Here is a 57,671-nt window from a genome sequence, read left to right as displayed (position 1 = left end):
GATGCCATTAGACCCCTATGTGCGCTTTACCAGCGAACGGTTATGGGATCTAGGCGACGGCCCTTGGCAGTTGGAGTCCTTCAACCGTGTTTCCTGGTTCAATAACGAAGGTTACTCAGCCCGCACCACTTGGGATATTGGCCGCCCGATTTCGGAAAACCGCCACCTGCGATTTATCACCACGGTGCAGTGGCGTGAAGAGGAAGACACCCTGGAATATAGCGAAGTTGCAGAACTCAATCAGCGGTTGAATGACCGCAGCGCCCTGCGCTACTCCGCCATCGCGATTGGTGAAAGTGCCTCTAACCCGCGCATGACCAATTACTACCTTCAAACGCGCTATCGCCGTGACCTTCATAAAGGGATTCTATTTGGCGATGTGATTCCTGAACTGCATTTCCAGCGTGACGATAGCTACGACCCGCGCTGGGCAATGACACTACGCTTGGAAATGTATTTCCAACGGGAAATTCAGCGGGATTACTTCGAATTTTAGCGCCTTAAATAGCGCTATCGGATGGGCATTGGCTAATCATGCCGCCAATGCCCATCGGCCAATACCCATTGCCTTAACGCCTAAAGCCTCAACCCGCCATCACACTCGATAATCCGGGCGGTGAAGTAGTCGTTCTCAAAAATAAATGCGACGCTTTGGGCAATATGGTCCGGCTCGCCTAAATGCTTTAAAGGGACGCTGGAGGCGATCCTTTCCAACATATCCGGCCGCATTGAAGCCGTCATATCGGTCTCAATAAATCCAGGCGCCACGGTACCGGTACGAATGCCATAGCGCGCCAGCTCTTTTCCCCATGTCACCGTTAAAGCGTGTACACCCGCTTTTGCTGCCGCGTAGTTACTCTGCCCCATATTACCCGCGCGAGAGATACTGGAGATGTTGACGATCACGCCCTCATGCCCCGCCTCAACCATTTGCGTCGCCGCTTCACGACCACACAGGAATACGCCCGTTAAATTAACGTCTAGCACACGCTGCCATGAGGAAAGCGACATGCGCTTTTCGACGACGCCATCCTTTGCTTTAACTAGCAGCCCATCATCGGTAATGCCTGCGTTGTTGACGCAGCCACTGACCGGCCCCATCCGCTGGGCAATATCAGCGAAGGCATGCTGAACCGATGATTCATCGGCAACATTGGTGACAAATGCCTGTGCCTTAACACCCTGAGACTGAAGCGTGGAGACCGCCGCATCTAGAGCCTCAGCACTCATATCCATTAGGGCGATCTGGGCACCTTGCTTACCCAAGCGCTGCGCCATGGCAAACCCTAACCCCCTGGCACCGCCAGTAATAGCCACTACTTTGTCGGTTAACTGCATCATTCTCTCCATTCAGCAAGCGTGCAGCATACTCTTCCATCCATACCCCAACGGCCTACACGCGCTATTCAATTATTCTAGCTCAACTTAACACAAGATTGTGCATTGCAGCATAGAAGAGTCACACCAAAATATTGAGCCTACCCCACCAGACGCCTCCACGGCTTCTTGTTTTTTATATTTCTGACACCATATTCACCAATTACGCCTGTTTTGGAGTCGGCCATGCCTATTCTTCTATTCATCTCGTTGTTCACTCTACTGGACTTTGTGCTGCTTTTTACCATTGGCAGCCAAATTGGCTTGCTAACCACACTCGCATTAGTGCTGGGCACAGGCTTTATCGGGCTTCACCTTATACGTAAAGAAGGCGTTTCTACCTTTGCCCGTGCACGGCAACGTATGCAAGTAGGTGAAATTCCGTCCCAAGAGCTGCTCACCGGTGCAGCACTTATCTTTGGCGGTGCCTTACTCCTCGCCCCCGGCTTTCTGTCCGATGCATTGGGCATTGCCTGCCTACTGCCTAATGCGCGCCAGCTGCTAATGAAAGCGCTTACCTGGGTAGGTTTAAAAACCGCAGCGGCTAAGCAGCACGCCTCCAATGGTGAAAGCCATCAAGGATGGCGGCAAAACTCGTGGCAGCACAGCACCCAACAGCGCCATTCAGAGCAACAGGATGCCCCGCTAGAGGGTGAGTTTATCAGCCGAGAAGATGACGCTCGCCGCCGCTAAGTGCCTATAAGTCAAGAAAACAGTTAAACAGCAATTTTTTTCATCTCTACCCCTTGAAAGGTGTTGGCTAGCCCCCACTTTTGAGTCAGCACACAGGTTCGGCGAAGGCTTAGCTTTCGCCATTAACATGAAGGCAGCGTGCCTTCACTTTCCGAGGGCCAAGCCCGCGGAAATTACTTTAAGCTAACTGCCCCCAAGGGCTTTGACGATACTCAGGAGAACGTGAGCATGAATATCCGTCCTTTGCACGATCGCGTCGTGATCCGTCGCGTGGAAGAAGAGCAGAAAACCGCTGGCGGCATCGTGCTACCGGGTAATGCACAGGAAAAACCCACGCGTGGTGAAGTCCTGGCCGTTGGTAATGGCCGCATTCTCGACAACGGCGACGTACGCCCGCTGGACGTAAAAGTTGGCGATACGGTGATTTTCAAAGACGGTTTCGGTGTTGAGAAGCAGAAAATCAACGGCGAAGAAGTTCTGATCATGAGCGAAGCCGATATCCTGGCCGTCGTTGAAGGCTAATCCGCCTCGGCTAATTACTTTCCCATTTTTATTTCAATAGTTAGGAAGTAACGAACATGGCAGCTAAGCAAGTTAAGTTCTCTGATGATGCTCGCAAACGCATGGCGCGTGGTGTTGACATTCTGGCGAATGCCGTAAAAGTCACGCTGGGCCCGAAAGGCCGCAACGTAGTACTGGACAAATCCTTCGGCGCGCCGACCGTCACCAAAGACGGTGTCTCCGTTGCTAAAGAGATCGAACTGAAAGACAAGTTCGAAAACATGGGCGCCCAAATGGTGAAAGAAGTTGCCTCTAAAACTTCCGACGCCGCAGGTGACGGTACCACCACTGCTACCGTTCTGGCTCAAGCCATCGTGGCTGAAGGCCTGAAAGGCGTTACTGCCGGCATGAACCCGATGGATCTGAAGCGCGGTATCGACCAGGCGGTCGCGGCGGCGGTAAAAGAGATCCAGGCGATGTCTGTACCCTGCACCGACACCAAATCTATCGCTCAGGTAGGCACGATCTCTGCCAACGGCGACAAGCGCATTGGTGAAATCATCGCTGAAGCGATGGAAAAAGTCGGTAAAGAAGGCGTCATCACCGTTGATGAAGGTCGCGGCTTTGAAGACGAGCTGGAAGTGGTTGAAGGCATGCAGTTCGACCGCGGCTACCTCTCGCCCTACTTCGTCACCAACCAAGACACCATGACGGTTGAGCTGGAAGACCCGTACATCCTGCTCGTCGACAAGAAAATCTCCAACATCCGCGAACTGCTGCCGGTGCTGGAAGCTGTTGCCAAGCAAGGCAAGCCGCTGGCCATCATCGCTGAAGATATCGAAGGCGAAGCGCTGGCCACGCTGGTCGTGAACAACATGCGCGGCATCGTCAAGGTAGCTGCTGCTAAAGCACCTGGTTTCGGCGACCGTCGCAAAGCGATGCTGCAGGATATCGCTATCCTGACCAACGGCACCGTGATTTCTGAAGAAGTCGGTCTGACCCTTGAGCAAGCGAACCTGGATCACCTGGGTACCGCGAAGCGCATGACCATGTCCAAAGAGAACACCACCATCATCGATGGCGCAGGTGCAGAGGACGATATCGAAGCACGCGTTAACCAAATCCGCGCGCAGATCGAAGAGACTTCTTCCGACTACGACAAAGAGAAGCTGCAAGAGCGCGTTGCCAAACTGGCAGGCGGTGTTGCCGTTATCCGCGTCGGTGCGGCTACCGAAGTGGAAATGAAAGAGAAGAAAGCCCGTGTTGAAGATGCCCTGCACTCAACTCGCGCAGCCGTAGAAGAAGGCGTTGTACCTGGCGGCGGTACTGCACTGGTACGCGTGATGGCCAAAGTACAAGGCCTGACCGGTGACAACGAAGACCAGAACCACGGTATCAACATGGCGCTTCGCGCGATGCAAGCACCGCTGCGTCAAATCGTTACCAACGCTGGCGAAGAAGCCGCTGTGGTCATCAACCGCGTGAAAGATGGCGAAGGCAACTTCGGCTACAACGCGCAAACTAGCGAATACGGCGACCTGTTCGAAATGGGCGTACTCGACCCGGCAAAAGTGACCCGCACTGCGCTGCAGTCTGCAGGTTCCGTCGCTGGCCTGATGATCACCACTGAGTGCATGATCGCAGACGACCCGGAAGAGAAAGAAGCCACACCTGATATGGGTGGCATGGGCGGAATGGGTGGCATGGGCGGCATGATGTAATGCACCCATGAGCCTAGCGCTCTGACGGTTAACGTCATTAAGAACCCCGCTTCGGCGGGGTTCTTTCTTTTTGCATCACCTTTATAGCGTAACAAAGCGTGCTACCATCATCGCTTTTATTTGGCAGCTTTTAGGTTCAATTTTCCGTGCTTTCCAATATTCGTATCGTACTGGTGCAAACGTTCCACCCTGGCAATATTGGCGCCACTGCCCGCGCCATGAAGACCATGGGCTTAACGGAGCTTGTACTAGTAAACCCACGCGCATTTCCCGATGAAGAAGCCACTCGCCTAGCCGCCGGTGCCACGGACGTACTGGAAAACGCTCGCTGTGTGGGCACGTTAGAAGAGGCCGTGCGCGACTGCGTGCAGGTGGTCGGCGCCAGCGCGCGGTTACGCAGTATGCCGTTGCCCCATTTTGACGAGCCTGACGAGATGGCCCAGCAAGTCATCGAAAACGCCAGCCAGGCACCGGTGGCACTGGTGTTTGGCCGGGAGCGCTCTGGACTGACCAACGATGAAATTCGCTGCTGCAGCCATCAGGTGAGCATTCCCGCCAACCCGGAGTATGGCATTCTCAACCTGTCACAAGCGGTGCAGATCCTCGCCTATGAAGTCCACCGCGCCTGGCGCAAGCGCGATGCCAGCGGCTTTGAGTATCAGCGCCCGCTGGAAGCAACACCCCCCAGCCGGGAACAGTTTGGTTATTTCCAGGAGCACCTGGGGCGTTTGATGCAACAGAGCGGCTTCTTAACCCAACCCCACGCCCGCACCGAAGAGCAGCTTCAGGCGCTGTTTGCCCGTGCCCAGCCCAGCCGTAAAGAGCTCTCCTTGCTGCGCGGTCTGCTGAGTGCGTTTGAAGCGCACTTGCCTAAGCAGTAGCGTCTTATCTGCTCAACACACTTCCATCAAAAGGGGCAGCTTACATCAAAAAGGGCAGCTTAGCGCTGCCCTTTCGGTAGGTATTGAGGGTAAGTACTGAGGACGCTTAAAGCGACATGGCGGCCAGCCAACCAAAGGCAATCAGCGGAAGGTTGTAGTGCAGGAACGTCGGCACCACGCTGTCCCACATGTGGTCATGCTGGCCATCCACGTTCAAGCCTGAGGTTGGCCCCAAGGTGGAATCCGATGCTGGCGAGCCTGCATCGCCTAACGCCGCAGCGGTACCAACCAGCACCACGGTGGCCATGGGCGAAAAGCCAAACTGCACGGCCAGCGGAACAAAAATGGCGGCGATAATGGGAATGGTAGAGAACGAAGAACCAATGCCCAGCGTAATGAACAGGCCTACCAGCAGCATCACCAGAGCGGCCAAGCCACGGTTATCGCCAAATAGCTCAAACGCCCCTGCTACCAGCGATTCAATATCACCAGTGGCTTTCATCACCTCGGCAAAGCCTGCTGCCGAGATCATGATAAAGCCAATCAGCGCCATCATCCGCATACCGCTGGTAAACAGATCATCCGCCTCGCGCCATTTAAAAATGCCGCCCAGCGAGAGCAAGCCAATACCAACCAAACCACCCACAATCATTGAGCCGGTATACAGCTGCAAACCCAGCGCGGCCACAATGGCCACCCCCGACATCACCAGCCCCAGCATGTGCGGTTCGGCGGGTGTGTGTGATTGGTTCGTCGCGGCTAAATCTTTACTGGCGTATTCGCGTTGGCCACGGTAGCTAAACAGCAGCGCTACCAATAGCCCAATCGCCATACCGCCCACTGGAATCGCCATTGCCATGGGCACCATGCCGCGGGTGATTTCCAGCCCCAACGACTCCCCGGCACTGTTCAAGTTCGCCAGCAGAATATCGTTCAAAAAGATCGCCCCAAACCCTACCGGTAGCAGCATGTAGGGGGCGGTTAAGCCAAAGGTCAGCGCACAGGCCACGGCACGGCGGTCGAGCTGCAGGCGGTTCATCACCGCCAACAGCGGCGGAATCAACACGGGAATAAAGGCGATATGCACCGGAATCGCGTTTTGTGAGGAAATCGCCACTAGCAAGACGGCCACCAGCAGCAGCATTTTCACGCGCGCTTGGTGGGCAGCGGTTGCTTCTTTGCCTAGCATGGTAATCAAACGGTTAGCCAGCATATCAGGCAGCCCAGAGCGGGAGATCGCTACTGCAAAGGCCCCAAGCGTCGCATAAGCCAGCGCCACCTGCGCGCCACCACCTACACCGTCGTTAAACGCACCGAGGGTTTCATTCAAAGAGAGCCCACCAACCAGGCCCCCCACTAACGCCCCCACCACCAGGGCGAAGACAACGGACACACGAAGAAGCGACAGTGCCACCATGACGAACACTGCAAGAATTACTGCATTCATGGAAATACCCAGAGCTATTGGAAGGTCATTAACGCCGAAGGGGGCGGATTCTAACAGATAAAACGCTGACAATCAGGCTAAACACAGGCACCGCTTAGGCTAAGCGAGTTAGAAAGGTAGGTGCCACTTGTTCAGAGTGGCGAGTATATGGTTACTCTTATTATTCAGACTTGCTGCTCTACAGCATACTGCTTAATATCGCCACTTTTACGAAAACTTAACGCTGGCTATGGAGAAGCTTCTAAAGAAGTGAAACCCGTGCGATAGTTGGTTAACGCGTTAATCAAACAAACCTAAGAGACGTGACATGGCTCTCCCCCGACATCACACGCTGCTTCTTATTGTGCTTGCTAGCCTAGTTATCTCGACAGCCATGGGTCTACGCCACGGTTTTGGCCTGTTTCTGGAGCCGATGAGCAGCGACTTTGGCTGGGGGCGCGGCGTATTCGCGTTTGCGCTTGCCCTGCAGAACCTGATTTGGGGGCTATCGCAGCCTTTTACCGGGGCGCTAGCCGACCGCTTCGGAGCGGCCAAAATCATCGTGGTGGGTGGCGCTTTATATGTGCTCGGACTCTGCTTTATGAGCCTATCCACCAGCGCCTTGGGGATGACGCTTAGCGCTGGCCTGCTGATTGGCTTTGGCCTATCCGGTACTACCTTCTCGGTCATTCTGGGTGCCGTTGGCCGTGCGGTTGCGCCGGAGAAGCGCAGTATGGCGATGGGCATCGTGAGCGCGGCGGGTTCGTTTGGCCAGTTCGCCATGTTGCCCGGTACGCTTGGCTTGATCGAGTGGCTTGGCTGGTCCTCCGCCTTGCTGGCGATGGGGGCAATCGCTGCATTGATGCTCCCACTAGGGGCGATGGTCAAAGATCGCCCACGCCCCAATGCACTAGGCGATTTAAGCTTGCGCGATGCGTTAAACGAGGCCGCTGGCCAAAAAGGGTTTTGGATGCTCTGCCTGGGCTTTTTCGTTTGCGGTTTTCAAGTGGTCTTTATCGCGGTGCACTTGCCCGGCTACCTATTTGATAATGGGCTAGCGGTGCAAGTGGGAACTACCGTGCTAGCACTGGTTGGGCTGTTCAATATTGTGGGCACCTACACAGCAGGTTGGATGGGCGGCATTTGGTCTAAACCGCGCCTACTGAGCTGGCTATACCTGATTCGCGGTGTGGTGATGACTGCTTTCATCGTGCTGCCATTAACGAGCACCAGCGCTTATCTGTTTGGTATCGCCATGGGGTTACTGTGGCTCTCTACCGTTCCGCTCACCAATGGCATCGTGGCCTCGGTATTTGGTGTTCGCCATCTATCTATGCTGGGAGGCATTGTGTTTCTCTTCCATCAGCTAGGCTCCTTTATGGGCGTATGGCTAGGCGGCTACCTCTATGACTTAACCGGCCATTACAACACGGTATGGCAGATCGCGATTGTGCTTTCAGTCGTCGCTGCTGCTCTTCACTGGACGATCAGTGAGAAGCCATTGGCACGGCCAGCATCGCCACAGGTGTCGTCATGATGCCAACCACCGCATTATGGGTAGCCTTGGGCCTGCTGCTCGTTAGCGGCCTACTCTTGTTGGGTTGGTGGGGATGGCAAACGTTGGACCCATCACTGCTGCTGTTTGGCAGCCGCTTATGCTAAAACACTCTCTTCAACACTTTCCTCGTTCCGAAGCCCTAGGTACTGATGTAACGTGACTATTCCCTATCCTGGACATGTGGCTGTCGTTGTTACCACGTTGCTTGCTGTCGTGTTCGCGGTGTTATTGCATTACGAAGCACTGTGGCTAATCTCCCGGCAAATTGAGCGTTCGCACCGCCCCCATCGTCAACGCATCCTCGTCATGGCATTTGGTGTATTAACCACCCATGTTGCCGAAATTTGGCTGTTCGGTTTAACGGGCTGGTGGCTCTCCGCCATCAACGGCATCGGCGCACTAAAAGGGTATGAGAGCTTTCATCTGCTGGATTATATTTTCTTCTCTGCGGTCACTTACACCACCGTTGGTTATGGGGATATCTATGCCGTTGGGCCAGTCAGGTTCCTCTACGGCACGCTGGCGCTGACGGGTTTCGTACTGATTACGTGGTCAGCCTCCTTCACGTTTATCGAAATGCAAAAACATTGGCGTATTAATAAATAGCTCGCCCACCACGTTTGCTAAGGACACCGCATGTTTGAAGTGCTCATTTTGTCGTTTGCGTTTGTTTTCGGTATTTTCGCTCGCCAGCTTAGCCTTCCCCCATTGGTTGGCTTTCTAGCCGCAGGGTTTGCCCTTAATGCATTTGGCCCTAGCGTTGGCTTGCCTGATGACGCAGGCCCACTCCTCGAACATCTCGCCCACCTGGGCGTCCTATTATTGCTGTTCACGATTGGCTTAAAACTGAATATTAGAAGCTTAGCCGAGCCGGTAGTACTGGGCAGTGCGTTGATACATCTAGCCATTACCTGTCTGGTGTTTACCTTTGGGTTCTCGGTACTTTTTTCATTACCTTTGGACACCGCCCTGCTGCTGGCTATCGCGCTGTCGTTTTCCAGCACGGTGCTGGCCGCTAAAGTGCTGGAAAGCAAACGTGAGCTGCGGGCACTGCATGGCCGTATCGCCATTGGCATTTTGATTATCCAAGACTTGGCTGCCTTAGCGGTGCTAAGTATTTACAGCGGCCAGTCACCTAGCCTCTGGGCATTGCTGGTTTTCTTACTTCCCTTACTTCGTCCGCTGTTGTACTGGCTGATGAGCATTGCTCAGCATGATGAGCTGTTAGTATTAATGGGGGCAGTACTAGCGATTGCCGTAGGCGGCATGGGCTTTGAAGCCGTTGGATTAAGCTCCGAAGTTGGCGCTCTGGTGATGGGGCTGCTGCTGGCCAAACACCCTCGTGCCCAGGAGTTATCTAAAGCGTTGTGGGGGCTGAAGGAAGTTCTGCTCATCAGCTTTTTCCTGCAAATCGGTATGGCTGGCTTGCCCGATACCGACGCGCTGCTCTTTGCAGTAGCACTTGCCGTTGTCCTACCACTCAAGGGAGTGCTCTTTTTTGCCCTGCTAATTGCCTTCCGGTTACGCGCACGCAACGCGTTCTTGGGCAGTTTAAGCCTGACAGCCTACAGCGAGTTTGGCCTGATCGTCGCCTCAAGCATTTTAGAGGAGTGGTTGGTTCCATTAGCCATTGCCGTGGCGCTCTCCTTCGTGATAGCGGCACCTTTTAACCGCTTGGCCCATAGCCTGTTTGACCGCTGGGAAAAGCAGCTAACCCGCTTTGAGCGCCATTCACGCCACCCCGACGAGCAGCCTGTTAACCTGGGCGCAGCCACTGTACTGGTGCTAGGTATGGGACGAACCGGCAGTGCGGCCTACGACTTCTTCAGAGATAAGGGGCTGGAGGTCATGGGTATCGACTCTGACCCTAATAAATCAGACAGCCAACGGCAAATTTGCTACGGCGACATTGAGGACGTGGGGTTCTGGCACCAACTAGATATCAACGACTTATCTGCCGTGATACTCGCAACGCCAGAGCTGGAAAGTAAACTGATAGCCAGCCGCGAGCTACGCAAGGCTGGCTTTACCGGCCAGCTGATTGCCGGCATCCATTTCCAGGATGAGGCCGAGCCTCTGCACAGCGCAGGCGTTGACCAAACCTACCTGTTAATGACCGGTGCGGGCATCGGGATTGCAGAAAAGACCTGGGAGAAGCTTCAAGAAGCCTCGCAATAGCCCGCTACGATGCGCCGACTTGGCGGTGCCGCCAAAGGCGCATCAACACCCCATGCCTGGGTGAGAATAGCAACGCCATAAAGAAGCAGCCGGTGGCCACCAAAACAATCGTTCCGCCGGAGGCTACGTCTAAAGCAAATGAGAGCCACAGCCCCAACACTGCTGAACCTACCCCTACACCAACGGAAATCAATAGCATCGTTTTAAAGCGATCGGTGAGTAAGTGCGCTGTTGCCCCTGGGGTGATTAGCATAGCGACCACTAAAATAATGCCAACGGTTTCCAGGCTGGCAACAATGGTGAGTGTGAGCAACAGAATCAAACCGTAGTGAATAACCCCGGTATTAAAGCCCAGTGCCTGGGCTTGGGTCGGGTCGAAGGCGTAGAGCATCAAGGGACGGAAAGCGAGCCAGACCACCAATAGCGCTATGACGCTAGCGGCCAACGTCAGCAATAACGCCGACTGCTGAACGCCCAAAACGTTGCCAAACAGGATATGCATTAAATGGGTACTAGAGGCAATTTTGCTGATCAATACAATACCCAGCGCAAAAGCACCGGTAAACATAATACCCATCGCCGCATCAGACTTAATCCGGGTATGGCGCTCAATAGCACCAATCCCAAGCGATGTTAAAGCACCTGTTACAAACGCGCCTATAAAAAATGGCAGACCCAATAAGTAAGCGACTGCGACCCCTGGTAAAACGGCATGGGAGATCGCATCCCCTAGCAGCGACCAGCGCTTTAGGACCACATAGCATGAGAGCATGCCGCAAATAGCGCCTACCATCATCGAAGTCAGCAGCGCCCGCTGCATAAAAGCGTATTGAAAGGCATCCGAGATGCTGTCAGGCAACAGATTGACCGGAACCATCAGTACAGCAATCAGCCCGGATACCAAGGCACTGCCAAAAGCGTCTAACGTATGTAGCATGTCTGTTGCCTATGATTTGGTTGCCAGTGCTGGGCTACCAGCAACGCTGATATCGTATGCGGATTGCTCCATAGAGCTAACGGCCAGCTCTGCTAACTTGCTATCGCTAAGCATCTCATCGGGCGCTCCTTCTCCACGGACAAACCGATTAATCAGCACGACATGATCCACATAGCGGCGCGCCCCCGGCATATCGTGGGTCACCATAACAATGGTCCTTCCCGCTTCGCGCTCCCGATTTAAGACATCCAAGATAAGCCGCTCGCTGGGTGGGTCTACACCAGCCAGCGGCTCGTCCAGTAATAGGATGTTCGCCTCCTGGGCAAGCGACCTAGCAAGCAGCACACGCTTTTTTTGTCCACCGGAGAGTGCTCCAATGGGGCGGTCGGCAAATGCCAGCATATTGACGTCATCCAGTGCTTTTTCGACCGCTTGGCGATGCCGCTGCTCATGCCAACGCGCAGGGAGTAACTGCCGCCACCAGGCATCTTGACGCATGTGCCCGTAGCGGGCGCTCATGACGGTTTCCCATACCGAGATGGGAAAATCCCACTCAATCGCTTCCCGCTGGGCCATATAGGCGATACTCCCCGCCTTCCGATGATGCTCAATCGCTTTACCCAATGCATCTATCTGGCCACGCAGCGGTTTCATGCTGCCCGTTAATACGTGGAATAGCGTTGACTTGCCCGCTCCATTCGGACCAACAATCGCTGTCCAGCGGCCTGCTGGTAGTGTTAGATGGATATTCTCCAGTACCGGCTGCCGATGGTAAGCAGCATAAAGCCCTTTCACTTCGATAGCAGCGGTGTGCATTGCAAGGGTCGTATCCATAACCATTACTCGGTTGCTAGGTAACGGCGCAGCAGCGCCACGTTATGGCGCTGCATGGCAAAGTAATCGGCGGCTTCGCCGTCGGGCGCGCTCAGCGAGTCGACATAGAGTGGCCCTGCCACTGGCAGCCCCGTATCACGGGCAATACTAGTCACGTGACGATCCGATATCGTGCTTTCCCAGAACAGGGCGGCAGGCTGGCGCTCCTTAATACGGTCAATCACACGCATCAGTTGGCGCGGAGAGCCCTCTGTTTCAGCATTTGTGCCCCAAATACCGTCATGTTCAAAACGGTAGGCATCGGAAAAATAGAGGAAGGCCGCTTCACTGGAGAGCAGCACACGGCGCTCATCCGGTATGGCTTCCAGCGTTTGCGCCAGCTCCACATGAAGCGCTTGTAGCTGCGCTTCCAGGCGAGCAGCCCGCTGTTGAAGGGCATCGCCCCAATGGGCTAAGCCATCGTTGAGCGCATGCTTAATAGCGTGCACATAGGCAATGGCGGCGCGAGGGTCCATCCACAGATGCGGGTCAACATCCCCCTCCATGTCACCCGTGGCGATTGGTTGGGTGGGGTAGCCAGAGGCCTCTGCAACGGCAATCATCGGCACATCTTCCTGCACCACCGCCTCCACTTGACGCATCCACTGCTCAAGCTGGTAGCCGTTATAGAAAACGATGTCTGCTTCCTCAAGCGCCGCGAAGTTATCAGGGGTTAATTCCCACTCATGCACCTCGGCGTTGATAGGGGTGAGAACCGTTACGCTGGCATCCTCACCAACGACTTTTTTCACCAAGTCACCGAGTACAGAAAATGTAACCGCAATCTTGAGAGACGGCTGCTGCAACTCCTCTGCCTGTGCGGTGGTCACAACGCTGGCCCAAGCCAATGAAGCGCTTAATAAGGCCCACGCATACTGTTTGGGCATCCTATTTCTCCCTTGTGCTAGGCTGGTGTTGAATACAACTGTAGCTCAACAAAAAAGCTTTGTGCAAACAGTTTAGCCTTGGCTAACAATTATCGTAAAAAATGCGCTACCATCGCCAATTAACGTTTCCACTAACCTTGATAACCTTTGCCAATGAGTGATCACGAACAGCAGCGCACCCTCTCTCTACGCGGTCAAAGCGGTGATGCACTGCCTCCCGTGGAACAGCACGCACAGCAGTACGAAACGGTGCGTAATGCACACGAAACCGAGTTGATCGAAGATTATGTCGAGCTAATTGGCGACTTAATTCGTCATCGTGGTGAGGCGCGCGCCGCCGATATCGCCAACCGCATGGCAGTGAGCCAAGCCACCGTTTCAAAAATGATTCGGCGCTTAAATGAACTGGGGTTAGTGACTAGCAAGCCCTATCGCTCGCTTTTTTTGACCGAAGAGGGTCAAAAAATGGCCGAGACGTCCCGCGCTCGTCATGACATTGTGCTGCACTTTCTGAGAGCCTTAGGGGTGGATGACAGCACGGCAAGGATTGATGCCGAAGGGATGGAGCATCATGTTAGCGACGAAACGCTTACTATTATGCAACGCTTTACCGAACAGAAGATGAAATAGGCGGCCTTTTGTTAGCGATCTACGCGAGATTTTAACGCCTTACTCAAAAAGAGCGTCATCGAACCACCGGCTAGTGATTCGATGACTGCAGCAATTTTAGGGCTTCTACCATGCCGTGCCTTTAAATCCTGATATTATCCGTTACCTTCCAGACCCCTGGCGAGTTCCAAACCGCATGGTGTATTAGCTCCTTCTCCGCAAAACTATGCGCTTTACCGCTTAGCATAACATCATGGTCATGCACTTCGACCTTAATCGCATTTGCATCCTGCAGCGCCTGGCGTTTAAGTGCGGATTCGATACTAGCTTTAACCGCTGTTTCTGTTGGCTTAGGTTTCAGCACGAGCTGGTTACTAACGCCGGTCACACCGGCCAAGTAGCGGATAGAACTCGCGGCTAAACGGCGTTGGTAATCCCAGGGCACCTCCCCTGTGAGCGTTACCCATCCATCTTCAACCATTACCTTGATGGGGTCATTTGGAATAAAAACATTCCACTCCAGGGTATTTTTAACCGCACGCGCTATATCTGCATCGGTACGCTGATTCTCTCCAGGCAGCTTTACATCCATTTCAACCGCTACGCCCTTAACACCACTAACCCGTTGGGCTGCCTGTTCGGCGTGCCACTTCTCAGCATAACTATCAACGTGTCCTGCTAACGTTACGATACCGTCTTTTACCTCAACACCGATATCCGCCGCCCGCACTGAAGGATCAGCTTCCAGCTCTGCAAGCACATCTTTTTGAATCTGATTATCCGATTTCGACATTGTTGGCACTCCTTGTATATATAATGAAGTTTTTAACTAACACTGATTAAACAACTACTCCACTTCAAGTTTTCGCCGTAATGCCTGTTTAACCTTGGGCATGGTAATGGTCAAGATACCATCTTTGAATTTAGCTTCCGCATGTTGCGGGTCAATATTGACCGGCAGGGCAATTGTCCGGGAAAAAGCGCCTTGCCATATCTCCGAGTGGTAGTATTCATCCTTCTTTTCTTCGCTTTCACCGGAGCGCTGCCCTTTTAACATGACAGAATGGCCGGTGATTTCAATATCCAACTCCTTACGATCCACGCCCGGCATTTCGGCACGGACAACCAGCTCCTTTTCCCGGTCAATAATGTCAATTTTGGGGTTGCTCTGGGCAAAAAAGCCGAGACGCTCCTTGAACACATCATCTTTAAAAAATGGCTTTAACCAGCTACGTTCAAAAAATCCCTCCATCAATCGATCAAACTCTTCAAGAGGGTTTAAAGAGCGGCTGACCGGTAAATCGCTTGGCTCCTGACTGGCAACGACAGGTTTTTTGGCAGTTTTTTCCACGGCATTTCTCCTCTGTTTAGACAATTTTTTTCAAACAGCATCTACCCAACCGTTTTTATCCTTCATCTACAAACAACAAACAACAAACAACAAACAACAAACAACAAACAACAAACACGTTTTCGCGTGGCTCTTGCATGTTACTTGGCGTGTTGTTTGGATGTTGCTTGGATAGTTATAGTGCAGCCCTTTGTTTTGAAAAGATGACTAACATAATAAAAAAGTATCAACATGCGTAAAAATTGACCCAAGGCAAACACACTACTTAGAATAGTGGCACAAAAGGCCTTCACCCACTAAATAATAACAAGCAATAGCAAGCCAACGATAAGAAGTAAAACCATGGGGATTAAAGATGCATTTAGCATCCCTTCTAAGGTGCCATTATGATGATCTTCGACGAAACCAAGCATCAATATCTAGACAGGTTAGTACGAGCATCATTGGCCAGCTTAACATTAGGGATTTCACCCACGTCAGCCATGCTGACGTATCTAGATTGGCTATCTAGCCTCCAACTTTCTCCTGGGACTCAAGCCCACCTACTACACAAAGCAGTGAAAAAATACCTGCGCTTGCTGGCTTGGGCCAGCCATTCGTCTTTCGATCCCAATGCTTCTCCTTGCATTGCCCCGTTACCGCAGGACCGTCGTTTTCAAGATCCTGCTTGGCGTTATTTTCCCTACAACCTGTTTTATCAAGGCTTTTTGCTTCAACAACAGTGGTGGCATAACGCCACAACGGGGCTACGCGGTTTGTCTCCGCATCATGAACAGGCCGTGGAGTTTGGTGCCCGGCAGTGGCTGGATATATTCTCACCCTCCAACTATGTACTCACCAACCCTGTTGTGCTTAAGAAAACCATTGCAAGCGCCGGAACTAACCTATTTCAAGGTATGCAGCATTGTTATGAGGATCTTCAGCACCACTATTTAGGCAAAAGACCGGTGGGCGCCGAACAATATATGGTTGGCCAGAATGTCGCCATCACGCCAGCCCCCTCTGTCAGCCTAGTTGTCCGGTTGGCGATATCGCCTAAACTCAGTCCAGAGGGAGCGGTATGGAATTCATGTGCCACGTTATTCTGAAGAGCGTAAAGCCGCCATCCTGAAAAAGTTATTGCCGCCCCACAATCGCAGTGTGGCGTCGGTAGCAACGGAAGAAGGCATCTCCAACGCGACGCTGTATAGTTGGTTAAAACAGTGTCGAGAAAAAGGAGTCCCTGTGCCGGGTTACACCCAAGGCGACAACGAATGGTCACCTGACGCCAAGCTAGCCGTTGTCATCGAAACCGCGACGATGTCAGAAACAGAGCTTGGCGCTTACTGTCGTGAAAAAGGCCTTTATCCCGAGCAAATCCAGCAATGGAAAGCCGCTTGTCTCGAAGGAGCTGGTCGGCAAGAAGAGCAGGCAAAAGCAGCGCAGAAACAGCGCAAAGAAGACCGAAAGACCATCAAGCAGCTCAAAGCGGAAGTACGGCGCAAAGACAAGGTGCTGGCAGAAACAACGTCGTTGCTAGTGCTTTCAAAAAAGCTCGAAGCCTTGTACGGCGAGGATCCGGACAGCGGCGAGGACGACTAACGCCTCTCAAGGAACGTGCAAGGCTCATCGCGCTATTTGACGAAGCGGTTATGGGTGGCGCGTCCCGTTATCAAGCGGCTGCCGTGATCGGCATAAGCGAACGCACACTGAAGCGGTGGCGATCTGAGCGCGGCGCTATTGTCGAGGATCAGCGTCCACATGCAGGGCAACACAGGCAGCCGCATCAGCTGACGCATGAGGAAGAGCAAGCCATTTTGAACACGTGCCATCGCCCCGAGTATCAGAGCTTGCCGCCGTCTCAAATCGTTCCTTTATTGGCCGACGAAGGCGTCTATCTGGCCTCCGAATCGTCGTTTTATCGGGTCTTGAAAAAGCATCATCAGCAGCACCATCGTGGCCGTATGAAACCACGTCGTTCAGTCCCCGAGCCGACTAGCTTTACGGCTACAGGGCCAAACCAGGTCTGGAGCTGGGACATCAGTTATTGTGCCTCCGTTGTGCGAGGTCAGCACTGGTATCTTTACCTGATCATGGATATCTACAGCCGCAAAATCATTGCTTGGGAAGTCCACGACACGGAATCGGGCGAGTTGGCTAAACAGCTTTTGGAACGTGCCTTGCTGCGAGAAGGTTGCTGGCATCAGCCGCCAGTACTGCACTCTGATAACGGAGCACCGATGACCTCCTATACGCTCAAAGCGAGGCTAACAGAGCTGGGCATGTTGATGTCTTACAGTCGGCCGAGAGTAAGCAATGATAACCCTTACTCGGAAGCGCTGTTCCGTACCGTCAAATACTGTCCAGCGTGGCCCACCAAGGGCTTCGCATCGCTGGGCGCGGTACGAGAATGGATGCTAGCGTTCGAGCGGGCTTACAACGAACAGCACCTGCACAGTGGCATCCAGTATGTCACGCCAGCGGACCGTCATCGCGGCGTAGACCAAGAGCGCCTGGAACGCCGGAACGCGGTATACCAACGTGCGAAGCAGCGACATCCGCAACGCTGGTCGGGCCACACTCGAAACTGGGAAGTCACCGGCCCAGTCTCGCTTAACCCGGGAAAAATGCACGAAATCGAGCGTAATCAACAGGCTGCTTAAGCGCAGCCATTTGGACAACTGGGTTGAAAATCACCGCCAGGCAAGGTAATATACCGTAACCACCTAATTGAGCTAATTCAGTACGCCCCTGCTACTGAAGAAGTACATGCGATGCCAATACTCATAGTGCCCGCATGGATTATGAAGTATTACATTCTGGACCTGTCGCCACATAACTCACTTGTTAAGTACTTAGTCGATCATGGCCACACAGTTTTCATCATTTCTTGGCGCAACCCAACGGCAGAAGATCGCCATATGGGGTTAGATGACTATCGGCAACAAGGCATTTTGGCAAGTCTCGATGTCATCGAACATTTATTCCCAAACCAAAAGGTACACGCGGTAGGCTACTGCCTTGGTGGCACTCTGTTAGCTATTACCGCATCCGCAATGGCTAGGGATGGAGATCACCGCTTAGCCTCAATGACCCTATTCGCCGCGCAAACAGATTTCCGGGAAGCTGGTGAATTGATGCTATTTATCGACGAGAAGCAGCTTGCCTTTCTGGAAGACTTAATGTGGGCTCAAGGCACGCTCGATACTAAACAAATGTTAGGGGTGTTCCAGATACTGCGTTCTAACGACCTCATTTGGTCCCGAGTCGTGAACGAGTACTTATTAGGCACAAGGCAGCCCTTTAACGACCTGCTCGCCTGGAATACCGATGCAACCCGAATGCCCTACCGCATGCACTCCGAATATTTGCGTCATCTTTTTCTAAATAATGATTTAGCGGAAGGCCGACTACGGGTAGATGACCGTCCTGTCGCCCTTAGCGATATTCAGCTACCTATTTTTTGCGTGGGTACTGAATGGGATCATGTCGCACCTTGGAGGTCCACCTACAGGCTGCACCTCATTGCGGATGCGCCTGAGATTACTTTTTTACTTACTAGCGGAGGTCATAATGCAGGTATTATTAGCCCCCCAGAACAGTCGCACCGGCATTACCGGATAGCCACTTCCTTTGAAGGTGACACCTACATTGACCCAGACACTTGGCTTGAACGCACAGCCATTCAATCGGGTTCATGGTGGGCTGCATGGCAATCATGGTTAGCAGCAAGATCAGGCTCTTTTATTAAGGCCCCCAACGTGGGCTCACAAACCTATCCTCCGCTCGAAGACGCCCCTGGTAGTTATGTCAGAAAAGCATAGTAATGAATACATAGTAATGAATACATAGTAATAAATACATAGCAATGGGCGCCTAATCACAAAAAATCGTCATGGAAATATAGCCATGAAAATATAATGCCTTTATGGCTTTTCCAATGAAGATGCTATGCATTGAACTTGTAGCCTAGTGATCTTATAGAATGAGATAGCAAATCACATTTAAAAATTCCTATTACTTCCAAATAGTTAGCAAAGCGACACAAGCTCACCAAAACATACCATAATTAATTTTAGTAGCTTTAAATACAAAATAAACAACAAAAAATCTCTAAATATTATTTTCTCACTATTTATAGATTACTATTTTTAATAACGCACGCTCCATCAATGAATTACAAGAGGCATACCATAAGATGCAATATTTTCATATAGCTCAAAGATACAGAGAAACACTACAATTATACATTGATCATGCCACACACTGGTCACACGGCAATAAAAACAGGGTATTCAAGATATGGAATTGCGTAACAGACTAGGAATTTTAAATACACAGCAGAAACAAATATATGGTTCACACTCACTTTTAGAATCGCAGGATTTTATTAGCCTTGCAAAACCTCTATTCACATTGCAAAAAAAGAGCACTTTAGTTCACCAAGAGAAACCATTTCAAGGGTTATACGTTGTACGATGTGGTGCATTAAAACAGGTAATTCAACATAATAATAAAAAAGAAATGCTCTCAAACTTCTTCCTTCCTGGCGATATAATAGGCTTAGATGCTATTGGAGAGAGGCATTATTGTGGCGCTACCACCGCTATTGAAACCTCAGGCTTGCTCCATATACCATTTAACCTTATTGAAGAGCTACCTATCTCTCATTCAAGCCATATGCAATTATTACGCTGTTTGAGTAGAGCAATATACCTTGAAAACTCTCGTATTTGGCAAATGATTAGCCAACCGTCAGACGTTCGCCTTGCTTGTTTTTTCATTATGATGTCATGTAAATTTAGCGCTCAAGGCTATTCTCCTTACTGCTTTAGGCTGGCCATGTCAAGAAAAGAAATCGCCGATTATCTCTGCATGGCTATTGAAACGCTTACCCCCTCTGTCAGCCTAGTTGTCCGGTTGGCGATATCGCCTAAACTCAGTCCAGAGGGAGCGGTATGGAATTCATGTGCCACGTTATTCTGAAGAGCGTAAAGCCGCCATCCTGAAAAAGTTATTGCCGCCCCACAATCGCAGTGTGGCGTCGGTAGCAACGGAAGAAGGCATCTCCAACGCGACGCTGTATAGTTGGTTAAAACAGTGTCGAGAAAAAGGAGTCCCTGTGCCGGGTTACACCCAAGGCGACAACGAATGGTCACCTGACGCCAAGCTAGCCGTTGTCATCGAAACCGCGACGATGTCAGAAACAGAGCTTGGCGCTTACTGTCGTGAAAAAGGCCTTTATCCCGAGCAAATCCAGCAATGGAAAGCCGCTTGTCTCGAAGGAGCTGGTCGGCAAGAAGAGCAGGCAAAAGCAGCGCAGAAACAGCGCAAAGAAGACCGAAAGACCATCAAGCAGCTCAAAGCGGAAGTACGGCGCAAAGACAAGGTGCTGGCAGAAACAACGTCGTTGCTAGTGCTTTCAAAAAAGCTCGAAGCCTTGTACGGCGAGGATCCGGACAGCGGCGAGGACGACTAACGCCTCTCAAGGAACGTGCAAGGCTCATCGCGCTATTTGACGAAGCGGTTATGGGTGGCGCGTCCCGTTATCAAGCGGCTGCCGTGATCGGCATAAGCGAACGCACACTGAAGCGGTGGCGATCTGAGCGCGGCGCTATTGTCGAGGATCAGCGTCCACATGCAGGGCAACACAGGCAGCCGCATCAGCTGACGCATGAGGAAGAGCAAGCCATTTTGAACACGTGCCATCGCCCCGAGTATCAGAGCTTGCCGCCGTCTCAAATCGTTCCTTTATTGGCCGACGAAGGCGTCTATCTGGCCTCCGAATCGTCGTTTTATCGGGTCTTGAAAAAGCATCATCAGCAGCACCATCGTGGCCGTATGAAACCACGTCGTTCAGTCCCCGAGCCGACTAGCTTTACGGCTACAGGGCCAAACCAGGTCTGGAGCTGGGACATCAGTTATTGTGCCTCCGTTGTGCGAGGTCAGCACTGGTATCTTTACCTGATCATGGATATCTACAGCCGCAAAATCATTGCTTGGGAAGTCCACGACACGGAATCGGGCGAGTTGGCTAAACAGCTTTTGGAACGTGCCTTGCTGCGAGAAGGTTGCTGGCATCAGCCGCCAGTACTGCACTCTGATAACGGAGCACCGATGACCTCCTATACGCTCAAAGCGAGGCTAACAGAGCTGGGCATGTTGATGTCTTACAGTCGGCCGAGAGTAAGCAATGATAACCCTTACTCGGAAGCGCTGTTCCGTACCGTCAAATACTGTCCAGCGTGGCCCACCAAGGGCTTCGCATCGCTGGGCGCGGTACGAGAATGGATGCTAGCGTTCGAGCGGGCTTACAACGAACAGCACCTGCACAGTGGCATCCAGTATGTCACGCCAGCGGACCGTCATCGCGGCGTAGACCAAGAGCGCCTGGAACGCCGGAACGCGGTATACCAACGTGCGAAGCAGCGACATCCGCAACGCTGGTCGGGCCACACTCGAAACTGGGAAGTCACCGGCCCAGTCTCGCTTAACCCGGGAAAAATGCACGAAATCGAGCGTAATCAACAGGCTGCTTAAGCGCAGCCATTTGGACAACTGGGTTGAAAATCACCGCTTAGCCGACTCGTTAGCCGTTTTCAACAGCAAGGTATATTATCAGCTCACGGACATGAGTATCGCCTACTAAACCCAATAGGTTTAGCTGAGATTGCCGAGCGAAAAACATGAGCCAATAATCACTATTTACAATTTTAACACTAACTTTATTAAGTAAAAAGCAGACAAGGAGAGATCATCTTTTTCTTATTTAATAGAATTTTAGTCTCTTTTAGTCATTATAAAATACCTCAATAAACTCAGCGCACTTGCTACCGACACGCCTAACAGTGCCAATACCATATCTTTTTGTGCATCCCAAATGTCTCCCTGGGCACCTAGGTATGACTCTCCTAGCTCCTTCGGAAAGAGCACGACTGCCAGCCACTCTGCAATCTCATAAAGCGCCGAATGGGATAAAATCAGCATCACAGACAGTAAGTTCCATAAACCCACCTTGTATCGTAAATACTTTTTCAAAAGGTCTTTTATCAGAGGGAAGAGCAGTAGTCCATAAAGAAAATGCACCCAACGGTCATATTGATTACGCTCAAAATTAAACCGTTGATCCAGAGAAAACCCAAGTAGGGTACTCAGCCACTGATCATAGGGCACTTCAGAATAAGTATAATGCGCACCAATCTCATGAAACACTAAAAACAGAAAAATACTTAACCATGCTAGGCGTGAAACATCACTCCGATACCACAACCAACCGAAGACAGGTACCGCGGAAAATACTAGAATATTTTCAAGTAGCCAATCTGAACGATAATAAGGCGCTCTTGCTAGCCATATCCAGAACAGCACAAAGCCAACAAAAAGCCTTACAGGAAACGGATCAAGCTTTAGCAGCTGAGCACGTACTTGCTTAATCCTAGGCACTCCCCTTTTCCTCTGTTTATTGATTTAGCCAGCCTGTTCGGCGCATTACAATTTTCTCAACTTCCAATATAGCCATCATAACCATGCCAATGCTAATGACTAATACACCATCTAAAAACGCTAGCGGCCGCGTATCGAAAAGAGCATGCATAGCAGGCCAGTAGGTAAATAATAATTGAGCAACGATCACCACAGCGACAGCAGACAGCACTGCAGGTGTGCCAAGTAACCCCTGCCAACTAAATGAGGTGTAGTGTAGATAGCGCACATTAAATAGATAGAAAATTTCTAATACAACGATCAAATTGACCACCAAGGTACGGGCCATCGCAAGCTCATCCCCACGTCCTAGGGAGTAAAAAAATATGCCCAGCACCGCTGCCAAAAACAGGAACGAGACAAGCGCTACACGCCAAACCAGAAAAGGCGTCAACAACCCTTGATTGGCTTGCCTAGGCGGGCGTTGCATCACGCTGGGTTCTGCCGGTTCAAACGCTAGTGCAAGTCCAAGGGTGCCCGCCGTGATAAGGTTGATCCATAAAATTTGCACCGCTGACATTGGCATTGCAAAGTTAAACAGGATAGCGGTAATAACTGCCAACACTTCTCCGCCGTTGGTAGGTAGTGTCCACGCGGTGACTTTACGGATATTGTCATAAACAACCCGACCTTCATTCACCGCCGCGACAATGGAAGCAAAGTTGTCATCCAATAAGACCATCTGGGAGGCCTCTTTCGCTGCTTCCGTCCCTTTGTGCCCCATTCCTACGCCAACATTTGCCTGTTTCAACGACGGCGCATCATTAACGCCATCGCCGGTCATGGCGACAATCGCCCCCGTTGATTGCAAGGCCCGCACGATCCGTAACTTGTGCGCTGGGTTGGTACGCGCAAAAACACTGGTATCGGCTATGATAGCGGGCAGGTCCGTATCTGAAATATCATCAAGCTCACGGCCGGTAAGAACACGTGGATTCTCCCCAAACCCCAGCTGGCGGGCAATCGCCGCTGCCGTCTCGGCGTGATCGCCGGTAATCATTTTCACTGCAATACCCGCAGAGTGGCACTCTTGAATGGCCGCCACGGCTTCTTCACGTGGCGGGTCGATCAACCCCACCAAGCCAACGAACACCAACTCATCCAGGTCGCTAAAGGCCAATGACTCAGCCTCATCGGCCATGCGTTTAACGGCAAAACCAAGTACCCGCTCTCCCTGAGCAGCTGCGTCCGCAACCTTAGCCAGCCAAGCTTCTCGGTCAAGCGCTTGTGTCTCCTCGCCATCTAATTGGGCAACACACCGCTGCAGCAGCTCATCGGGAGCTCCTTTAACAAACATCCGGCACTCGCCAGATGAATGACGATGGAGCGTGGCCATAAAGCGATGCTTAGCATCAAAGGGGATCTCATCGAGTCGCATCCATTCATGGCGGATTAACTCCGGTTCCAGGCCGACTTTCATCGCCAGTGCGACTAGTGCTCCTTCCATCGGGTCGCCCATTACCTGCCAGGCACCGCTTTCCTGGTTTAACTGAGCGTCGTTGCACAAGACGCCCGCCAGTACTAAGCAACCACTCTCTAGCCGCTGTTTATCCGCAGCAGCATCACCTTTAGAAGCGGTTTCCAGGCGCCCTTCCGGCGCATAGCCCACCCCTGTCACCGTGTAACGCCCATGAGGGACATCCAGACGCCGCACGGTCATCTCGTTACGTGTCAAAGTGCCGGTCTTGTCGGAACAGATAACCGAAGTAGCGCCAAGCGTTTCTACCGCCGGTAGTTGGCGGATCGCTGCATGACGACGCGCCATGCGCTGTACGCCGATAGCCAAAGTGATGGTGATGACAGCCGGCAGCCCCTCGGGAATAGCGCCCACCGCCAGCGCAACGACAGCCATCAGCGCGTCCGGCCAGGCATAGCCACGCGCCAACACAGCAAAGGTAAACAGCACGGCCGCCACCGCTAGCGTTACCCAGGTAAAACGCACCCCAAAATGGTTAATCTGCCGCAGCAGCGGTGTCGTCAATGGTTGCACGTCACGCAGCAAGGCACTGATGCGCCCGATTTCCGTCGCGCTCCCCGTTGCGATAACCACTCCCAACGCCTGCCCAGTAGCCACCAGGGTCCCAGAATAGGCCATGGAGTAGCGGTCGCCCAAGGCGGCGTCCTTGGGTGCCGGCACTGCCTGCTTCTCCGCCGCTACCGACTCGCCCGTTAGAATGGCTTCTTCGATACGCAAGGCACTCGCCCGCACAAGCCGCAGATCGGCAGGTACTCGGTCTCCTGGCTCAAGCGACACGATATCCCCGGGTACTATGTCATCCACGGGCATCTTGACCCGTCGCCCTTCCCTGACCAGATAAGCGTGGGGCGCCATCAGGCTGCGGATCGCACTCAGCGCCTTTTCTGCTTTTCCTTCCTGAATAAAACCGACCAAGGCATTCACCAAGACCACCGCAGCGATGACGAAGGCATCGATAAAATGCCCTAGCAACGATGCGGCAAGCGCGGCCGCTAACAGGAAATAGATCAGCGCGTTATGAAACTGGCTGAGTAGACGAAGCAAGGGGTGTCGACCGGCTACCGCTGGCAAACGGTTATGCCCATAGGTAGCAAGACGCCGCTTCGCTTCGCCTACTGTTAGCCCTGCCGTTGAGGTGTCCAGCGCGGCAAGAACATCCTCGCTGCGCCTGGCATGGGCATCATTGAGCGGTAGAACCGGTGGTGAAGCAATCTTTTGTTTAACCGTAGGCACTTCCATCCTCTCACCCTGGCAGGCGTATCCAAGAAAAATAAGTAGCCACCCGTTAAAGCTTCAATACCATCGTCACGGTATCGACGTCACCGCTGATTGGCTGAACTTCAAAACCAAACGCTTTGGCCATGTCGCGCATGGCATGGTTTTCGCGCAGAACATCGGCAAATAGCTGTTGAAGGCCAATATCACGGGCATAGTCGATCATCTGCTGCATAAGCCGATAACCAAGCCCGCTTCCTTTTATGTCGCTACGTACCATGATGGCAAACTCTGCCTTCTCTTTATTGGGGTCTGCAGATAAACGAACGACGCCTACAATGTCCTGAGTACCTAACGGCATCGCAATAAACGCCATTTCCCGGTCATAATCGATTTGGGTTAGCCGAGCGGCAAAGGCGTGATCAAACTCACGGATAGCAGCAAAAAAGCGCAACCGGATATCGTCAGGGGAAGAGTGGCGTAGCATCTCAACTAACGCCTTCTCATCCTCGGGGCGAATGGGGCGCAGGACATAACGTTGGCCATTACGTGTCTCGACCGTTTGCTCAAGATGTTGCGGGTAGGGACGAATAGCGAGCAAAGGCCGCTGAGTTGGGTCGGCTCTCACCACGATGCGAGCATCCAAGGCAAGCACTCCTGCAGCATCGGCTAGCAGCGGGTTGATATCCAGCTCGACCACACGTTCTAGCTCAATGACCAGCTGAGACAGCTTAATCAGCGAGAGCTTAATCGCCTCCATATCAGCCGCAGGCCGGTGGCGATAACCACGTAACAGCCGTGAAATGCGCGTCGACTGAATCATCTCCTGCGCTAACAGCGGGTTGAGAGGCGGCAACCCAATAACACGGTCGCCAATCAGCTCAACGGCTGTTCCCCCTTGGCCAAATAGAATAATCGGCCCGAAAAGGCTATCTTCGGCTATCCCCAGGATCAGCTCATGCGCCCCGGGGCGGCGGATCATTGGCTGCACGCTAAAGCCATCCAGCCGTGCTCCGGGGGCGTGTTGATAAATCGTGACGAGCATGTCTTCGGCCGCCTGCTTCACCGCACCGGGCGAGGCGAGGTTCAGCTGCACGCCGCCACTATCCGACTTGTGTGAAATATCCCGCGACAGAATTTTCAATACCACCGGAAAACCCAGCTGTTTTGCCGCCGCACTCGCCTCTTCCGGTGTCCGCACCGTCATAGCAGAGACGGTGGGAATGCCATAAGCCGATAGCACGGCCACCGCCTCGGGTTCGGTTAATACGGTTCGTCCATCTTCTAGTACGCGGTCAATAACCGCGTTTGCGCTGAGTTTGTCGATATAGTCGTTATTCAAAAGCGGCGGCGGTGTTTCCATCAGCGCTTGCTGGTTGCGCCGGTAACTGAATAGATGCCCAAAGGCCTGAATGGCCTGCTCGGGCGTTTCGTAGGTTGGAATGGCACGGGCAGCGAATAAGCGGCGGGCCTCGGCCGGTGCTCCCTCCCCCAGCCAGCAGGTGAGAAGCGCTGGCCGCCGCTCCCCCAGGGTGTCAACCACCGCCTGGGCAGCTTCCAGGCTGTCGGCAACCGCTGTTGGGCAGTTCATGACCAGAATCGCATCTGCTTCCTTCCCGCTCAGCAAGGCTTCAAGTGCTTCCGCATAACGTAATCCCGGCGCATCCCCCAGGATATCGACCGGATTGGCGTGGGACCAAGCGGGAGGCAGAAGCGCATCCAGGCGTGCCAGGGTCGCTTCGGAAAGCTCGGCCAAATGACCGTTCAGGCTAGCCAGCGCATCAACCGCCAATACCCCGATTCCCCCTCCGTTGGTGAGAATGGTAAGCCGGTCGCCCTTCACGCGTATCCCTGTGGCCAGCGTGCCAGCGGCTTGAAACAGCTCGTCGAGCGTTTTGACCCTTAGCATACCTGCGCGCCGGAACGCAGCATCGTAAACGGCATCGGCACCTGCCAACGCTCCGGTGTGTGACAATGCGGCCTTGGCTCCCGCTTCGCTGTGCCCTGCTTTGACTACCACCACCGGCTTATTGCGAGCGGCCATCCGCGCCGCCGAGAGGAATTTGCGAGCCTCACGAATGGCCTCGACATACAGCAGAATGGCGTGAGTATTGGGGTCGAGAGCTAAGTAGTCGAGCATGTCACCGAAATCGACATCGCTCATTGCCCCCAGAGACACCACATGCGAAAAGCCGATCCCCCTTGCTGCCGCCCAGTCGAGGATAGCGGTTGCCACCGCGCCCGACTGTGTGACAAAAGCCACTTCCCCTTTTTGGGGCGTCAGATGTGCAAAGCTGGCGTTGATACCCCGGTGGGGTGCTAACACCCCCAGGCAGTTAGGACCAACAATACGCATCAAAAACGGCTTAGCGGCATCGAGAATCGCCTGCTTGAGCGCTTGGCCATCGGCGCGCTTCCCTTCACCAAAACCGGCTGTAATCACAACGGCAGCACGGCAGCCGCGCGCACCAAGCTCGCGTATCAGACCAGGCACGCTGTCTGGCGGCGTTGCAATAATGGCCAAATCGGGAGCCAGCGGCAGCTCGCTTACCGTATGGTAATTGAGGGTCGAGCGGATCGCCCGCTCCCGTGGATTCACGGTCAGAATAGGCCCTGCGAATCCGCCATTCAGGAGATTACGCGCCAGCACCGCTCCCACAGAGCCAGGACGGTTACTAGCGCCTATCAACGCAATGGTACTAGGTGAAAACAGAGCATCTAAATTACGGATAGACATCGTTTATCTCCGATGCCGAAGGCGGCTCCATGACCAATACTGCAGCCCCAGTTAGCTTACCCTCACGGAGATCCACCAGTGCCTCATTGGCCGCATGGAGCGGATAGCACGTTGTTCTAGTCTGGATCATGGCTTCAGAGGCCAGCGATAAAAATGCCCTACCATCCTGACGGGTCAGATTGGCGACAGAGCGCAACTGACGCTCACCCCAAAGCAGTGCATACGGAAAAGAGGGAATATCACTCATATAAATACCGCCGCAAACAACGGCTCCCCCTTTGCGAACAGCACGAAGTGCAATGGGTACTAACTCCCCCACGGGAGCAAAAATAATAGCGGCATCCAGCATCACTCCAGGCGACTGTTCGGCGCTACCGACCCACGCTGCCCCCAAGTGCTGGGCAAATCGCTGAGACGCTTCATCGCCTGGGCGAGTAAAGGCGTACACTTTAATGCCCTGGCGTTTTGCAACCTGAGCCACAATATGCGCCGCCGCACCAAAACCATAAATACCAAGACTCTGTAGGCCTTCACCGCACATGACCAGGGAGCGATAACCAATCAGGCCGGCACACATCAGCGGAGCCGCTTCTGCAGCGCTATAAGTGGCGCTAATGGTAAAACAGAAGCGATGATCCGCCAGAGTATATTCAGCAAAACCACCATCTATCTGGTAACCGGTAAAACGCGCTTGATCACAAAGGTTCTCTTTCCCCTGTAAACAGTAACGGCATTCGCCGCAGCTATACCCCAGCCATGGAACACCTAGACGCTCTCCCTTCGTTAGCGTCACTCCAGGGCCACACTCAACTACACGACCAATTATTTCGTGACCAGGAATAATGGGGTAGCGGATGTCCGGCAGCTCCCCATTGAGCAGGTGTAGATCAGTACGACACACGGCACACGCTTCGACTTTCAGCAGTACCTGACCTACTCCCGGCGTAGGAATGGGTCTTTCTTTGTACTGCAACGGCCCACCCTGCTTCTCAAGCACCATGACCTTCATGCTCATGCGATCCCTTTAAGCCTCATAAACAATTGTTTATATAAACTTTTTTGACAAACCACCGCTCTACCTACAGCGCCCCTTTCCACAGTGACTATCGTTAGGCTATAAGTACTTATAGTCTAAACGCGCTTAAAAAGAAGCTCGTTAAGCAAACAAGTTTACTCACTCGTAAAATGATTGATCTAACACAACAAACATACACCCTCTACCACCCTGATACAGGCAAACAGCAAATGTTGGTAAAAAATGAAAAGCACCACTAAAAAGCTAATAAAACCATCACATTAGAAATATAAACCATGCTAAACAACCATGCTTTTATGGTAAAAAACTCATAAAAACATCTTTTTATTCTAATTTTTTGACATTGATCAAAACAGCTAAAAATTAGCTCACATACTTCTTACATACTTGCTCCTTATAGACTATATATTTAGAGAGCATAGCAAGTATCTAGCAAGAATGAGCAACAACAAGCAACAGCTATAAGGGAGGAGGCTTCACACAATGCTTTACACAATGAAAGCACTTGTTTCTGAAAGCGTTGGCCAACGGCACTGGAAGGGCATACCTGCTCAATTCGAAAAAGTGGCTAATGCCAGCTTAACAATGGCAAATACCACAATTTTTGGAAACGTCTTGGGTATTTTAAAAAGAGATGTACCACAATAGACGTCGGCCGAATATTGGGGAATAACGATATCATTGAGTAGCTAACAATAAGGCTGGATTAAGCTCTTCGCTACTCCTTCACTTCATATAAGGAACCGTATAATGACAACGTTAAAACTGCCCACTCAAACTCCTAATACAATTAATAACAACACCCTGCCTATTTTTTGGTATTCAACCTGGGAGGAAGCCGCTCAAGCATCAGCTAAACTACAGCAAATTTGGCTAGAAACACTTAACGAAGCGTTCCGCCATGAGCTTGAATTCATATCAACCATCACACCATTTTATAGCAAATTTGCCAACTGCCTGCTGGGTTTAGAAGGACCACAAACCCCTGCATCATTAGCATTTTGCTACCATCAAATGGCTGGTGATATGACACACGCTCACTTCAAGCGTATGCGCAAGGTCTCTGAGCTTAGTGAAGATTTACGCGAGCGTATTTGGTGTGAGCTTTAGCCTGTTCACTCATCCCATATAATTTTATACCGCTTCAGGGAAGGTAGCATGGGTTGCTAGTATGCCGCTTTGACATCAGCAAGAGTATACAAAGCGGCTCTTGTATCATTTTACCCAGCAGCGAATATCACATGGCAAAACTTAACTCGGAAGAGCCTATCCCCCACTGCTCACGGCATTCACGAAGCACTAGGCACTCTTTCGTTTTTTGTGTGACAAAGTCGAATAGCAACTGATGTAGCTCAGGCGTTGCATTCGTTTCCAACATCCAGTTAAAGAACACACACGTCGCTTCAGCAGATTTTTCGGCGCTGGCTAACAGCTGCTTCCCCATGTTTTCATCTACAACAAAAAAGTGCTTGGTCATTTTGCCGAAAAATGGCGGTTCTTTTTGCTGATTAGCATTCGCGCATGCACCAAGCTCCATCTGCCTTGCCACTTCCTGCAAACTACAAAGCCTGTGCACACACTCCATACCAATCGCATCCATTAAACGGCTAATGGGTGGATCGAAGGGTAGAAAACTGAGTGCCAAGCCCCGATACCGATTTAGCTCACGCACTTCATGCAAATAGGCTAAATCAAGCTGTTCCTGCGGCAGAAAAGTAAGTGCTGTTAAATTATCCATCAACGCCCCCTGTATATAAGAAAAGCCCAACGTTAAGTAATTCCTCAGGAGGTATCCTAGAGCTAGGTAAAGCTCATTTTCAATGACACTTGTCAATTTTCTTCATTAAGATTAATAAATTAACAGCGACTTAATAGCAAACCTAATACTATCTTTAGGCCAGCTTTCATACTTTATTACCAGTCCGTCAATTAGAATACCATCATCTCTTAACCGAACATGCTAAAAGCAACCAAACTCACCAGAAACACTCAACTTATTTGTTAGAAAGCCAACAACTTCGATTATCAGAATAATTAACCTTTATTATCACAAGCGTCGCTCTATATTCTAGGTAGCACGACGCTTCCCTACCCAAGAAACAAGGTCGCTACACTGGCTAACTTAAACATCAACGAGCCCTTTTACTTCGCTTATCCTGGGGTGGTACGAATGGGAGGACACTAGGAAGGCTACGCACGGCCACCCTATCCAGGTGGTCGCCCAGCAGCTGGGTGATCGCTAGCCAAAGCGGCAGCTTGATAAAGTGAGGGCTTCTCTTGACAGAACCTCTTATGAGTCCTATTAGTTAAAATATCACAACATGATATTTTTAAGCTAACTACGCTCACAACTGACTGCGAGAACAGACAATGAATCCGCTAACCATTATTCAACTGCCTTTTACTCACCTGGCGGGATGGAAGGATCTGCAGCAGCGCCACCCTTCCATCGCTACCCTGGCCTGGTGCGTGGTGTTGCCCATGTCGCTATTACCCCCTCTGATGCTCTATTACGCTGGCACACACTATGTGGGTACATACTATGGAGACACCCTCGCTCTCGGCCTCGCCGACCGGCAGTGGCGCTTCATCACTACCATCCTGTTCTTGGCTGAATTACTTACCTTTTTCGTGATGGGCTGGCTGATTTACGCGGTGGTCAACAGCAATCGCGAGCTATCGATCAGCTACCACGACGCTTATCTACTGGCCGCCTTAGCACCGTTGCCGTTATGGTCCTCAGCAATCGCTTTACTCATCCCTAGCCTGATATTCAATGCTCTAGCAGTGCTAACGGCACTAGGCATCTCTTGCAGCTTGGTCTATCACGGGCTACAAGCTTTATGTGCACGCTCAACAAATGATGTAACCACGATGTCCGTTACTTACACCATTATGGCCGCGGGGGTACTGGCATGGGGGGTGCTGATGGCTATTGTCTGGGCTTACTGAGTCACGGTTTATTTGAGTCCCAACCGCTGAGCCAGCTTGTGCAAGTTACTAGGGTCGACGGATAAGTAACGGGCAGCCTCTGCCCAAACACCATTGCAAGCCTCCAGTGCATCGCGAATGGCGTAGCGCTGGGACTCTTCAACTCGTTCGCGGAGACTCTGTGGGGCTATCTCTCTCGATACCTGCGCTTTATCTACTTTGTCGCCTCTTTGTCTTATAGGGTGAGGCAGGTCGAGCCATTCGGGTACTAGGGTGATAATGTCATCACGGTGCTCCCCCTGGCTGAGCGCCTTGATTGCCGCACGGCTAATCACATGCTCTAGTTCACGCACATTTCCCGGCCAAGCATAACTAAGCAACGCTTCCTCGGCTTCCTGTGAAAGGCGTAAGCTACGCACCCCAAGACGCATACGGTTGATTTCAAGAAAATGTCCTGCCAACACCAGCACGTCGCCACCCCGCTCGCGCAGCGGCGGAATTGCAACCGGGTAGTTTGACAGCCGATGATATAGGTCAGCGCGGAAGCCTCCTTCGCGCACAGATTCGGCCAATCGTCGATTGGTGGCAGCGATAATTCTTACATCAACCCGCCGCGGCGTATCTTCGCCCAGGCGCTGCACTTCACCCTCCTGCAAGGCACGCAGCAGCTTAGCTTGTATTGACAGCGGTAACTCGCCTACCTCATCAAGGAACAGTGTACCGCCGTCGGCAGCCTCAAAACGACCAGCACGGGCACTAACAGCGCCAGAAAATGCACCTTTTACATGCCCAAATAGCTCACTTTCAGCCAATGATTCAGGCAGTGCAGCACAGTTAACTTGTACCAGCGGTGCCTTATAGCGTGAAGAGCATTGATGTAAGCGGCGAGCAAACAGCTCCTTGCCCACCCCAGTTTCACCCACCAGAAGCACTGTCAGATCGGAGGCAGCGACAACATCAAGCTCGTGCAGCAACCTCTGAAGTACTGTGCTATGACCGAGAATGTCGCGCGCCTCTGGGGGAGAAAAACGCAAGTCCCCCTCCTGGCGGATCATGCGCAGTGCACGCAGGTCCTGCTCTAGACGGCTAACGCGCACCGCAGCCTCAACCAGCAAGGCATAGCGTTCTAATACTAAGCAGGCCGCCGTATCAAAGGTGCCCGCCACTAACGCATCCAAGGTTAAGACACCCCAAGGCTCACCCTCCACATACAAACTAATACCCATGCAGTCATGGACATGAAGCGGCTGGTCAAGCTGCTGCTCCACGAGGCCATCGTAGGGGTCAGGCAAGTCGGCATCAGGGGGAAAACGAGTCGTACGACGGCTGGCAAGAATAGTAGCCAAGCGTGGGTGGTGGGACACTTTGAAACGCCGACCTAATCCTTCGCGCACAAGCCCATCTACAGCCACCGGCATCAATGCATCTTCATCCAAGCGCAGTAGACAGACAGCACCGCAGCAAAACTCCTCACGTAGGGTGCGTACCAGGCGCTGCAACCGCACGGCACTGGGCAAATCAGCAATAAGATCAGCCAGCAATGTTTCATCAAGCATGGTGATTATCACCTTAAAATGGTGAAAAACACCCTAACACAACAGGGTATTTATCACCATTACATATATATCTATTTGATTTTTAATCAATAAAAAACTGGCATGCTGCTTGCTAAATACGTTTTGCTATAAGAGCACTGCACTCTTTCTAATATAAGGAAATGTCATGTCCATTCTCGACCAAACGGTAGGCCACACTGCCCTTTCGCTACCTGGTGCTACCCGTATCTTCCTTACCCATCACATTGATTACGGCTGCAATGGCCACATCACTCTACGAGAAGCAGCACAACGCGCCCAGCTAAACCCGGATATGCTCGCCTCCGAACTTGAGGCCCTACCTGCAAACGAAACCGATCCCCACGATTGGCAGGCATCCAGCAACAGCGCTTTGATTGACCATATCCTGACCCGCTATCACGACGTGCATCGCCAGCAGCTACCAGAGCTAACCCGAATGGCTCGTCGTGTCGAGCAGGTTCACGGAGAACACGATGCTTGCCCTCGCGGACTTGCCGACTTACTCACCGCTATTCACCAGGAAATGGAAAGCCATATGCAAAAGGAAGAGCAGATCCTCTTTCCCATGCTACGCGGTGGACTGCACAGCCAGGCCCAAGGGCCAATCACGGTCATGCGCCACGAACATGACGACCATGCTACCAGCCTTGATCAGCTAATGACGCTCACCAACAACATCTGCCCACCTCAGGGTGCCTGCAACACCTGGCGTGCGCTCTATACCGGGCTAAGCGAGTTCCGCAACGATCTTATGCAGCATATCCACCTGGAAAACAATTTACTGTTTGAGCGTGTTGGTTAAGCCAGCTACGACGACCGATCATGTCGCCCGCTTTATAACGGGCGACTTCTAACCACACGACCAGGAGATGCTATGCGCTTTTTCCGCTCTATTCTTTCTTCGCGGGATGCTAAAGAAGGTAACCAAGCTGCAGCACTGCAGGTCGAGCGCGACCAACTTCAAGCCCGTGTTAACGAACTAGAAACACAGCAGCGTCTTCATCAGCATTTATTTACCCATCTCACCGAGTTCGGTGACTCTGTAGTTGCTCTAAGAGACTCCTTCTCAGACCTCTCTGCGCTGTTGCAGAGCAACCAGCAGATTACAGACTCGACCGCCAATGAGTCGCAGCGCAGCCAAGATGCACTAACCGCCATGGTCACCGATTTACGCGCGCTCAATGTGCACATTGGTGATGCCGCCGAGCAGGTGACCTCTCTTAGAAGCGATGCCGGACATATCGAGAACTTCGTCAGCTCGATCGACAAAATCTCCATGCAGACCACGTTGCTTGCTTTTAATGCCAGTATCGAGGCAGCACGAGCCGGCGAAGCCGGACGTGGCTTTGCCGTCGTGGCCACCGAAGTGCGCGATTTAGCGTCAAGAACCAACACTACTACCCACAGAATTAGCGGTCTCAGCGGCAGCATCATGGGCCAAGCCGATCAAGTTGATAGTGTAATGAACGATAATGCACGAAAGGCCGAACGCCTGAGCCACGAAGCCAGCCATGTCATGCAGCGTACTGAACAACTGCTGGAGCTGACCAATAAAAGTACCCAAGCGCTCTCCTTCTCCGCGATGTTGAGTGAAGTGGAGTTGGCCAACCTGGAAGAGTTAGAAATTAAGTTAGAAGTCTACCGTATCTTTATGGGTCTCTCAGCCAAGACAGCCGAAGACCTGCCTGACGAATCTCAATGCGCACTAGGCCGCTGGTACTACGCAGGGACGGGAAGCAAGCAATTTTACAGCGACGAAGATTTTCAAGCGCTGGAAGCACCGCACCGCGAGGTCCATCAACGGGCTATCGAAGCCGTGACACACCATTGTGAGGGCCGTATGGACGAGGCAATGGCCTCGCTGGCAAAGATGGAAGCGGCCAATCTGGATGTTATGAAGCGTTTGCGTTACATCATGCGTAAATATCGGCCAAGTGCTCAGCAAGCTAACCTGCCGGCAACGACCAGCTCACCACATGCACTAGCTCTTTCGAGCGCCAGCCACTGAATGCTCCAATCACCCGCAGGATGACTGCACTGTCCGCATCGCTTTTCAATACGGACAGTGCTTCTGGCAGCAAAATATCGTCGTTCAAAACGCCCTATTCAGGGTCTGTAATGTCCTCAATCCAGGTTAAGGCAGCAACGGCAGCCGGAAATCCCACGGTTGGAATTGCTAACATGGCTACTTGTTTAAGTTCCTCTGCACTCACACCTTCTTTAAGGGCACGGCGAACATGGGAATGAACAGCCCCCTCAGAGCGAGCACCTATCGCTAGCGAGAGCTTGATTAAGCGCCGGCTGCGTTCATCAAGCGGCCCTGCTTCAGCACACGCTTTTCCCAAAGCAGCATAAGCATCCCATATCTCCGGGTACTGACTTGCAACATCCCCAGCCCCAGAGGGCAAATCATTTTTTGTCATAATGCAACACCTTATTGATAGACTGTGGCTCACAGTATAGAGACAGGGCGACTAAATTCCACCCTCCACTCTTAAAAGCTAAACTTACTAACTAGCCTAAACCGTTCAAACGAAGAAGTATAATGCATACTGGTTATATTAATCTTCTTCTGTTCTGTATGAAGTAAGGTTACCCAAGTCAGGAAATAGCGTATTTTCCTGCAAATGACGCAACTCAGGCTGATGCGCTTCTGCAATTTGCGTTACCTGATTTACGCCCTCTTCCAATAAATGCACCTCTATTTGACGACGATCCTCACGCCCCTGCCGTCGCTCAACCAACGACAACTGCTCACAGCGATCAACGAGCGCCACGACCCCATGATGTTTCGCTTGAAGTCGTTCAGCAAGCTCACCCACTGTCGCCCAATCTCTTCCATGAAATCCGCGAAGATGTAGCAATAATTGATACTGCAATGGTGTCAGCCCATAGCGGCGACAGATATCTTCACTATGGCGAAGAAAGCAACGCAGGTGGTAACGAAATTGTGACAACCGCTCAAAGTCGCTCTTATCAAGCGTTAACTTTTTGTCCATTTCTCAAATTCTCTTTGCATGTATTGAACCGTTTTGACAGGACATAGTGGCTATTCTAAAAACAGTATCACGCTGCGATATAAATGGCCATTTAGTTTTAAAACCATAAAAAATAAAAAGAAACCATTAAATTTTATCAAATTACTACTTAGCCAATACGTTCAATGAAGATAAGTCAGACTCAGCTATGTCAAACTCAGTTATAACGAATCATTTAGCGTTGAGAATTGGATAATGTATGTAACAAGCAGGGAGAAGAAGAAAACTCTCTATCCATCGCATCTTCCTCTGCAAGTGCTGAGAGTGTCAGCTCTTTAATCACCGAAAGGTGTGAATTTTCAATTTGACGATCTGCAGTTAGTAAGGTGAGACGCCCCATTCGAACGAAACTCATCAAAGGCAGCAGTTTATCAGGGCACGCCTTCAGCTCACTTCTGTATCGCGTAAGAAATAGTGATTTACTGATTCTTTGCTGCTGATATTGGCGACATAATGGATATGCGGGTGCTACCTCCTGGTACCACTCGCTTATTGCAAGCAAGTGTCGCGACAATCCGGCAGGCCATAACCGATCTACCAATACACGAGCACCATCGTGTTCCTCTATCGGCGCATATACCCGCTTGAGCATGATTTCATATGGCATTATATCTCCCCTCCTGCAAACATCTCCTTGATGCCCCGCAGTTCGGACGCACCGTGCTTAACTCTGCTCTGGGATCATACCCGCTGCTTGCCTGGCGGTTCTCAAGCGATCTGGAAGCGGACTGTCCATAAGCATCATCGCTATTTGTAAGGCGGCAAGGCTAGCACGCGATGCTTTTTTGTGCAGATGGAATTATAGGTTTTTTTGATGCGGGAGTGGCGAAGGTGACAACGATATATGTCAGTGCCCCATTCCGTAGGATGCCTACAAAGTGGGTTATGTCATTTTAGCTGGAATTTATGTCAAAACAGACCGGAAACGACAAGAAATGGAGGCGGCCCCAAAAGCCACATCCCGGCACACGCAGCCACCACTACCGTTGCTCCCTTCCGGGCCTGGCGGGGTTCGCAGTTTAGCGTTGCGGGAGGACCTAAGGGGCCACCATAGTCGTATGCTTTTGAGCTGCATACTTGCGCTGCTTGGTGGCTACGCCCTGATTTGAACAGGGGACCCCATCATTATGAGTGATGTGCTCTAACCAACTGAGCTACGTAGCCTTTGCGACATCAGCGGGTGCAGAGTATGCCTACATTGGCGGCAAAAGGCAAGCCGTGGCGGCCTGCCTTTTGGTTATCCAGGCCAATGGGCTTACAGCGCCGCCTGCACAGCGGGCAATGCTTCTTGCCCGTCGCGGGTCGTCACTCCCTCCAGCCACGCTTCCAGCACCTCTGGGTGTTCACTTAAATAGCTACGGGCAGCGTCGCGCGGCGCAATACCTTCATCCATAATAGCGCCCATGAGCTGGTTTTCCATTTCCAGCGTAAACGTCATATTACTAAGCAGTTCGCCAACGTTGGGGCAGGATTCGACAAAACCGGCACGGGTATTGGTATACACCGTCGCACCGCCTAGATTCGGGCCAAAGTAGTCGTCTGCGTCGGACAGGTAGGCCATCTCGAAATTGGTGTTCATGGGGTGCGGCTCCCACCCCAGGAACACCATCCACTTCTCATTGGGCACCCGTGCGCGAAGCTCGGCGAGCATACCCGCTTCGCTGGAATCGATGACCTGCCAATCCCCTAGCCCGTAAGCATCATCATCAATCATTTGCTGGATGAGCTCGTTTCCGTCATTGCCTGCTTCAATACCGTGAATACGCTTTTCAAACTGGTCTGCGTGTTCAGCTAAATCGGTCACCGAGGTAACGCCCGCATCATACACATACTGCGGCACCGCTAGGGTATACTTAGCACCCTCAAGGTTAGCCACTAAGCGCTCTACTTCCCCACGCTCGATGTAGGGGTCGCTGATCGAGGCCATGGAGGGCATCCAGTTGCCCAAAAACACATCAAAATCGTTATTACGCATACCCGCATAGGCGATGGGTACCGACACCGTATCCACCTGCGGCTCGTAGCCCAGTGCGTCCAATACCTCGCTGGCCAGCGCCGTCGTCGCGGTAATATCGGTCCAACCCACCTCAGCAAATCGAACGCTACTACACTCATTAGCGTAAGCCACTACCGGTAGGCAGGCAGTGATTAATAAAGCGCTCAAGCGTCGTGTGTATGTCCGTTTCATTTTGATCATTCTCCCGTTATCGGTTTTATATGAACTCGCCTTCGCGTCATGATCGCTAAGTCGAGAAGCAATAACGCACTCTTTTATTGATTGAACGTTCAATAAAAAAATGCCATCATACACAGGTAATCATGCCTACTCCCGCTTTTCAAGGTGAGGAGCCAATGGGCATTCAACGTCATTAGGAGATAGCTGTGCCTAAGGTGGGAATGGAACCAATACGCCGCCAGCAGTTAATTAAGGCCACCATGGCGGCCATTGATGAGGTTGGCCTTGCCGAGGCAACGGTGATGCGCATCGCCCGCCACGCAGGGGTTTCCGCAGGAATTATCAGCCACTATTTTGGCGGTAAGGACGGCTTGCTAGAAGCCACCATGCGGCAGATTTTGACGGATCTTAGCGATGCCGTTGCCGCACGCCGCCGCGCTCTGGAAGATGACTCCCCCCGCGCCCATATCGGTGCGATTATTGAGGGCAACTTCGACCGCACCCAGGTGACCGGCCCTGCCGCCAAAACCTGGCTTGCCTTCTGGGCCAGCAGCATGCACAAGCCCGTGCTACAGCGGCTGCAATATGTTAACGACCGCCGCCTGTATGCCAACCTCTGCCACCAGTTCCAGCGGGTCATGCCTCGGCCCGACGCCCGCAACGCCGCACGCGGCTTAGCCGCCATGATTGATGGCTTGTGGTTGCGCGGTGCCTTAACCCCCGAAGGCCTGGATGCCGAAGAAGCACGGCACCTGGCGCACACCTATCTCGACCAGTTACTGACACATTACGGGTGCTACCAAGACGCATCCACTGCCGAACTTTATTAAGGAGATCAGCATGGCCGCTCAGGACGTTCAGCCCCTCTACATTGATGGTCGCCCGGTGGATGCCACCTCCGGCGAAACATTTACCGTTACCAACCCCTATGATGGCAGCCTGCTGGCCACCATTGGCCAGGCAAGCCAAGCCGATGTCGATAGCGCCATTCAAGCCGCCCAGCGCGGCCAGCGAGAATGGGCTGCGATGACCGGCATGGAGCGCTCGCGCATCCTGCTGCGTGCCGTAGCGCTTCTTCGTGAACGCAACGACGAGCTTGCCGAGCTGGAGACCCGCAATACCGGCAAACCCATCAGTGAAACCGCCAGCGTTGATATCGTCACCGGTGCCGATGCTCTGGAGTACTACGCAGGCCTCGCCCCCGCCATTGAAGGCAGCCAGATCCCCCTGCGCGATAGCTCGTTCGTTTACACCCGCCGCGAACCGCTGGGCGTGATTGGTGCCATTGGCGCCTGGAACTACCCCATCCAAATTGCCTGCTGGAAGGCCGCCCCAGCGCTGGCCGCTGGCAATGCGATTGTGTTCAAGCCCAGCGAAGTGACCCCACTGACGGCGATCAAGCTTGCCGAAATCTTCACCGAGGCAGGCCTGCCCAACGGCGTGTTTAACGTGGTGCAGGGCGATGGTCGCGTCGGTGCCATGCTGACCGAGCACCCTGGCATTGCCAAAGTTTCGTTTACCGGCGAAGTCGGCACCGGCAAGAAAGTCATGGCCGCTGCCGGTGGCTCTACGCTAAAAGACGTGACGATGGAACTGGGCGGCAAATCGCCGCTAATCGTGTTTGCAGATGCCGACCTTGACCGTGCGGCGGATGCCGCCATGATGGCGAACTTCTACTCCAGCGGCCAAATCTGCACCAACGGCACCCGCGTGTTCGTTGAGCGCAGCGTCAAAGAGGCGTTCGAAGCCAAGCTGGTTGAGCGCGTGGCACGCATCAAAGCGGGCAACCCAATGGACCCTAGCGTCAACTTCGGCCCGCTGGTGAGCTTTGAACACCAGGAGAAAGTGCTCTCCTACATCGCGCTCGGCAAAGAGCAAGGCGCGCGCGTGCTGGCCGGTGGCGACCCCTGGAACAGCGGCCAATGGGCGAACGGTGCCTGGGCAGCCCCCACGGTATTTACCGACTGCACCGATGAGATGCGCATCGTCAAAGAAGAGATCTTTGGCCCGGTGATGTCGGTACTCGCCTTTGATGACGAAGACGAAGTGATCCGCCGCGCCAACGACACCAAGTACGGCCTAGCCGCCGGCGTCTTCAGCGAGAGCCTGAACCGCGCACACCGCGTGATTCACCAACTGGAAGCGGGCATCTGCTGGGTCAACACCTGGGGCGAATCTCCCTCTGAAATGCCGGTGGGTGGCTACAAGGAGTCCGGCATTGGCCGCGAAAACGGTGTGGAAACGCTGAACCACTACACCCAGACCAAGTCGGTACAGATCGAGATGGGCCCGTTTGAGTCGGTGTTTTAGATCGAAGTCATGGACTTCGCCCCAACTCTTCGACTCTGCCAAGGTAACACCATGTCTCAAGCACCTGAATTTGATTACATCATTATCGGCGCCGGCTCGGCAGGTAACGTGCTGGCCACGCGCCTAACCGAAGATAGCGATGTCAGCGTTCTGCTGCTGGAAGCCGGCGGGCCCGATTACCGCTTCGACTTCCGCACCCAAATGCCCGCCGCGCTGGCCTACCCGCTGCAGGGTAAGCGCTACAACTGGGCGTTTGAAACCGACCCCGAACCGCACATGAACAACCGTCGCATGGAGTGTGGTCGTGGTAAGGGCCTGGGCGGCTCCTCGCTAATTAACGGCATGTGCTACATTCGCGGTAACGCCCTGGACTACGACAACTGGGCCAAACAGCCCGGCCTGGAAGAGTGGGACTACCTAAGCTGCCTGCCCTACTTCAAAAAGTGCGAAACCCGCGATATCGGCCCGAACGACTATCACGGCGGCGATGGCCCCGTTAGCGTTACCACGCCCAAAGCAGGCAACAATCCGCTTTATCGCACCTTTATCGAAGCAGGCAAACAGGCAGGCTACCCAGAAGCCGACGACGTCAACGGCTACCAGCAGGAGGGCTTCGGCCCCATGGACCGCTTCGTGACGCCCAAGGGCCGCCGCGCCTCTACCGCCCGTGGCTACCTGGATACCGCCAAACAGCGCAGCAACCTGACCATCGAAACCCACGCCGTCACCGATGTGATCGAATTCGATGGCAAGCGCGCCGTCGGTGTGCGCTACGAGCAAAAAGGCCAGCCCAAACAGGCCCGTGCGCGCCGTGAAGTGTTGCTATGCGGCGGCGCCATTGCGTCTCCGCAAATTCTCCAGCGCTCCGGTGTTGGCAACCCTGAGTGGCTGAAAGAGCTGGGCATTCCCGTGGTGCACGCGCTCCCAGGGGTCGGTGAAAACCTGCAAGACCACCTGGAAATGTACATTCAGTACGAGTGTAAAGAGCCTATTTCGCTCTACCCGGCATTGAAGTGGTACAACCAACCCAAAATCGGTGCCGAATGGCTGTTTAACGGCACCGGTATAGGCGCCAGCAACCAGTTTGAGTCCTGTGGCTTTATTCGCAGCCGTGACGAGGAGGAGTGGCCCAACTTGCAGTACCACTTCCTACCCATCGCCATTAGCTACAACGGCAAAAGTGCTGTGCAGGCTCATGGCTTCCAGGCCCACGTCGGTTCCATGCGCTCAGAAAGCCGTGGTCGCATTCGCCTGACATCCAAGGACCCCCACGCCGCGCCCAGCATCCTGTTTAACTACATGTCTAAAGAGAAGGACTGGGAAGAGTTTCGCGATGCGATCCGCTTGACCCGTGAGATCATCGCCCAACCCGCCTTTGACCAGTATCGCGGTCGCGAGATATCCCCTGGCCCTAGCGTGCAAAGCGACGCCGAGCTAGATAACTTCGTCAAGCAGCACGCCGAAACCGCCTACCACCCCTGCGGCAGCTGTCGCATGGGTGAAGACGACATGGCGGTGACCGATGCCCAGGGCCGCGTGCATGGGCTTGACGGGTTACGCGTAGTGGATGCGTCGCTGTTCCCGGTCATTCCTACCGGCAACCTGAACGCCCCGACCATCATGCTGGCGGAAAAAATTGCCGACCGTATTCGTGGCCGCGAGCCGCTGCCCCGCGCCAGCGTCGATTACTACGTTGCCAACGGCGCCCCCGCCAAACAAGCGTAAGCTAGCTCAGCCCGCCCAAGAAGAAACGCCATGGCCAAGCGCCGTGGCGTTTTTTTTATATCCTAACCACGCTACAGTGACATATATGTAGCGAACGTATAACGGCGAAAAGCTTGCACTTAGACAGGCGTCTCTGCGAATATTCAAACATACGTTTAAATACGTTCTTTCATCACTACCCATGGAGAACCCCCATGCTCACCCTACTTCTTATTGTGCTTGCCATTGCGGGCTTGCTCGTGGTGATGCGCCGCGAGGCAGGCGCTACGCCTGCTATTGCCCTGCTTGGCATTCTTGGCTTAATAGGCGTTGTGTTAGACGCACCGGTTATCGGCACGCTGCTTTTAATCACCGCCGCCGCCGTTGCCATCGCGGGCCTGCCCTTCCTACGCCGTAAGTGGCTAACCCCGCGCATTTTTGCCACCTTCAAGAAAGTAGCCCCTAAGGTATCCGATACCGAGCGCACCGCACTTGAAGCGGGCAGCGTTTCCTGGGATGGCGAACTCTTCTCCGGCAAGCCCCAATGGCAATCACTGCTCAACTACAAAGATGAAGGCTTAAGCGATGAGGAGCAGGCGTTTTTGGACAACCAGTGCGCTAAAGCCGCTGGCATGTGCAACGCCTGGGATATCGCCCGTGAGCGCGCCGACCTACCCCAAGAGCTGTGGGACTACCTGAAAAAAGAGGGCTTCTTCGGCATGATCATTCCGAAGGAGTACGGCGGCCTGGGCTTCTCTGCCAAAGCACAATCCATGGTGCTGCAGAAGCTTTCCGCCAATGAAACCCTAATGGTGACCGTGGGCGTGCCCAACTCCCTCGGCCCGGGCGAATTGCTGCTGAAGTACGGCACCCAAGAGCAGAAAGACCACTACCTACCGCGCCTGGCGGATGGCCGTGAAATCCCCTGCTTTGGCCTAACCGGCCCCCGTGCAGGCTCCGATGCTACCTCGCTGCCGGATACCGGCGTGGTGTGCAAGCAGGTCGTTAACGGCGAAGAAGTGGTCGGTGTGCGCCTCAACTTCGAGAAACGCTGGATTACCCTGGCGCCCATTGCCACTGTGGTTGGTCTCGCATTCCGTCTTTTCGACCCTGAGAACCTGCTAGGCGATGAGGAAGATCGCGGTATTACCCTGGCGCTGATCCCCCGCGATACCCAGGGAATGGAAATTGGCCGACGCCACCACCCCATCGGCAGCCCGTTCATGAATGGCCCGATTAAAGGCAAAGACGTTTTCGTACCGCTGAATACCATCATCGGCGGCCCGGATATGATCGGCCAGGGCTGGCGTATGCTGGTGGAGTGCCTCTCCATTGGCCGCTGCATCACGCTGCCTTCAGGCGCCACCGGCACCGCGCGCTACGCGCTGGGCTGGAGCGGTGGTTTCACCCGTGTGCGCCGTCAGTTCAACGTACCGGTGGCCGAAATGGAAGGCGTCCAAGAGCCGCTCGCGCGCATGGCGTCGCTGGCCTACATTTCCGCCGCCACGGTGTACCAAACCGCTAACCTGATCGACCACGGCGAGAAACCGGCGGTGCCCTCGGCCATTCTGAAAAGCCAGTTGACCGAGTTCCAGCGCGTGCTGCTTAGCGATGCGATGGACGTTCACGGTGGTAAAGCGGTCACGCTTGGCCCGCGCAACTACCTGGGTATTGGCTACAGCGCCAACCCAGTAGCCATCACCGTTGAAGGCGCGAACATCATGACCCGCAACCTGATGATCTTTGGTCAGGGCGCGATTCGCTGCCACCCCTATGTGCTGGAAGAGCTGGCCGCCAAAGATGCCAACGATGTGAAAGCGTTCGATAAAGCCTTCTTTGGCCATGCGGGCTTGATCTTCGGCAACGCGGCGCGCGCCTTCACCCAAGGGCTTGGCATTGGCAAACCGAGCGTACCGTTCAGCGGCCCCGCCGCTGGCTATGCCCAGGATATCGCGCGCCTCTCGGCGGGATTCGGCTTATGCGCGGATGCCGCCATGGCCAGCCTAGGCTCTGCGCTGAAAAAGCGCGAAATGCTCTCTGCGCGCCTGGGCGATGTGCTCTCTAACCTCTACCTCGCCTCTATGGTGCTCAAGCAGTGGCATAACGGCAACAAAGTTGAAGGCGAAGAAGCGCTGCTCCATTACAGCCTGCAGTTCCTGCTCAACCGCGCCGAGCAGGCGTTTGTGGAGATTTTCGACAACCTGCCAAACCGCGCGCTGGGTAAAGTATTGAAAGTTGTGGTGATGCCCACCGGCCGCCGCTGGAACAAACCCCACGACGACCTGGCCCGCGACATCGCCCAGCGGGTGTCTACCCATAGCGCGCTGCGTAGCAAGCTGCTCTCTAATACCTGGGATAAAGACGACGGCACCGTTAGCAACCCGCTAGCCCGCTACAATGCCCTGCTGAGCGACTATGACCGCGCCGAAGCGATCTACCGCACGGTAAACAAAGCCTACGCCAAAGGGGAGCTGCCACAGACAGCGCTACACCCCGAAGCGCGGGTAGAAGCAGCGCTGGAAAAAGGCCTAATTAGCGAAGAGGACACCAACTTCATGCGTACCTTTGAGGCTGAAGTGCTAGAAATGCTCACAGTGGATGACTTTGCCTACGACGCCTTTGCCAATGATAAGTCGACACTGATCGACCACAACGCGGCAGCGGCCAAAGCATCTACTCAGGCGGAAATTAGCGTGAAATAACCTAGCCGCAAGGCAAATCCTCTCAACCGGCCCCCTGTGGGCCGGTTTTTTTATGGCACCACCGCCATGTTCCAAAACGAATCAAACGAACATTACCAGCCCTACTTTTCGGTTCATATCGCGCACATAGCCTCATCAAAGTCACTCATCACTCTCTCATCAGTCGTTTTCTACGCCTAAAAGCGAATACAGACGCTTACAAAAAGCGTTGCAAGTTCGAAAATGATCAACTAGTCTTTCGTTAATGAAAATATCGCACTGAGTGGTTGCCAGATAATAATCGCTAAATAAGCACGAACAACCACCTTCACTCGCGATCAGCGCACCACTCTCTATCGATACTAACTATCAATAACAACGACGCTAGCGAGATCGGCATGTCCTTACATTTGCAAAATATCGACCACGTCGTCGGAGGTCAGACCCATATCAGTGGGGTTGACCTAGAACTGGAACCCGGTTCCTTTAACGTATTGCTGGGGCGCACCTTAGCGGGCAAAACCACGCTCATGCGCCTGATGGCAGGCTTAGAGCAGCCAACCCGCGGGCGTATCTTCATGGATGGCAAGGATGTCACGGGCGTTTCGGTTCGCAAACGCAACGTTTCCATGGTGTACCAGCAGTTCATCAACTACCCAAGCCTCACGGTACGCGACAATATCGCCTCACCGCTGAAGCTAGCAAAAACCCCACAGCAGGAAATCAACCGGCGCGTTGGCAGTATTGCCGAAATGCTACATATCGAACATTTGCTCGACCGCTACCCCCAGGAGCTTTCCGGTGGGCAGCAGCAGCGCACCGCCATGGGGCGCGCACTGGTCAAGGATGCCGATTTGATTCTGTTTGATGAGCCGCTGGTCAACCTGGATTACAAGCTGCGTGAAGAGCTACGCGATGAGCTGCGCGACCTATTTAAGGCACGCAACTGCATTGCCGTTTACGCCACTACCGAACCCAACGAAGCGCTGGCCCTAGGCGGCAACACAGCGGTACTCCATGAAGGCAGGCTGCTGCAGTATGGCCCTACCGAGCAGGTGTACCGCGAACCCAACGGCCGCCATAGCGCGGAGATGTTCTCTGAACCGCCAATTAATATTGTGCCGGGCAAGTTAACAACTTCTGAAATCACTTTTGACCAGTCGCTGCACTTCCCCTGCGACCCAGGCCTTCAGAAGCTGGCTCCAGGCGATTACGACTTCGGCGTGCGCGCCTCGCATATCACTCTAAAGCCCCAGTCAGCCGATGATTTAGAGCTATCAGTGCTGGTAGATGTGGCCGAAATCAGCGGTTCAGAAACCTTCCTGCATGTGCGCCACGAACGCTTCCCGCTGGTGCTTCACCTGGCAGGCATCCATGAATTTCACGTAAACGATGCGATTAAGGTGTACTTCCCGACGCACCAGCTCTACGCCTTTGATAAGCAGGGTAGCACCGTGCATATCCCCTCTTCTGTTCAAGGGAGCGTTGCCCATGGCTGAAATTACTCTAAAGGGCCTAGCACACAGCTACAGCAAAACACCCAGCAGCCACAGTGATTACGCCATTCGCCAAATGGAACACGTCTGGCATCAAGGCGGCGCTTATGCCCTGCTCGGCCCGTCGGGCTGCGGTAAATCCACCCTGCTGAACATTATTTCTGGCCTGCTTGAACCCTCCGAAGGCGACGTGCTGTTCGATGGGCAGCGAGTCAATGAGCTGCCACCGGAGGAGCGCAATATTGCTCAGGTTTTCCAGTTCCCGGTGATCTACGACACCATGACGGTGTACGACAACCTGGCTTTCCCGCTGCGCAATATGAACACCCCCGAATACAAGGTAGACCCTAAAGTCCGGGAAATTGCCGACATCCTCGACCTGACGCCGCTGCTCTCCCGTAAAGCCAAAAACCTGACCGCTGACGAGAAGCAGAAAGTTTCTATGGGTCGTGGGCTGGTTCGCGACGACGTCTCTGCCATTCTGTTTGACGAACCGCTCACGGTGATCGACCCGCAGCTCAAATGGAAGCTGCGTCGTAAGCTCAAAGAGATTCATGAGCGCTTCAATATCACCATGATCTACGTCACCCACGACCAGCTTGAGGCATCCACCTTCGCTGACAAAATCGCGGTGATGTACGACGGTCAGGTGGTGCAGTTTGGCACGCCTCGTGAGCTCTTTGAAAAACCAGCGCATACCTTTGTGGGCTACTTCATTGGGAGTCCTGGCATGAACTTTATGAGCGTCACCCACCAATCTGGTCAGGTGATGTTTGGCGAGCAGCCGCTTCCTGTGAGCGAGGCCATCCGGCAGAGCGTGGCAGCGGCAAGCTCCAGCAATATCAAGCTCGGTATCCGTCCTGAGTTTATTACGGTGAGCAGCACGCCAGCGTCAGACAGCGTGCCAATTAGCGTAATGAACGTGCAAGACCTAGGCACCTACTCACTGATCAGCTTCACACTGAACGGACAGCTCTTTAAGGCACGACTATCTGAAGGACACGCGCCAATCGGCGAATCCGCCTTTGCAACGTTCTCCGATCAGCATACCGCGCTCTATATCGATGAATACCTAGTGGAGATCGGCCATGAATAATAAAGTATTTAATAACCGCGCATGGCTGCTGGTACTTCCCATGCTGGTACTGGTGGCCTTCTCTGCCATTATTCCACTCATGACCGTGGTTAACTACTCGGTGCAGGACGTGCTCGGCCCTAACGCCCGCTTCTTCACCGGTGCTGAGTGGTTCCATAGCATTCTGAACGACTCTGCGCTGCGCGACGCCTTCGTGCGCCAGATTCTGTTTTCGCTGACCATTCTGGCCATTCAGGTGCCGTTGGGTATCGGCATTGCGCTGATTATGCCTAAACGGGGCTGGCAAGCGTCCGCCGTACTGATCCTGATTACCCTACCGCTACTGATTCCCTGGAACGTAGTGGGCAGCATTTGGCAAATCTTTACTCGTGGCGATATCGGCCTGATGGGCTGGGGTCTGCGAGAGCTGGGCATCGACTACAACATCACCCGTAATGCGGGAGATGCCTGGGCGACGATTATTTTGATGGATGTTTGGCACTGGACACCGCTGGTCGCCATGCTGTGCTACAGCGGCCTGCGCTCGATTCCCGAAGCCTATTACCAAGCAGCGCGCATTGACCGCGCTTCCAAGTGGGCCATCTTCCGCTACATCCAGCTTCCCAAGCTCACCAACGTATTGGTTATCGCGGTGCTCCTGCGTTTTATGCACTCCTTCATGATTTACGCAGAGCCTTTTGTATTGACCGGCGGCGGCCCAGGCAGCTCTACCACCTTCCTGAGCCAGTCGCTAGCCACCATGGCGATCGGCCAGCAGGACCTAGGCCCTTCTGCCGCGTTCTCGATCATCTACTTCCTGGTTATTTTGCTCGTGAGCTGGGTGTTCTACACCACCATCATGCACATGCAAAAAGATAAGAACCCGCACGGGGGAGCATGATATGTACCGCTTAGAAAACACCCAGCAGGGTGAGAAATACAACACTATTTTTAGCCGCACCACCTCGGCTCAGCGTCGCAAACGCAACGCCCGCAGCCGCTTGCGCTCGCGGATGCTGTTGGGGCTCTATCTGTTCTTGATGATTCTGCCGATTTACTGGCTGATCAATATGTCGCTGCAAACCAACAGCGAGATACTGGGTTCCATGACGCTGTGGCCCCAGAAACTGACGTTTGATAACTACATCGGCATCTTCACCAACTCCAGCTGGTACATGGGCTATGTGAACTCAATGCTATATGTGGCGCTCAACATGCTGATCACCATTTGCGTCGCGCTGCCTGCTGCCTACGCGTTCAGCCGCTATCGCTTTATTGGTGACAAGCATCTGTTCTTCTGGCTGCTCACCAACCTGATGGCACCGCCTGCGGTATTTCTGCTGCCCTACTTCCAGCTCTACTACTCGGTTGGGCTGTTTGATACCCACATCGCTGTTGCCCTGGCCCACTGCCTGTTCAATATTCCGCTGGCTATTTGGATTCTGGAAGGCTTTATGAGCAGCGTGCCGAAAGAGATCGATGAAACGGCCTACATCGACGGCTACAGCTTTCCACGCTTCTTCATCAAGATTTTCATCCCCATGATCCGCTCCGGTATCGGCGTCACGCTGTTCTTCCTGTTTATGTTCTCCTGGGTAGAGCTGCTGCTGGCACGCACGCTCACCGCCACCGATGCCCAACCCATCGGCATGATCATGACCCGCACCTCCACTGCCTCGGGCATTGATTGGGGCACGCTAGCCGCTGCCGGCGTACTTACCATCGTGCCGGGCATTCTGGTGGTCTACTTCGTTCGCAACCATATCGCCAAGGGCTTTGCCCTGGGCCGCACCTAAGGAGTCATGCTATGTCTTGGATGGTATGGACAACGCCAACTGCCATTTTCTTTTCATCCATTGCCGCGATGCTCGCAGGCATGACGCTGTGGGAAATTTTATCGCCCACCGTTGAGCGCAAAGGCTTTTTGCCAATTAGCACCACCCGAGGTGACAGGCTGTTTATTGGCCTGCTCTCCGCAGCATTTATCCACCTAGGTGTTATCGGCTTCACCACGCTATCCATCTGGATTGCACTAGCACTATCAGCGGTATGGCTGCTGGTGTTAATGCGCTGGGGCTAGGCCACCGGCTTAGCATTCAGCGTCAGTACGGCGGTATCAAGGACGCTCACGTTATCAGGGAAGAGCACAACAAAACGAGGTCAACATGCGTAATAACAAGTTCAAACTCACTACCCTCGCCGCTAGCCTCATGCTCGCATCGGGGAGCCTAATGGCAGATGACCATGACGCACGGGCAATCGCCGAGCGCTTGGTCGATGAGCACTTCCAAAACTCAACCCTAAGCCGTGAAGAGCAAATCGAAGAGCTGCTTTGGTTCGCCAAGGCTGCCGAGCCTTTCCGCGGTATGGATATCCAAACCGTGGCAGAGGGCTTAACCACCCACGTCTATGAGAGCGAAGTGCTTGCCCCCGCGTTTAGCGAGCTGACAGGCATTAACATCACCCACAACATTATTGGCGAAGGCGACGTCGTCGATACCATGCAGAACCAGATGCAATCGGGTAACAGCATCTACGACGGTTTTGTGAACGACACCGACTCCATTGGCACCCATATTCGCTACGGCACCACCATTAACCTAAGCGACGCCATGGAGAATGAGTGGGCAGACTACACGCTGCCCACCCTGGATTTGGACGACTTCATTGGCCTGCAGTACGGCACCGGCCCGGTTGGCAGCCTTTACCAGCTACCCACCCAGCAATTCGCCAACCTGTACTGGTTCCGTTATGACTGGTTCCAGCGCGAAGATCTGCAAGAGCAGTTCCGTGAGATTTACGGCTACGACCTAGGCGTGCCCACCAACTGGACCGCCTATGAAGATATCGCCGAGTTCTTTACCGAACATGTCGGTGAAATCGACGGTACCAAGGTATACGGGCACATGGACTATGGCCGCCGCGACCCGTCACTGGGTTGGCGCTTCCATGACTCCTGGCTCTCCATGGCGGGTATGGGCAGTCCCGGCGTGCCTTCCGGTAACCCGGTGGATGACTGGGGTATTCGTGTCAACGAAGATAGCCAGCCGGTCGGCGCAAGCGTTAGCCGCGGTGGTGCGACCAACTCCCCCGCCTCTGTGTTTGCGATGCAGAAAGCCGTAGATTGGCTGCGTGATTTCGCACCGCCCGAAGCGCAAGGCATGACCTTTGGTGAAGCTGGCCCCGTGCCCGCACAAGGCCACATTGCCCAGCAAATCTTCTGGTACACCGCCTTTACCGCCGACATGACCGACCCAGCTGTTGCCGTTACCGATGATGAGGGCAACCCCTTATGGCGTATGGCCCCTTCCCCCACCGGCCCATACTGGGAAGAAGGTATGAAAGTGGGTTATCAGGACGTGGGTGCCTGGACCTTCTTCGACTCCACGCCAGAAGACCGCCGCACCGCTGCTTGGCTATTTGCCCAGTTCACCGTGGCGAAAACCACCTCGCTGGAAAAACTGATGGCGGGCCTAACGCCGATTCGCGAGTCTGACATCTTCTCTGAACAGATGACCGAAATGGCACCCAAACTGGGCGGTTTGGTGGAGTTCTACCGCAGCCCGAACGAGTCCAACTGGACGCCAACCGGTACCAACGTACCTGACTACCCGCGCATGGCACCGCTGTGGTGGCAAAACCTGGCGCCAGTAATGAGCGGCGAAGTTACTCCCCAGGAAGGCCTGGATAAGCTGGCAGCCGATATGGATAACACCATGCACCGCTTAGCCCGCGCTAACGTCTTCGACAGCTACGCCCCGGTGCTGAACGAAGAACGCGATCCGCAATACTGGCTTGATCAGGAAGGTTCACCGAAGCCGAAGCTAGAAAATGAAATGCCGCAGGGAACCACCGTTCCTTACGATGAAATGATGGAAGCATGGATGGCGGCGGGTACCCGCTAATGCCTGAAGGGCGGGCATTAGCCCGCCCCGTTCTAGCGGTGTCATCAGCGGCGGGCATGGCATGCCTCATCCACTTGTTGAAACCGCATACCAACACGGGGCTTTTTCTTAATTAATTGGAACCGCTATGAAACTGCGTAACCGTAATGTCGAGAAATTGCACACTGATGACTTTGACGCGCTGATTATCGGTGGCGGCATCAATGGTGCAGCAACCGCCGCCGCCCTGGCAGGTAAAGGTGCCAAAGTGGCCCTAATCGACCGTGGCGACTTTGCTGGCAGTACCAGCATGCACTCCTCAAACCTGGTTTGGGGCGGCATTAAATATATGGAAAGCAAAGATTTTGCACTGGTACGTAAGCTCTGCAAAAGCCGCAATCATTTAATAAAAAGCTACCCGTCTACCGTTCAAGAAATTCGCTTTCTTACCACGATTACCAAAGGTTTTCGCCACTCGCCCCGCTATTTGTGGGCGGGCACCTGGCTCTACTGGCTAATGGGCAATGGCTTTACCAAACTGCCACGCTTGCTCTCGCCCAAAAGGATAAAACAGGAAGAGCCCATTATCGATATTAACGGCGCCGTTGGTGGGTTCGAGTATTCTGATGCTTACCTCCACGATAACGACGCCCGCTTTGTGTTTAATTTTGTGCGTCATGCACTGAACTACGGCGCGGTAGCCGCCAACTACGTTGAGTCTCTGGGGGCAGAGCGCGAGGGCAACACCTGGGTTACCAAAGCCCGCAACGTCATGGATGGCAGCACCTTTAGCATCCGCTCCAAAGTACTGATTAATGCCGCTGGCCCTTGGGTCGACCAGCACAACGCTCTTACCGGGCAAAAAACCACCCACCAGCATCTCTATTCCAAAGGCATTCACCTGATCGTGCCGCAACTGACCGACACCAAGCGGGTGCTGGCGTTCTTTGCCGATGATGGACGGCTCTTTTTTGTGATCCCTATGGGCAATCGCACCTGTATCGGCACCACCGACACGCACATGGAGCACCCAGAGGTAGATGTTACCGCTGACGACATCGCTTTTGTGCTGGAAAATATCAATAAGCGCCTAACGCTGGATAAACCGCTAACCCAAGAGGATATTATCTCTACCCGCTGCGGCGTGCGTCCTCTTGCCATTAAGGCGGACCAAGGCAGCGACCGGGATTTCCTTCAGCTATCGCGTAAACACGTCATCGACACCAACCCAGAGAGTGCCCATATCAGTATTTTTGGCGGCAAGCTGACGGACTGCCTAAACGTGGGCGATGAAATTGCCGATGAGGTGAAGCGGTTAGGCGTTACGCTCACCGACCCCAATTTCCTCTGGTATGGCGAACCGCCCGAAGCGGTAAAACGCCAGTTTATGGATCAAGCTAAGCGAATGAACCTAGATGAGATGACGGCTCCTACTTCCTCCGAGCCACTCTCTTCGCGGTTGTGGCGGCGCTATGCCGAGCAGGCTATCCCCATGCTGGAAAAAATTCGCCAGGACCCCTCGGAAGCCGATATTCTTATTGAAGGCACTGAGTATATTCGCTGCGAGCTGGAGCATGCCCGGGATCATGAGATGATCACCCAGCTTGAGGACTTCCTGCGCCGCCGGGCAAAAGTATCACTGGTGGTTCACCATGAGCAGCTACGCCACTCCGCTGGCCTGAAAGAAGCGTGCCGCGTGCTGTTTGGTGATGCCGCAGAAGAACGCTTTGCCACGTACTTTGAAGAGAATCGCGACACTTCTCGTCCACCCGTGGAAGCGCTCCCTTAAAAGCATTCACTTCCACCCATACTTAACACTACACATTAACCACTTAATAAACCCTGCTTAAAAATCGCTAACAACACTCTCCCAACCACACTCCTTTCATAAGAAAAAGCCCCTGCTAATTTAATAGCAGGGGCTTAAAAATGTTAAGCAAGCTAGTGAAGGGGGTTACTCTTCGTGCTCGACTAACAATTGTGAATCGCCCGCTAATACTTCATCCCATGCTTCTTCCAGTGTGCAGCCTGAACGGCTATCAATGGTGTCGATAACTTCGACAGCATGTTGGAGCGACTCACGGTTGCTTTTCAGCGCCAATACCAGCTTGGCTAAATCCTGTTTGCTGAAAGAGCTAGCGATACGGTCGGCTTGTTGGCTCAATTCGATGCAGTTCATAATAAGTCCCTCATGGTATGGTCAACCGCTGCTTGTTATTGCTTAAGCTTCGCTTATTGAATCATCAAGCAGCCATCTTAATTAACGACGAATGGTGACGTTGCTACTCATGCTGGGCCGGGTAAGTGCCCAGTTCGGTAACTGCGATATGGTCACAAGCGTTACAAGACCTTCGCCTTAAGCGCCCTGGTAATGCGGCAGCGCCTCGGTGTGTAGCAAGGAGCAGTTCAGCGTATCGGGATAACAAAACACCGCCCTGATCCATGACTTCACTATGGTTCACGGGGGCGATGCTTACAATGCATCATTGGCCGCAGGCGTGGTTGTAGTTTGACTACATAACGGTAAAAAAAGCGGCGTTGGTGACAATTACTTTCAGGAGAAGGGTTAAACAACTGTTTTAAAAAGGTTTAACGCATTTTGAAGAAGCGCCAAATACTTGCTAAGCAACTGCATCTTGGCGCTTATTGCGAAACCGGGGGGAAGTTTACACTTAAAAAAACATACAACTATTAGACATACGGATATAAAAAACGCCGCTATTGCCATAGCGGCGTTACTCTTTGCTAAATGAGCGCCATGAGTTAACTTGAGCGCACCCGGGATACCGCATCTAGCCAGCCTTGATAGAGCTTTTCACGAGTGGCTTCCTCCATAGTGGGCGTAAAGCTCCTCTCACACTGCCAAAGCTGCTCAATCTCTTCCAACGTGCTAAACCAACCAAGGCGCAAACCGGCCAAATAAGCAGCTCCTAGCGCCGTGGTCTCAAGGATGATTGGCCTATCGACTTGCACATTGAGCATATCGGCCAAGAACTGCATCACCCAGCTATTTTTCACCATGCCACCATCGACGCGAAGATTCCCTGGTGTGGCATCCATGTCGTCGTTCATACAGTGTTGGAGGTCGCGGGTTTGATAACACACTGCCTGCAGGCCCGCCGCCACGATTTCGGCAATGCCGGTATCACGGGTGAGGCCAAAAATCGCGCCACGGGCTTTCGGGTCCCAGTGGGGTGCGCCCAGCCCGGTAAAGGCTGGCACCAAATAAACGCTATGGCCGCTACGGGTTTTCTGAGCCAGAGCTTCGGTTTCCGAGGCATCCGCAAACAGGTTCAAGCCGTCCCGCAGCCATTGCACCGTTGCCCCAGCCACAAAGATGCTGCCCTCCATCGCGTAGGTAGGCTTACCGTTAATCCGATAACCAACCGTAGTCAGCAAGCGATTTCGTGATATTGAGGCCGTCTCCCCAGTATTCACAATCATAAAGCAGCCGGTGCCGTAGGTACTTTTACCCATGCCAGGCTTAAAACACGCCTGCCCTACCAGCGCCGCCTGCTGGTCGCCCGCAACACCCGCAATAGGCAGCGGTGCGCCCAGCCAGTGCGCTTCTACGGTGCCGAAGTCGTCACTGGAATCCTTCACTTCAGGGAGCATATTAGCGGGCACGTTAAACAGCGCCAGCAGTTCTTCATCCCAGGTTTGGTCATGAATATTAAATAGCGCTGTGCGTGAAGCGTTGGTGGCATCGGTGACATGCTGCTTACCGTCGGTAAGCCGCCACATCAAAAAACTATCGACGGTACCGAACGCTAGCTCGCCCCTATCTGCGCGTTCACGGGCACCCTCTACATTATCGAGTATCCAGGCAAGCTTGGTAGCAGAGAAGTAAGGGTCAATTAGCAGGCCGGTTTTCGCCTGTACGGCGTCAGTGTGGCCCTCATCCCGCAGCGCCTGGCAGCGCTCAGAGGTGCGCCGGTCTTGCCATACAATGGCATTATAGAGCGGCTTGCCGGTGGCTCGGTCCCACACCACGGTGGTTTCACGCTGATTGGTAATGCCCACACCATCCACTTGCTCAGGCGTTATCTGGGCTTTTTTCAACACCTCACGGCAGGTAGCAATAACAGATTCCCAAATATCTTCGGGGTTATGTTCGATCCACCCATCGTGCGGGAAATGTTGGGGAAATTCTTGCTGGGCAACTGACGCAACCTGGCCTTGACGGTCAAACAGAATTGCACGGGAGCTGGTAGTGCCTTGGTCGATGGCGAGAATAAAGGAGGACATATCGTGTTCACTTTGTTGTAGGATTTTCGTTTTTGTCTATTTTGTTTCGATTTATTATTATCCAAGGCTACTCCAGCCGTTTAAAATGCTCAAGTATGAACTCTTTCCACCTTAGCTGTAGCTCGGATGTAGCCTGAATCAAGCAGCGCTTCAGGCAATGTGCAGCGCCACATCGTGCTGGGTGAGTAGCCGTTGGATCGGTTCAGGTGGCTTTCGATCGGTGAATAGTGCATCCAGCTGGGAGATGTTGCCCTGGCGTACCACCGGGTTACGATGAAACTTGGAGTAATCCGCAGCGAGGTAAACCCGACGGGAGTTGGCAATAATGGCCTGGGCAACGCGCACTTCCTGGTAGTCAAACTCCAGCAGCGAGCCATCCTCGTCAATCCCGCTGATCCCGATAATGCCGTAATCCACCTTGAACTGGTTGATAAAGTCGATGGTGGCCTCACCAATAATACCGCCGTCTCGAGAGCGCACCTGCCCCCCTGCAATAATGACGGTGAAATCTTCTTTATGCTGGAGTATCGCGGCAACATTTAGGTTATTGGTAATAATTTCTAGCCCTTGGTGCTCTAGCAGTGCTTGAGCAATCATTTCATTACTGGTGCCAATATTGATAAATAGCGATGAGTGATGGGGAATATTCTGCGCCAAGCAGCGGGCAATACGCTCTTTCTCTTCCAAGTGCAGGGTTTTACGGGTGCTGTAGGCGGTATTCACCGTGCTGGATTCCACTCCCACACCGCCGTGGACACGGCGCACGCGGCCTTCGTTAGCCAACGTGTTTAAGTCGCGACGAATGGTTTGTGGGGTCACTGCAAAGTGTTCGGTCAGTTGCTCGATGCTCATATAGCCGTGCTGGCGAACCAGTTCGACGATGGCATCTTGGCGGTACTGTTGGTTCATAAGCCCGGCCTGTTCGTTATTTATTGATCTATGTACGCTATAGATTAGCAAATTTTCGCAATCTGATAACGCGAACATTTTGAACAAGCCAAGGGTTACGCTTATGTTGAGCTTACTTCAGAGCGGCCATACCCACAGAATAGCAGGGATAGCCACCGCCATGACCACCAGCGAAAGCGGCAGTCCCAGCTTCCAATAGTCGCCAAACCGGTAGCCCCCTGGGCCAAGCACCAGGGTATTTGACTGGTGCCCAATCGGGGTTAAAAACGCACAGGAGGCACTGACTGCCACCACCATCAGGAACGGATCTAACGACGCCTCAAAGCCGTTGGCTAAGCTAGCGGCAATGGGGGCCATGAGCAGCGCTGCAGCAGCGTTATTGACCACATTAGACAGCAGCATAGAGAGCATAAATAGACCCACAAGCGAGACAATAATCGGCCACTCAACGCCAAAGCGCAGCAGCGCCTCAGCAATAATGTCCGCCCCGCCGCTGGTTTCTAGCGCCTCGCCCACCGGCAGCATCGCGGCCAGTAGCACAACAACGGGGCCATCAATGGCTTGATAGCCATCCCTTAACGGCAGTACGCCAATCAGCAGCGACACCAGTGCGGCGCTGCTCATGGCAACGGCGGCAGGCAACAAGTCAAACATCATCGCTGCAATGGCTAGCGCAAAAATGCCCACCGACACCGCCAATTTGCGCGGCTGCCCCAAGTGCAGT

The 57,671-nt window shown here is 53.3% G+C and carries 50 protein-coding genes, 1 tRNA gene, 1 other RNA gene and 3 pseudogenes (2 of these 55 cut by a window edge); 32 read left to right on the top strand and 23 right to left on the bottom strand.

What is annotated here, in order from left to right; all coding sequences use genetic code 11:
- Positions 1 to 496: the 3' end of a hypothetical protein gene (locus LG300_RS06740; protein WP_404377623.1), read on the top strand. The gene continues 497 nt to the left of window position 1, outside the view; the window shows 496 of its 993 coding nt (coding positions 498–993); its start codon lies off the left edge, out of view; the stop codon is at positions 494 to 496.
- An 80-nt stretch (positions 497 to 576) separates the two neighbouring features.
- On the opposite strand, the gene LG300_RS06735 is transcribed toward LG300_RS06740, so the two are convergent.
- Complete coding sequence (locus LG300_RS06735) at positions 577 to 1,338, bottom strand: SDR family oxidoreductase (RefSeq protein WP_404378004.1); 762 nt, start codon at positions 1,336 to 1,338, stop codon at positions 577 to 579.
- Between the two features lie 225 nt (positions 1,339 to 1,563).
- Between LG300_RS06735 and LG300_RS06730 the strand changes: the two genes are divergently transcribed.
- The 4 genes from LG300_RS06730 (at position 1,564) to LG300_RS06715 (ending at position 5,173) form a co-directional block, all read left to right on the top strand.
- On the top strand, positions 1,564 to 2,070 hold the full coding sequence (locus LG300_RS06730) for an FxsA family protein (RefSeq protein ID WP_404377622.1): 507 nt from the start codon (positions 1,564 to 1,566) through the stop codon (positions 2,068 to 2,070).
- A 228-nt stretch (positions 2,071 to 2,298) separates the two neighbouring features.
- On the top strand, positions 2,299 to 2,592 hold the full coding sequence (locus LG300_RS06725) for a co-chaperone GroES (protein ID WP_139527377.1): 294 nt from the start codon (positions 2,299 to 2,301) through the stop codon (positions 2,590 to 2,592).
- Between the two features lie 56 nt (positions 2,593 to 2,648).
- Positions 2,649 to 4,292, top strand: coding sequence for a chaperonin GroEL (gene groL / locus LG300_RS06720; protein WP_404377621.1), 1,644 nt, complete (start codon positions 2,649 to 2,651; stop codon positions 4,290 to 4,292).
- A 146-nt stretch (positions 4,293 to 4,438) separates the two neighbouring features.
- A complete protein-coding gene (locus tag LG300_RS06715; RefSeq protein ID WP_404377620.1) occupies positions 4,439 to 5,173 on the top strand; it encodes an RNA methyltransferase in 735 nt (244 codons plus the stop codon).
- 106 nt (positions 5,174 to 5,279) lie between these two features.
- On the opposite strand, the gene LG300_RS06710 is transcribed toward LG300_RS06715, so the two are convergent.
- Positions 5,280 to 6,620: a Na+/H+ antiporter family protein gene (locus LG300_RS06710; protein ID WP_404377619.1), complete on the bottom strand. Its 1,341-nt coding sequence runs from the start codon at positions 6,618 to 6,620 to the stop codon at positions 5,280 to 5,282.
- Between the two features lie 307 nt (positions 6,621 to 6,927).
- Here LG300_RS06710 and LG300_RS06705 point away from each other — a divergent pair, with 307 nt between their 5' ends.
- From LG300_RS06705 to LG300_RS06690, 4 genes are read left to right on the top strand one after another with little or no spacing between them, the layout of a single operon-like run.
- A complete protein-coding gene (locus LG300_RS06705) occupies positions 6,928 to 8,136 on the top strand; it encodes an MFS transporter (RefSeq protein WP_404377617.1) in 1,209 nt (402 codons plus the stop codon).
- Positions 8,133 to 8,261 (top strand): hypothetical protein, encoded by a 129-nt coding sequence (locus LG300_RS06700; protein WP_404377616.1) that lies wholly within the window; start codon positions 8,133 to 8,135, stop codon positions 8,259 to 8,261. The genes LG300_RS06705 and LG300_RS06700 overlap by 4 nt, the downstream gene beginning before the upstream one ends.
- 52 nt (positions 8,262 to 8,313) lie before the next feature.
- The gene (locus LG300_RS06695) at positions 8,314 to 8,763 is read left to right on the top strand and encodes an ion channel (RefSeq protein WP_404377615.1); all 450 of its coding nucleotides are present in this window, start codon (positions 8,314 to 8,316) and stop codon (positions 8,761 to 8,763) included.
- A 30-nt stretch (positions 8,764 to 8,793) separates the two neighbouring features.
- Entirely contained in the window at positions 8,794 to 10,335 is a 1,542-nt protein-coding gene (locus LG300_RS06690) for a cation:proton antiporter (RefSeq protein WP_404377614.1), read from the top strand.
- 4 nt (positions 10,336 to 10,339) lie between these two features.
- On the opposite strand, the gene LG300_RS06685 is transcribed toward LG300_RS06690, so the two are convergent.
- From LG300_RS06685 to LG300_RS06675, 3 genes are read right to left on the bottom strand one after another with little or no spacing between them, the layout of a single operon-like run.
- Positions 10,340 to 11,272 carry a metal ABC transporter permease gene (locus LG300_RS06685; protein ID WP_404377613.1) on the bottom strand — a complete coding sequence of 311 codons (933 nt, stop codon included), beginning with the start codon at positions 11,270 to 11,272 and terminating at the stop codon, positions 10,340 to 10,342.
- A gap of 9 nt (positions 11,273 to 11,281) precedes the next feature.
- Positions 11,282 to 12,106, bottom strand: coding sequence for a metal ABC transporter ATP-binding protein (locus tag LG300_RS06680; RefSeq protein ID WP_404377612.1), 825 nt, complete (start codon positions 12,104 to 12,106; stop codon positions 11,282 to 11,284).
- A gap of 5 nt (positions 12,107 to 12,111) precedes the next feature.
- On the bottom strand, positions 12,112 to 13,032 hold the full coding sequence (locus LG300_RS06675) for a metal ABC transporter substrate-binding protein (RefSeq protein ID WP_404377611.1): 921 nt from the start codon (positions 13,030 to 13,032) through the stop codon (positions 12,112 to 12,114).
- Positions 13,033 to 13,185: 153 nt separating this feature from the next.
- On the opposite strand from LG300_RS06675, the gene mntR reads away from it, so the two are divergent.
- Complete coding sequence (gene mntR / locus LG300_RS06670) at positions 13,186 to 13,662, top strand: manganese-binding transcriptional regulator MntR (protein WP_404377610.1); 477 nt, start codon at positions 13,186 to 13,188, stop codon at positions 13,660 to 13,662.
- A gap of 121 nt (positions 13,663 to 13,783) precedes the next feature.
- Here the strand turns inward: mntR and LG300_RS06665 are convergent, their stop codons facing one another.
- The gene (locus tag LG300_RS06665; protein WP_404377609.1) at positions 13,784 to 14,434 is read right to left on the bottom strand and encodes a BON domain-containing protein; all 651 of its coding nucleotides are present in this window, start codon (positions 14,432 to 14,434) and stop codon (positions 13,784 to 13,786) included.
- A gap of 54 nt (positions 14,435 to 14,488) precedes the next feature.
- On the bottom strand, positions 14,489 to 14,992 hold the full coding sequence (locus LG300_RS06660) for an Hsp20/alpha crystallin family protein (protein WP_404377608.1): 504 nt from the start codon (positions 14,990 to 14,992) through the stop codon (positions 14,489 to 14,491).
- A 386-nt stretch (positions 14,993 to 15,378) separates the two neighbouring features.
- Between LG300_RS06660 and LG300_RS06655 the strand changes: the two genes are divergently transcribed.
- From LG300_RS06655 to LG300_RS06625, 7 genes and pseudogenes are all read left to right on the top strand, one after another.
- Entirely contained in the window at positions 15,379 to 16,080 is a 702-nt protein-coding gene (locus LG300_RS06655) for a poly-beta-hydroxybutyrate polymerase N-terminal domain-containing protein (protein WP_404377607.1), read from the top strand.
- A pseudogene (locus tag LG300_RS06650) lies at positions 16,064 to 16,147 on the top strand (hypothetical protein); the annotation flags it as partial. The gene LG300_RS06655 and the pseudogene LG300_RS06650, both read left to right, overlap by 17 nt.
- A gap of 209 nt (positions 16,148 to 16,356) precedes the next feature.
- Positions 16,357 to 17,634, top strand: coding sequence for an IS3 family transposase (locus tag LG300_RS06645; protein WP_404375620.1), 1,278 nt, complete (start codon positions 16,357 to 16,359; stop codon positions 17,632 to 17,634).
- Positions 17,635 to 17,670: 36 nt separating this feature from the next.
- A pseudogene (locus tag LG300_RS06640) lies at positions 17,671 to 18,795 on the top strand (PHA/PHB synthase family protein); the annotation flags it as partial.
- Positions 18,796 to 19,273: 478 nt separating this feature from the next.
- Complete coding sequence (locus tag LG300_RS06635; protein WP_404377606.1) at positions 19,274 to 19,957, top strand: cyclic nucleotide-binding domain-containing protein; 684 nt, start codon at positions 19,274 to 19,276, stop codon at positions 19,955 to 19,957.
- Positions 19,941 to 20,024 (top strand): annotated as a pseudogene (locus LG300_RS06630) (hypothetical protein); the annotation flags it as partial. The gene LG300_RS06635 and the pseudogene LG300_RS06630, both read left to right, overlap by 17 nt.
- A gap of 209 nt (positions 20,025 to 20,233) precedes the next feature.
- Positions 20,234 to 21,511: an IS3 family transposase gene (locus LG300_RS06625; protein WP_404375620.1), complete on the top strand. Its 1,278-nt coding sequence runs from the start codon at positions 20,234 to 20,236 to the stop codon at positions 21,509 to 21,511.
- Between the two features lie 240 nt (positions 21,512 to 21,751).
- Here LG300_RS06625 and LG300_RS06620 read toward each other — a convergent pair whose 3' ends face one another.
- Genes LG300_RS06620 through LG300_RS06605 form a run of 4 tightly spaced genes read right to left on the bottom strand, consistent with a single transcriptional unit; the run spans position 21,752 to position 28,897 of the window.
- Positions 21,752 to 22,414, bottom strand: coding sequence for a DUF2238 domain-containing protein (locus tag LG300_RS06620; RefSeq protein ID WP_404377605.1), 663 nt, complete (start codon positions 22,412 to 22,414; stop codon positions 21,752 to 21,754).
- Positions 22,415 to 22,430: 16 nt separating this feature from the next.
- Positions 22,431 to 25,169, bottom strand: coding sequence for a cation-transporting P-type ATPase (locus tag LG300_RS06615; RefSeq protein ID WP_404377604.1), 2,739 nt, complete (start codon positions 25,167 to 25,169; stop codon positions 22,431 to 22,433).
- Between the two features lie 46 nt (positions 25,170 to 25,215).
- A complete protein-coding gene (locus LG300_RS06610; protein ID WP_404377603.1) occupies positions 25,216 to 27,882 on the bottom strand; it encodes a GNAT family N-acetyltransferase in 2,667 nt (888 codons plus the stop codon).
- Positions 27,869 to 28,897, bottom strand: coding sequence for a zinc-dependent alcohol dehydrogenase family protein (locus tag LG300_RS06605; protein WP_404377602.1), 1,029 nt, complete (start codon positions 28,895 to 28,897; stop codon positions 27,869 to 27,871). Before LG300_RS06605 ends, LG300_RS06610 begins: the two co-directional genes overlap by 14 nt.
- A gap of 771 nt (positions 28,898 to 29,668) precedes the next feature.
- Here LG300_RS06605 and LG300_RS06600 point away from each other — a divergent pair.
- Positions 29,669 to 30,028 (top strand): hypothetical protein, encoded by a 360-nt coding sequence (locus LG300_RS06600; protein ID WP_404377601.1) that lies wholly within the window; start codon positions 29,669 to 29,671, stop codon positions 30,026 to 30,028.
- A 127-nt stretch (positions 30,029 to 30,155) separates the two neighbouring features.
- Here the strand turns inward: LG300_RS06600 and LG300_RS06595 are convergent, their stop codons facing one another.
- Entirely contained in the window at positions 30,156 to 30,656 is a 501-nt protein-coding gene (locus LG300_RS06595; protein ID WP_404377600.1) for a hypothetical protein, read from the bottom strand.
- A gap of 632 nt (positions 30,657 to 31,288) precedes the next feature.
- On the opposite strand from LG300_RS06595, the gene LG300_RS06590 reads away from it, so the two are divergent.
- The gene (locus LG300_RS06590) at positions 31,289 to 31,870 is read left to right on the top strand and encodes a YIP1 family protein (protein WP_404377599.1); all 582 of its coding nucleotides are present in this window, start codon (positions 31,289 to 31,291) and stop codon (positions 31,868 to 31,870) included.
- Between the two features lie 8 nt (positions 31,871 to 31,878).
- Here the strand turns inward: LG300_RS06590 and norR are convergent, their stop codons facing one another.
- Positions 31,879 to 33,405, bottom strand: coding sequence for a nitric oxide reductase transcriptional regulator NorR (gene norR / locus LG300_RS06585; RefSeq protein WP_404377598.1), 1,527 nt, complete (start codon positions 33,403 to 33,405; stop codon positions 31,879 to 31,881).
- A gap of 166 nt (positions 33,406 to 33,571) precedes the next feature.
- On the opposite strand from norR, the gene ytfE reads away from it, so the two are divergent.
- Both ytfE and LG300_RS06575 read left to right on the top strand, forming a co-directional pair.
- A complete protein-coding gene (gene ytfE / locus LG300_RS06580) occupies positions 33,572 to 34,228 on the top strand; it encodes an iron-sulfur cluster repair protein YtfE (RefSeq protein ID WP_404377597.1) in 657 nt (218 codons plus the stop codon).
- Between the two features lie 72 nt (positions 34,229 to 34,300).
- Positions 34,301 to 35,434, top strand: coding sequence for a methyl-accepting chemotaxis protein (locus LG300_RS06575; protein WP_404377596.1), 1,134 nt, complete (start codon positions 34,301 to 34,303; stop codon positions 35,432 to 35,434).
- Positions 35,435 to 35,528: 94 nt separating this feature from the next.
- Here the strand turns inward: LG300_RS06575 and LG300_RS06570 are convergent, their stop codons facing one another.
- The 6 genes from LG300_RS06570 to LG300_RS06545 form a co-directional block, all read right to left on the bottom strand.
- Positions 35,529 to 35,849: a carboxymuconolactone decarboxylase family protein gene (locus tag LG300_RS06570; RefSeq protein WP_404377595.1), complete on the bottom strand. Its 321-nt coding sequence runs from the start codon at positions 35,847 to 35,849 to the stop codon at positions 35,529 to 35,531.
- A gap of 138 nt (positions 35,850 to 35,987) precedes the next feature.
- Positions 35,988 to 36,425: a MarR family winged helix-turn-helix transcriptional regulator gene (locus LG300_RS06565; RefSeq protein WP_404377594.1), complete on the bottom strand. Its 438-nt coding sequence runs from the start codon at positions 36,423 to 36,425 to the stop codon at positions 35,988 to 35,990.
- 214 nt (positions 36,426 to 36,639) lie between these two features.
- A complete protein-coding gene (locus LG300_RS06560) occupies positions 36,640 to 37,071 on the bottom strand; it encodes a DUF488 domain-containing protein (protein WP_404377593.1) in 432 nt (143 codons plus the stop codon).
- A 338-nt stretch (positions 37,072 to 37,409) separates the two neighbouring features.
- An RNA gene (gene ffs / locus LG300_RS06555) (signal recognition particle sRNA small type) lies at positions 37,410 to 37,506 on the bottom strand.
- Between the two features lie 45 nt (positions 37,507 to 37,551).
- Positions 37,552 to 37,628 (bottom strand) — tRNA-Met (locus tag LG300_RS06550).
- Between the two features lie 91 nt (positions 37,629 to 37,719).
- Positions 37,720 to 38,652, bottom strand: coding sequence for a choline ABC transporter substrate-binding protein (locus LG300_RS06545; protein ID WP_404377592.1), 933 nt, complete (start codon positions 38,650 to 38,652; stop codon positions 37,720 to 37,722).
- A 209-nt stretch (positions 38,653 to 38,861) separates the two neighbouring features.
- Between LG300_RS06545 and betI the strand changes: the two genes are divergently transcribed.
- The 11 genes from betI to LG300_RS06490 all read left to right on the top strand — a co-directional run bounded on the left by betI (position 38,862) and on the right by LG300_RS06490 (position 53,579).
- A complete protein-coding gene (gene betI, locus LG300_RS06540) occupies positions 38,862 to 39,470 on the top strand; it encodes a transcriptional regulator BetI (RefSeq protein WP_404377591.1) in 609 nt (202 codons plus the stop codon).
- A gap of 10 nt (positions 39,471 to 39,480) precedes the next feature.
- On the top strand, positions 39,481 to 40,950 hold the full coding sequence (gene betB / locus LG300_RS06535; RefSeq protein ID WP_404377590.1) for a betaine-aldehyde dehydrogenase: 1,470 nt from the start codon (positions 39,481 to 39,483) through the stop codon (positions 40,948 to 40,950).
- 51 nt (positions 40,951 to 41,001) lie between these two features.
- Positions 41,002 to 42,675, top strand: a complete 1,674-nt coding sequence (betA, locus tag LG300_RS06530; protein ID WP_404377589.1) for a choline dehydrogenase — start codon at positions 41,002 to 41,004, stop codon at positions 42,673 to 42,675.
- A gap of 194 nt (positions 42,676 to 42,869) precedes the next feature.
- Positions 42,870 to 45,356 (top strand): acyl-CoA dehydrogenase, encoded by a 2,487-nt coding sequence (locus LG300_RS06525; RefSeq protein WP_404377588.1) that lies wholly within the window; start codon positions 42,870 to 42,872, stop codon positions 45,354 to 45,356.
- Between the two features lie 377 nt (positions 45,357 to 45,733).
- Positions 45,734 to 46,834, top strand: coding sequence for an ABC transporter ATP-binding protein (locus LG300_RS06520; RefSeq protein WP_404377587.1), 1,101 nt, complete (start codon positions 45,734 to 45,736; stop codon positions 46,832 to 46,834).
- Positions 46,827 to 47,927, top strand: a complete 1,101-nt coding sequence (locus LG300_RS06515) for an ABC transporter ATP-binding protein (protein ID WP_404377586.1) — start codon at positions 46,827 to 46,829, stop codon at positions 47,925 to 47,927. The genes LG300_RS06520 and LG300_RS06515 overlap by 8 nt, the downstream gene beginning before the upstream one ends.
- Entirely contained in the window at positions 47,920 to 48,807 is an 888-nt protein-coding gene (locus tag LG300_RS06510) for a carbohydrate ABC transporter permease (protein WP_404377585.1), read from the top strand. Before LG300_RS06515 ends, LG300_RS06510 begins: the two co-directional genes overlap by 8 nt.
- A 1-nt stretch (position 48,808) precedes the next feature.
- Positions 48,809 to 49,702, top strand: a complete 894-nt coding sequence (locus LG300_RS06505; protein WP_404377584.1) for a carbohydrate ABC transporter permease — start codon at positions 48,809 to 48,811, stop codon at positions 49,700 to 49,702.
- Positions 49,703 to 49,713: 11 nt separating this feature from the next.
- Positions 49,714 to 49,986, top strand: a complete 273-nt coding sequence (locus LG300_RS06500; RefSeq protein WP_044628030.1) for a DUF2160 domain-containing protein — start codon at positions 49,714 to 49,716, stop codon at positions 49,984 to 49,986.
- Positions 49,987 to 50,071: 85 nt separating this feature from the next.
- Complete coding sequence (locus tag LG300_RS06495) at positions 50,072 to 51,811, top strand: ABC transporter substrate-binding protein (RefSeq protein ID WP_404377582.1); 1,740 nt, start codon at positions 50,072 to 50,074, stop codon at positions 51,809 to 51,811.
- A gap of 127 nt (positions 51,812 to 51,938) precedes the next feature.
- The gene (locus tag LG300_RS06490; RefSeq protein WP_404377581.1) at positions 51,939 to 53,579 is read left to right on the top strand and encodes a glycerol-3-phosphate dehydrogenase/oxidase; all 1,641 of its coding nucleotides are present in this window, start codon (positions 51,939 to 51,941) and stop codon (positions 53,577 to 53,579) included.
- 165 nt (positions 53,580 to 53,744) lie between these two features.
- On the opposite strand, the gene LG300_RS06485 is transcribed toward LG300_RS06490, so the two are convergent.
- The 4 genes from LG300_RS06485 to LG300_RS06470 all read right to left on the bottom strand — a co-directional run.
- A complete protein-coding gene (locus tag LG300_RS06485; RefSeq protein WP_044628033.1) occupies positions 53,745 to 53,969 on the bottom strand; it encodes a hypothetical protein in 225 nt (74 codons plus the stop codon).
- A 584-nt stretch (positions 53,970 to 54,553) separates the two neighbouring features.
- Positions 54,554 to 56,038 (bottom strand): glycerol kinase GlpK, encoded by a 1,485-nt coding sequence (glpK, locus tag LG300_RS06480; RefSeq protein ID WP_404377580.1) that lies wholly within the window; start codon positions 56,036 to 56,038, stop codon positions 54,554 to 54,556.
- A gap of 150 nt (positions 56,039 to 56,188) precedes the next feature.
- Positions 56,189 to 56,947 (bottom strand): DeoR/GlpR family transcriptional regulator, encoded by a 759-nt coding sequence (locus LG300_RS06475; protein ID WP_404377579.1) that lies wholly within the window; start codon positions 56,945 to 56,947, stop codon positions 56,189 to 56,191.
- A gap of 117 nt (positions 56,948 to 57,064) precedes the next feature.
- On the bottom strand, positions 57,065 to 57,671 hold the final stretch of the coding sequence (locus tag LG300_RS06470) for an SLC13 family permease (RefSeq protein WP_404377578.1). It continues 1,238 nt past the right edge of the window; only the last 607 of its 1,845 coding nucleotides appear in the window; the start codon falls outside the window, past its right edge; the stop codon is at positions 57,065 to 57,067.

This window comes from Vreelandella aquamarina, from assembly GCF_044805175.1.
In the GTDB taxonomy this organism is placed as follows: Bacteria; Pseudomonadota; Gammaproteobacteria; order Pseudomonadales; family Halomonadaceae; genus Vreelandella; species Vreelandella aquamarina_B.
Note: the sequence above shows the minus strand (reverse complement) of the source record. Positions and strands in the feature narration are given on the sequence as shown.

Coding starts and splice junctions, on each gene's coding strand:
- LG300_RS06520 (WP_404377587.1), top strand. CDS start 45,734: ATGTCCTTACATTTGCAAAATATCGACCACGTCGTCGGAGGTCAGACC.
- LG300_RS06565 (WP_404377594.1), bottom strand. CDS start 36,425: ATGGACAAAAAGTTAACGCTTGATAAGAGCGACTTTGAGCGGTTGTCA.
- LG300_RS06560 (WP_404377593.1), bottom strand. CDS start 37,071: ATGCCATATGAAATCATGCTCAAGCGGGTATATGCGCCGATAGAGGAA.
- LG300_RS06635 (WP_404377606.1), top strand. CDS start 19,274: ATGGAATTGCGTAACAGACTAGGAATTTTAAATACACAGCAGAAACAA.
- LG300_RS06605 (WP_404377602.1), bottom strand. CDS start 28,897: ATGAGCATGAAGGTCATGGTGCTTGAGAAGCAGGGTGGGCCGTTGCAG.
- LG300_RS06665 (WP_404377609.1), bottom strand. CDS start 14,434: ATGTCGAAATCGGATAATCAGATTCAAAAAGATGTGCTTGCAGAGCTG.
- LG300_RS06730 (WP_404377622.1), top strand. CDS start 1,564: ATGCCTATTCTTCTATTCATCTCGTTGTTCACTCTACTGGACTTTGTG.
- LG300_RS06615 (WP_404377604.1), bottom strand. CDS start 25,169: ATGGAAGTGCCTACGGTTAAACAAAAGATTGCTTCACCACCGGTTCTA.
- LG300_RS06705 (WP_404377617.1), top strand. CDS start 6,928: ATGGCTCTCCCCCGACATCACACGCTGCTTCTTATTGTGCTTGCTAGC.
- LG300_RS06570 (WP_404377595.1), bottom strand. CDS start 35,849: ATGACAAAAAATGATTTGCCCTCTGGGGCTGGGGATGTTGCAAGTCAG.
- LG300_RS06510 (WP_404377585.1), top strand. CDS start 47,920: ATGAATAATAAAGTATTTAATAACCGCGCATGGCTGCTGGTACTTCCC.
- LG300_RS06645 (WP_404375620.1), top strand. CDS start 16,357: ATGGAAAGCCGCTTGTCTCGAAGGAGCTGGTCGGCAAGAAGAGCAGGC.
- LG300_RS06545 (WP_404377592.1), bottom strand. CDS start 38,652: ATGAAACGGACATACACACGACGCTTGAGCGCTTTATTAATCACTGCC.
- ytfE (WP_404377597.1), top strand. CDS start 33,572: ATGTCCATTCTCGACCAAACGGTAGGCCACACTGCCCTTTCGCTACCT.
- LG300_RS06625 (WP_404375620.1), top strand. CDS start 20,234: ATGGAAAGCCGCTTGTCTCGAAGGAGCTGGTCGGCAAGAAGAGCAGGC.
- LG300_RS06475 (WP_404377579.1), bottom strand. CDS start 56,947: ATGAACCAACAGTACCGCCAAGATGCCATCGTCGAACTGGTTCGCCAG.
- LG300_RS06490 (WP_404377581.1), top strand. CDS start 51,939: ATGAAACTGCGTAACCGTAATGTCGAGAAATTGCACACTGATGACTTT.
- LG300_RS06595 (WP_404377600.1), bottom strand. CDS start 30,656: ATGGATAATTTAACAGCACTTACTTTTCTGCCGCAGGAACAGCTTGAT.
- LG300_RS06610 (WP_404377603.1), bottom strand. CDS start 27,882: ATGTCTATCCGTAATTTAGATGCTCTGTTTTCACCTAGTACCATTGCG.
- LG300_RS06525 (WP_404377588.1), top strand. CDS start 42,870: ATGCTCACCCTACTTCTTATTGTGCTTGCCATTGCGGGCTTGCTCGTG.
- betB (WP_404377590.1), top strand. CDS start 39,481: ATGGCCGCTCAGGACGTTCAGCCCCTCTACATTGATGGTCGCCCGGTG.
- LG300_RS06500 (WP_044628030.1), top strand. CDS start 49,714: ATGTCTTGGATGGTATGGACAACGCCAACTGCCATTTTCTTTTCATCC.
- groL (WP_404377621.1), top strand. CDS start 2,649: ATGGCAGCTAAGCAAGTTAAGTTCTCTGATGATGCTCGCAAACGCATG.
- glpK (WP_404377580.1), bottom strand. CDS start 56,038: ATGTCCTCCTTTATTCTCGCCATCGACCAAGGCACTACCAGCTCCCGT.
- LG300_RS06575 (WP_404377596.1), top strand. CDS start 34,301: ATGCGCTTTTTCCGCTCTATTCTTTCTTCGCGGGATGCTAAAGAAGGT.
- betI (WP_404377591.1), top strand. CDS start 38,862: ATGGAACCAATACGCCGCCAGCAGTTAATTAAGGCCACCATGGCGGCC.
- LG300_RS06675 (WP_404377611.1), bottom strand. CDS start 13,032: ATGCCCAAACAGTATGCGTGGGCCTTATTAAGCGCTTCATTGGCTTGG.
- LG300_RS06685 (WP_404377613.1), bottom strand. CDS start 11,272: ATGCTACATACGTTAGACGCTTTTGGCAGTGCCTTGGTATCCGGGCTG.
- betA (WP_404377589.1), top strand. CDS start 41,002: ATGTCTCAAGCACCTGAATTTGATTACATCATTATCGGCGCCGGCTCG.
- LG300_RS06655 (WP_404377607.1), top strand. CDS start 15,379: ATGATGATCTTCGACGAAACCAAGCATCAATATCTAGACAGGTTAGTA.
- LG300_RS06505 (WP_404377584.1), top strand. CDS start 48,809: ATGTACCGCTTAGAAAACACCCAGCAGGGTGAGAAATACAACACTATT.
- LG300_RS06590 (WP_404377599.1), top strand. CDS start 31,289: ATGAATCCGCTAACCATTATTCAACTGCCTTTTACTCACCTGGCGGGA.
- LG300_RS06725 (WP_139527377.1), top strand. CDS start 2,299: ATGAATATCCGTCCTTTGCACGATCGCGTCGTGATCCGTCGCGTGGAA.
- LG300_RS06710 (WP_404377619.1), bottom strand. CDS start 6,620: ATGAATGCAGTAATTCTTGCAGTGTTCGTCATGGTGGCACTGTCGCTT.
- LG300_RS06690 (WP_404377614.1), top strand. CDS start 8,794: ATGTTTGAAGTGCTCATTTTGTCGTTTGCGTTTGTTTTCGGTATTTTC.
- LG300_RS06495 (WP_404377582.1), top strand. CDS start 50,072: ATGCGTAATAACAAGTTCAAACTCACTACCCTCGCCGCTAGCCTCATG.
- LG300_RS06700 (WP_404377616.1), top strand. CDS start 8,133: ATGATGCCAACCACCGCATTATGGGTAGCCTTGGGCCTGCTGCTCGTT.
- LG300_RS06600 (WP_404377601.1), top strand. CDS start 29,669: ATGACAACGTTAAAACTGCCCACTCAAACTCCTAATACAATTAATAAC.
- LG300_RS06485 (WP_044628033.1), bottom strand. CDS start 53,969: ATGAACTGCATCGAATTGAGCCAACAAGCCGACCGTATCGCTAGCTCT.
- LG300_RS06735 (WP_404378004.1), bottom strand. CDS start 1,338: ATGCAGTTAACCGACAAAGTAGTGGCTATTACTGGCGGTGCCAGGGGG.
- mntR (WP_404377610.1), top strand. CDS start 13,186: ATGAGTGATCACGAACAGCAGCGCACCCTCTCTCTACGCGGTCAAAGC.
- norR (WP_404377598.1), bottom strand. CDS start 33,405: ATGCTTGATGAAACATTGCTGGCTGATCTTATTGCTGATTTGCCCAGT.
- LG300_RS06680 (WP_404377612.1), bottom strand. CDS start 12,106: ATGGATACGACCCTTGCAATGCACACCGCTGCTATCGAAGTGAAAGGG.
- LG300_RS06515 (WP_404377586.1), top strand. CDS start 46,827: ATGGCTGAAATTACTCTAAAGGGCCTAGCACACAGCTACAGCAAAACA.